At 60.9% G+C, this 57,671-nt stretch carries 52 protein-coding genes, 1 tRNA gene and 1 pseudogene (1 of these 54 running past the window's edge); 15 read left to right on the plus strand and 39 right to left on the minus strand.

Annotated features, from left to right (window positions below; genetic code table 11):
• Positions 1-117: 117 nt before the first annotated feature.
• From DWB85_RS09620 to DWB85_RS09715, 20 genes are all read right to left on the minus strand, one after another.
• Complete coding sequence (locus DWB85_RS09620; protein ID WP_117954040.1) at positions 118-321, minus strand: hypothetical protein; 204 nt, start codon at positions 319-321, stop codon at positions 118-120.
• Between the two features lie 162 nt (positions 322-483).
• A complete protein-coding gene (locus DWB85_RS09625) occupies positions 484-1,074 on the minus strand; it encodes a 3'-5' exonuclease (protein ID WP_101517541.1) in 591 nt (196 codons plus the stop codon).
• 5 nt (positions 1,075-1,079) lie between these two features.
• Positions 1,080-1,772 carry an RES family NAD+ phosphorylase gene (locus DWB85_RS09630; RefSeq protein WP_101517463.1) on the minus strand — a complete coding sequence of 231 codons (693 nt, stop codon included), beginning with the start codon at positions 1,770-1,772 and terminating at the stop codon, positions 1,080-1,082.
• Entirely contained in the window at positions 1,769-2,170 is a 402-nt protein-coding gene (locus DWB85_RS09635; protein ID WP_101517464.1) for an MbcA/ParS/Xre antitoxin family protein, read from the minus strand. The genes DWB85_RS09630 and DWB85_RS09635 overlap by 4 nt, the downstream gene beginning before the upstream one ends.
• Before the next feature lie 72 nt (positions 2,171-2,242).
• Positions 2,243-2,974, minus strand: coding sequence for a TIGR03747 family integrating conjugative element membrane protein (locus DWB85_RS09640; protein WP_101517465.1), 732 nt, complete (start codon positions 2,972-2,974; stop codon positions 2,243-2,245).
• A 2-nt stretch (positions 2,975-2,976) separates the two neighbouring features.
• Positions 2,977-5,106: a type IV conjugative transfer system coupling protein TraD gene (gene traD / locus DWB85_RS09645; RefSeq protein ID WP_205422706.1), complete on the minus strand. Its 2,130-nt coding sequence runs from the start codon at positions 5,104-5,106 to the stop codon at positions 2,977-2,979.
• The gene (locus tag DWB85_RS09650; protein ID WP_239017283.1) at positions 5,103-5,690 is read right to left on the minus strand and encodes a PFL_4695 family integrating conjugative element protein; all 588 of its coding nucleotides are present in this window, start codon (positions 5,688-5,690) and stop codon (positions 5,103-5,105) included. Before DWB85_RS09650 ends, traD begins: the two co-directional genes overlap by 4 nt.
• On the minus strand, positions 5,677-6,237 hold the full coding sequence (locus DWB85_RS09655; protein WP_101517466.1) for a transglycosylase SLT domain-containing protein: 561 nt from the start codon (positions 6,235-6,237) through the stop codon (positions 5,677-5,679). Before DWB85_RS09655 ends, DWB85_RS09650 begins: the two co-directional genes overlap by 14 nt.
• A gap of 12 nt (positions 6,238-6,249) precedes the next feature.
• Positions 6,250-7,062 carry a TIGR03759 family integrating conjugative element protein gene (locus DWB85_RS09660; protein WP_101517467.1) on the minus strand — a complete coding sequence of 271 codons (813 nt, stop codon included), beginning with the start codon at positions 7,060-7,062 and terminating at the stop codon, positions 6,250-6,252.
• Entirely contained in the window at positions 7,052-7,279 is a 228-nt protein-coding gene (locus DWB85_RS09665; RefSeq protein ID WP_101517468.1) for a hypothetical protein, read from the minus strand. The genes DWB85_RS09660 and DWB85_RS09665 overlap by 11 nt, the downstream gene beginning before the upstream one ends.
• Complete coding sequence (pilL2, locus tag DWB85_RS09670; RefSeq protein WP_117954041.1) at positions 7,279-7,773, minus strand: PFGI-1 class ICE element type IV pilus protein PilL2; 495 nt, start codon at positions 7,771-7,773, stop codon at positions 7,279-7,281. Before pilL2 ends, DWB85_RS09665 begins: the two co-directional genes overlap by 1 nt.
• A 115-nt stretch (positions 7,774-7,888) precedes the next feature.
• Positions 7,889-8,755: a phage integrase N-terminal domain-containing protein gene (locus DWB85_RS09675; protein ID WP_101517470.1), complete on the minus strand. Its 867-nt coding sequence runs from the start codon at positions 8,753-8,755 to the stop codon at positions 7,889-7,891.
• An 836-nt stretch (positions 8,756-9,591) separates the two neighbouring features.
• The gene (locus tag DWB85_RS09680; protein WP_117954042.1) at positions 9,592-10,017 is read right to left on the minus strand and encodes a DUF6573 family protein; all 426 of its coding nucleotides are present in this window, start codon (positions 10,015-10,017) and stop codon (positions 9,592-9,594) included.
• Positions 10,018-10,112: 95 nt separating this feature from the next.
• Positions 10,113-10,628, minus strand: coding sequence for a JAB domain-containing protein (locus DWB85_RS09685; protein WP_117954043.1), 516 nt, complete (start codon positions 10,626-10,628; stop codon positions 10,113-10,115).
• Between the two features lie 105 nt (positions 10,629-10,733).
• Positions 10,734-11,159 (minus strand): DUF3577 domain-containing protein, encoded by a 426-nt coding sequence (locus tag DWB85_RS09690; RefSeq protein WP_117954044.1) that lies wholly within the window; start codon positions 11,157-11,159, stop codon positions 10,734-10,736.
• Positions 11,160-11,348: 189 nt separating this feature from the next.
• Positions 11,349-12,425: a ParM/StbA family protein gene (gene parM, locus DWB85_RS09695; protein ID WP_117954243.1), complete on the minus strand. Its 1,077-nt coding sequence runs from the start codon at positions 12,423-12,425 to the stop codon at positions 11,349-11,351.
• A 433-nt stretch (positions 12,426-12,858) separates the two neighbouring features.
• Positions 12,859-13,599: a PFL_4669 family integrating conjugative element protein gene (locus DWB85_RS09700; protein ID WP_117954245.1), complete on the minus strand. Its 741-nt coding sequence runs from the start codon at positions 13,597-13,599 to the stop codon at positions 12,859-12,861.
• 185 nt (positions 13,600-13,784) lie between these two features.
• Positions 13,785-15,041 carry an STY4528 family pathogenicity island replication protein gene (locus DWB85_RS09705; protein ID WP_117954045.1) on the minus strand — a complete coding sequence of 419 codons (1,257 nt, stop codon included), beginning with the start codon at positions 15,039-15,041 and terminating at the stop codon, positions 13,785-13,787.
• Entirely contained in the window at positions 15,031-15,633 is a 603-nt protein-coding gene (locus DWB85_RS09710) for a DUF2857 domain-containing protein (RefSeq protein ID WP_117954046.1), read from the minus strand. The genes DWB85_RS09705 and DWB85_RS09710 overlap by 11 nt, the downstream gene beginning before the upstream one ends.
• Positions 15,620-17,140, minus strand: a complete 1,521-nt coding sequence (locus DWB85_RS09715; protein ID WP_117954047.1) for a ParB family protein — start codon at positions 17,138-17,140, stop codon at positions 15,620-15,622. The genes DWB85_RS09710 and DWB85_RS09715 overlap by 14 nt, the downstream gene beginning before the upstream one ends.
• Positions 17,141-17,509: 369 nt before the next feature.
• Here DWB85_RS09715 and DWB85_RS09725 point away from each other — a divergent pair, with 369 nt between their 5' ends.
• From DWB85_RS09725 to DWB85_RS19950, 3 genes and pseudogenes are all read left to right on the plus strand, one after another.
• The gene (locus tag DWB85_RS09725; protein WP_117954048.1) at positions 17,510-18,178 is read left to right on the plus strand and encodes a S24 family peptidase; all 669 of its coding nucleotides are present in this window, start codon (positions 17,510-17,512) and stop codon (positions 18,176-18,178) included.
• Positions 18,179-18,288: 110 nt separating this feature from the next.
• Positions 18,289-18,501, plus strand: coding sequence for an excisionase family protein (gene xisR, locus DWB85_RS09730; RefSeq protein WP_117954247.1), 213 nt, complete (start codon positions 18,289-18,291; stop codon positions 18,499-18,501).
• A pseudogene (locus tag DWB85_RS19950) lies at positions 18,473-19,609 on the plus strand (Arm DNA-binding domain-containing protein); the annotation flags it as partial. The gene xisR and the pseudogene DWB85_RS19950, both read left to right, overlap by 29 nt.
• A gap of 199 nt (positions 19,610-19,808) precedes the next feature.
• On the opposite strand, the gene DWB85_RS09745 reads toward DWB85_RS19950, so the two are convergent.
• From DWB85_RS09745 to DWB85_RS09775, 7 genes are all read right to left on the minus strand, one after another.
• Positions 19,809-19,899 (minus strand) — tRNA-Ser (locus DWB85_RS09745).
• Between the two features lie 97 nt (positions 19,900-19,996).
• A complete protein-coding gene (csrA, locus tag DWB85_RS09750) occupies positions 19,997-20,191 on the minus strand; it encodes a carbon storage regulator CsrA (RefSeq protein WP_117954049.1) in 195 nt (64 codons plus the stop codon).
• Between the two features lie 176 nt (positions 20,192-20,367).
• Positions 20,368-21,609 (minus strand): aspartate kinase, encoded by a 1,242-nt coding sequence (locus tag DWB85_RS09755; RefSeq protein WP_117954050.1) that lies wholly within the window; start codon positions 21,607-21,609, stop codon positions 20,368-20,370.
• A gap of 154 nt (positions 21,610-21,763) precedes the next feature.
• Positions 21,764-24,364 (minus strand): alanine--tRNA ligase, encoded by a 2,601-nt coding sequence (gene alaS / locus DWB85_RS09760; RefSeq protein WP_117954051.1) that lies wholly within the window; start codon positions 24,362-24,364, stop codon positions 21,764-21,766.
• Positions 24,365-24,396: 32 nt separating this feature from the next.
• Entirely contained in the window at positions 24,397-24,744 is a 348-nt protein-coding gene (locus DWB85_RS09765; protein WP_117954052.1) for a histidine triad nucleotide-binding protein, read from the minus strand.
• Between the two features lie 4 nt (positions 24,745-24,748).
• Entirely contained in the window at positions 24,749-24,934 is a 186-nt protein-coding gene (locus tag DWB85_RS09770; RefSeq protein ID WP_117954053.1) for a Trm112 family protein, read from the minus strand.
• 74 nt (positions 24,935-25,008) lie between these two features.
• On the minus strand, positions 25,009-25,842 hold the full coding sequence (locus DWB85_RS09775) for a M23 family metallopeptidase (protein ID WP_117954054.1): 834 nt from the start codon (positions 25,840-25,842) through the stop codon (positions 25,009-25,011).
• A gap of 166 nt (positions 25,843-26,008) precedes the next feature.
• On the opposite strand from DWB85_RS09775, the gene greB reads away from it, so the two are divergent.
• Positions 26,009-26,506 carry a transcription elongation factor GreB gene (greB, locus tag DWB85_RS09780; RefSeq protein ID WP_117954055.1) on the plus strand — a complete coding sequence of 166 codons (498 nt, stop codon included), beginning with the start codon at positions 26,009-26,011 and terminating at the stop codon, positions 26,504-26,506.
• A gap of 62 nt (positions 26,507-26,568) precedes the next feature.
• Positions 26,569-27,873, plus strand: coding sequence for a spinster family MFS transporter (locus DWB85_RS09785; RefSeq protein WP_117954056.1), 1,305 nt, complete (start codon positions 26,569-26,571; stop codon positions 27,871-27,873).
• Between the two features lie 28 nt (positions 27,874-27,901).
• Here DWB85_RS09785 and DWB85_RS09790 read toward each other — a convergent pair whose 3' ends face one another.
• Entirely contained in the window at positions 27,902-30,019 is a 2,118-nt protein-coding gene (locus DWB85_RS09790; RefSeq protein WP_117954057.1) for a TonB-dependent receptor family protein, read from the minus strand.
• A gap of 172 nt (positions 30,020-30,191) precedes the next feature.
• Positions 30,192-31,376 carry a hydroxymethylglutaryl-CoA reductase gene (locus tag DWB85_RS09795; RefSeq protein WP_117954249.1) on the minus strand — a complete coding sequence of 395 codons (1,185 nt, stop codon included), beginning with the start codon at positions 31,374-31,376 and terminating at the stop codon, positions 30,192-30,194.
• Between the two features lie 213 nt (positions 31,377-31,589).
• Between DWB85_RS09795 and DWB85_RS09800 the strand changes: the two genes are divergently transcribed.
• Together DWB85_RS09800 and DWB85_RS09805 are read left to right on the plus strand one after the other, a co-directional pair.
• Positions 31,590-32,219, plus strand: a complete 630-nt coding sequence (locus DWB85_RS09800; RefSeq protein WP_117954058.1) for a hypothetical protein — start codon at positions 31,590-31,592, stop codon at positions 32,217-32,219.
• A 70-nt stretch (positions 32,220-32,289) separates the two neighbouring features.
• Positions 32,290-33,105 (plus strand): sterol desaturase family protein, encoded by an 816-nt coding sequence (locus DWB85_RS09805; RefSeq protein WP_117954059.1) that lies wholly within the window; start codon positions 32,290-32,292, stop codon positions 33,103-33,105.
• 63 nt (positions 33,106-33,168) lie between these two features.
• Here DWB85_RS09805 and DWB85_RS09810 read toward each other — a convergent pair whose 3' ends face one another.
• From DWB85_RS09810 to DWB85_RS09825, 4 genes are all read right to left on the minus strand, one after another.
• Positions 33,169-33,927, minus strand: coding sequence for an enoyl-CoA hydratase (locus DWB85_RS09810; protein WP_117954060.1), 759 nt, complete (start codon positions 33,925-33,927; stop codon positions 33,169-33,171).
• Between the two features lie 79 nt (positions 33,928-34,006).
• Positions 34,007-35,113, minus strand: a complete 1,107-nt coding sequence (locus DWB85_RS09815; RefSeq protein WP_117954061.1) for a zinc-binding dehydrogenase — start codon at positions 35,111-35,113, stop codon at positions 34,007-34,009.
• Positions 35,114-35,160: 47 nt separating this feature from the next.
• Entirely contained in the window at positions 35,161-36,135 is a 975-nt protein-coding gene (locus DWB85_RS09820) for an NAD(P)H-dependent flavin oxidoreductase (RefSeq protein ID WP_117954062.1), read from the minus strand.
• Between the two features lie 136 nt (positions 36,136-36,271).
• Complete coding sequence (locus DWB85_RS09825) at positions 36,272-36,859, minus strand: uracil-DNA glycosylase family protein (protein ID WP_117954063.1); 588 nt, start codon at positions 36,857-36,859, stop codon at positions 36,272-36,274.
• 110 nt (positions 36,860-36,969) lie between these two features.
• Between DWB85_RS09825 and gcvP the strand changes: the two genes are divergently transcribed.
• Positions 36,970-39,867, plus strand: a complete 2,898-nt coding sequence (gene gcvP, locus DWB85_RS09830; RefSeq protein ID WP_117954064.1) for an aminomethyl-transferring glycine dehydrogenase — start codon at positions 36,970-36,972, stop codon at positions 39,865-39,867.
• A gap of 116 nt (positions 39,868-39,983) precedes the next feature.
• Here the strand turns inward: gcvP and DWB85_RS09835 are convergent, their stop codons facing one another.
• From DWB85_RS09835 to DWB85_RS09855, 5 genes are all read right to left on the minus strand, one after another.
• The gene (locus DWB85_RS09835) at positions 39,984-40,259 is read right to left on the minus strand and encodes a helix-turn-helix domain-containing protein (protein WP_117954251.1); all 276 of its coding nucleotides are present in this window, start codon (positions 40,257-40,259) and stop codon (positions 39,984-39,986) included.
• 13 nt (positions 40,260-40,272) lie between these two features.
• Positions 40,273-41,652, minus strand: coding sequence for a type II toxin-antitoxin system HipA family toxin (locus DWB85_RS09840; RefSeq protein WP_205422708.1), 1,380 nt, complete (start codon positions 41,650-41,652; stop codon positions 40,273-40,275).
• A gap of 199 nt (positions 41,653-41,851) precedes the next feature.
• Positions 41,852-44,068, minus strand: a complete 2,217-nt coding sequence (locus DWB85_RS09845; protein ID WP_133300599.1) for a tetratricopeptide repeat protein — start codon at positions 44,066-44,068, stop codon at positions 41,852-41,854.
• A 129-nt stretch (positions 44,069-44,197) separates the two neighbouring features.
• Positions 44,198-45,034: a universal stress protein gene (locus tag DWB85_RS09850; RefSeq protein WP_117954067.1), complete on the minus strand. Its 837-nt coding sequence runs from the start codon at positions 45,032-45,034 to the stop codon at positions 44,198-44,200.
• 141 nt (positions 45,035-45,175) lie between these two features.
• A complete protein-coding gene (locus DWB85_RS09855) occupies positions 45,176-45,811 on the minus strand; it encodes a peroxiredoxin family protein (protein WP_117954068.1) in 636 nt (211 codons plus the stop codon).
• Between the two features lie 204 nt (positions 45,812-46,015).
• Between DWB85_RS09855 and DWB85_RS09860 the strand changes: the two genes are divergently transcribed.
• The 7 genes from DWB85_RS09860 (at position 46,016) to DWB85_RS09890 (ending at position 56,390) form a co-directional block, all read left to right on the plus strand.
• Positions 46,016-46,759: a DUF3348 family protein gene (locus DWB85_RS09860; protein ID WP_117954069.1), complete on the plus strand. Its 744-nt coding sequence runs from the start codon at positions 46,016-46,018 to the stop codon at positions 46,757-46,759.
• Positions 46,749-48,881: a coiled-coil domain-containing protein gene (locus tag DWB85_RS09865; RefSeq protein ID WP_117954070.1), complete on the plus strand. Its 2,133-nt coding sequence runs from the start codon at positions 46,749-46,751 to the stop codon at positions 48,879-48,881. Before DWB85_RS09860 ends, DWB85_RS09865 begins: the two co-directional genes overlap by 11 nt.
• Complete coding sequence (locus tag DWB85_RS09870; protein WP_117954071.1) at positions 48,881-49,522, plus strand: OmpA family protein; 642 nt, start codon at positions 48,881-48,883, stop codon at positions 49,520-49,522. The genes DWB85_RS09865 and DWB85_RS09870 overlap by 1 nt, the downstream gene beginning before the upstream one ends.
• Positions 49,515-50,138 carry a DUF2894 domain-containing protein gene (locus DWB85_RS09875; RefSeq protein ID WP_162846073.1) on the plus strand — a complete coding sequence of 208 codons (624 nt, stop codon included), beginning with the start codon at positions 49,515-49,517 and terminating at the stop codon, positions 50,136-50,138. Before DWB85_RS09870 ends, DWB85_RS09875 begins: the two co-directional genes overlap by 8 nt.
• Before the next feature lie 40 nt (positions 50,139-50,178).
• Positions 50,179-51,930 carry a DUF885 domain-containing protein gene (locus DWB85_RS09880; protein WP_117954073.1) on the plus strand — a complete coding sequence of 584 codons (1,752 nt, stop codon included), beginning with the start codon at positions 50,179-50,181 and terminating at the stop codon, positions 51,928-51,930.
• 171 nt (positions 51,931-52,101) lie between these two features.
• Positions 52,102-53,271, plus strand: a complete 1,170-nt coding sequence (locus DWB85_RS09885) for an efflux RND transporter periplasmic adaptor subunit (protein WP_117954074.1) — start codon at positions 52,102-52,104, stop codon at positions 53,269-53,271.
• Complete coding sequence (locus tag DWB85_RS09890; RefSeq protein ID WP_117954075.1) at positions 53,268-56,390, plus strand: efflux RND transporter permease subunit; 3,123 nt, start codon at positions 53,268-53,270, stop codon at positions 56,388-56,390. The genes DWB85_RS09885 and DWB85_RS09890 overlap by 4 nt, the downstream gene beginning before the upstream one ends.
• Before the next feature lie 17 nt (positions 56,391-56,407).
• Here DWB85_RS09890 and DWB85_RS09895 read toward each other — a convergent pair whose 3' ends face one another.
• On the minus strand, positions 56,408-57,671 hold the 3' portion of the coding sequence (locus tag DWB85_RS09895) for an arylsulfatase (protein WP_117954076.1). It continues 266 nt past the right edge of the window; the window shows 1,264 of its 1,530 coding nt (coding positions 267-1,530); the start codon falls outside the window, past its right edge — the gene reads right to left on this strand; its stop codon occupies positions 56,408-56,410.

A 57,671-nucleotide genomic window follows, 5' to 3' on the forward strand; every position in this document is an offset into this window, starting at 1 on the left:
GAACTCAGGCGCATACTGCTTCCGCGTCGTCTTTTTCGATCCTGTCTTGCTGGTCATGGTTCACCTCTGTAGCGTAGTTTACTCGCTTAGCAGGGTGTCCATCATCAGTGGGCAGGATCACTTTGAGGTATCTTCAAAATCGACGATCACATCATCCAGTGGTTCACCGAAATCGCGTTGCTGAACCGATACCTGAACAACAGTTCGATCATCGATGCCGGGTGCATAAGCCTCGGCTAGCAGTGCGGTCAGATAGAATGCAGCCGCGTCGCCCTCAAAGGTGAAGCCTTCGCCGCCAGCGAGTTCAGGTGATTGAGCCATTTCTATACTGAAAATTCTGTAGGTTGTCGGCTTCCGAGGTTTACCATGCTTGTATTCACTCCTGCATTTTCTAAAACGCGTTCATCAACAGCTAAAATCGAAAGACCGCATCTATTACTGGAAGCAATTGAACATTCCTAACTTTCAATTCAAGGTTAAGAACTAAATCGTGCTTTCATTGCGTCTTATAGCTTCTACAACTTGGCTCAACTGCCGGCTGTCAATCCTCGCTTCGTGTAACCCGCCCAAATTGTTTCTGAGATCTTCAACACCAAATGCTTTCGTCAGCGCATCTAACGACGGACCTCGGTGGCTGCATGGCAAATTCATTGCCTGCGCCCATGGGATGGCTGTTTTCTGACTGCAGAACACCCCTTGAATCTGCGGCATTACCATTCCGTATCGCTCAACGTGATCCTGGAGAATCGGCCAGTCGAAACTGGCGTTGTGGATGATGATGAGCTGATCCTTCAGGTAGCCGGCAATCCGTTGCCACTGCGAATCAAAGGACTCGAATGCGGCAGCCTGTTCGTTGGTGATCCCGTGTATAGATTGCGCTTCTTCTGAAATTCGTTTTTGCGGTTGTGTCTTGAATTCGATGGTTTCCGCGATTTCTCTATTCCTAACCACGGTGATGCCGAGCGTTACGATATCCGGCAAGCCGTTTTCATCAGGCAATCCCGTGGTCTCTGTATCGAGGACGATGTAATCGTCAGGGAGTTGGGTGAATATCCACAGCAGTTCTTTGTACATCGCCATCACCGTCTACCGTTGCCATCGAGGGATTCAACCTGGACGATCGATCCCTGGTCATAGTGGTACCGCAGGTAGCGCCAGTGGATGGCATCCGAAAGCACCCTGGGGCGCATGACGCCGTAGCAGTCACCCTCCGCCCTCACGCTCCGGAAGTGAACACCGTAACTGTTTGCATCACGCAAGTTGTAGCCGAGCTGCTGTGCCTCGCGATAATCATCGGGATCGTAAATCGCCTCACCGACCAGGTGTCGTATGTCGTGCAAGGTAGCCGGCCCCAGTTGTGCACGGATAACGCGCATTTCCTGGGTGGTCCTGTCGATTCGAGACTCTTTCAGGAATCGTGCGCGATGAAACGAGGACTCGGCCACAGCGATCGACTCGTCAGCGGCGCAGTAATAGATACCAAAGTCCCTGTTGAAGCGACCGCCACGACCATCAACAGGCGGGTGCGTAAACGCCGCCATGATCCAGGAGGCGCCATCACCATAGACACGATCTTCCGGAGGCACCAGACGAATATCACCCACTTCGTCGCGTAACCTGGGATTGGTCAGTGACTCTACGGCGTACAACACATCCCAATCCTGGGGATTGGAGACGCGCTCGAACAGGTGGATCTGTGGGTAGCGCGACAGGATGACCCGGTAAACCGGTTCATTGATCTCGCTGCTGGGTAGCGTAGCGATATCGATCACCAGCCACCCCGCTCCGCATCAAGGAAGTTCCTGACCACAGCCAGGTCCACGACCTGACCGGCAAGTATGCGATCCAGCGGTGCCGTGCCATTGAACAGCGGATTGTCATTAGGGGTAGCCAGCCACTGATCGGCCAGTGCCTGGTCGGGCAATAGAATCTGCAGAGATTTGTAGATCCCCAGGATATAGCTCGCCCGCTCCAGCAAGTCCCGGGTCAGCTTGGCCTTTTCGGGCTGGTTCTTCCAGTTGTAGAGGGTCTTCTCATTGCTGAGCCCCAACAGGGTCATCTGCTGAGCGCCAGTCAAGCGCCACTGGCTGAAAATAGCGAAAATCGCCGGCAGCAGTGAACAGGTGACACTGGAACCACGCTGCAGTAATTGTTCGGCTTGTGCGATCATGCTTAACTCCGTACTGTATTTTTACAGTGCTTTGATGCAGCCTAGCAAACTGTAATAGTACAGTCAAGTGTATCAGAGATACTTCTTGAAGGTGCTGGCCGTGATGGTGACGGCAAAGGCAAAGGCCAGAGCAAACGGCAGGATGATCCAGGACGGATGAAGACTGAATGGCAGTGCCAGGTAGAGTACCCAGGCCATGATGATCAGCGGAATGGCGGCTTTCTTGGCGTAGTGATAGACGAAAGAGCTCTCCCGGCCCCCGCCCCAGCGCCGCAAATCCCGCCGCACCAGACCATCCACCAGTGCCACCAGAGTGAAAAGCCCAAATACCGGGGTGGCCAGGGCCAGAATGGCCAGTCTCACAGCAAATACTTGGGTGATCTGCATCCCCGCCAACACATAGTCAGCCACAGGCCGATAAAGTTGGTGCAGCAGGGGGCGCACACCGGACTCTTCGGAGGAGGGAACCGGCGTGACCCACTGAATGAGATCAATAAGGCCGGTCCACTCGAAGGCGATGGTGTAGAAGCGTTCCGATAAATCACTGGCGAACTGCATGGGCTGCGCGGTCAACCAACTGCGATGAAAGTCTGCCCCAAGAAATTGCAGCTCATTCACCAGCATCTGTCGGCTATGCGCCACGCCCTGCTCCTCCCACCAAAATGCCATACCGATCCATTCGATCAGGATGGAAAAGACCAGGGAGAGGATCAGCCATTTGAGGCATTGGGCGAAACCCGTCAATACCAGGGAGATCGCTCCGGGACGGGCAACGGTTCGACGAGGATCGGTCGGTTCCGCCATGCTCAGTCTGAGACACTCGATTCTGCAGGCTCAACCGTCGCCTCAGAGACGCCGTGCCACCAGTGCTCAGTCACCCGATACCAGTGATCGTTGGTGATGTAGCTGCGCCGCATGGCCTCGGCCATTTCCTCAAAATTTCCTGGCATGGCGGCATCGGCGCGGTCATCCGGCAACGGAATACGAATTTTCCAGAGCTGCCCTCCTTCCAATAGCGCGAAAGCCTGCCCTTTGGGGAGCGTGACCATATCCGCCGCGGTCAGCATCGGCACTTCCGAGACGCTGATCCGGTCCTCATTGCGGGATTTGAAATCGACGCCGGAACCGGGATCCGAGGAATCATCGACACCGGAGACACTCATCAGGGTGAAAACCTCCACACGTGGCAACTGCTCAGTCAGCATCTCGGCGGTATCCAGCTCTTTCACCCGCAGCATCAGCATCGTATTAAAGTTACCCGCCACCTGCCCGGCTTTGGCGCGACTGCCGATCCGCGCCTCCACGTCCGACCAGGTCTGGGTATAGGCCGTGACCTGAAAACCGGCGCCACCGGCCTTGTTCAACAGTGGCACGAACTCGTCCCCGATCAGTTCGTTAAACTCGTCCGCGTGCAATGAGATGGTGGGCAGCGACTGTCGCGCGTTTTCCGGGAGTGAAGTATCGGACCCGGGCGCCATGACACCGTGCTTATAGATCGTGCCCGCGACGGATACCAGGTCCGCGAACATGGAGTTGCCCACTGCACTGGCGACCGTGGTGTCTGTGAGGGCGTCGAGCCCGACATACACAATTCCTTTGCGCCGGACCACCTCCATCCATTCGAAGATCGGCCTCGCATCCTGCTCGTCCTGGTAATCCGGCGAGATCAGCGCGGCGATGGTGCCGGTCGTCAGCTTTTCCATCAGCGGGCCGACGGAACTGACGATCTTGTCGAAATAGGTCTTGTCGTATTTGAACGCCGAAATCAGGCCATCCAGAACCGGGTCGTAAATGGCCCTCTCCTGCAATAACCGCATACAGGCGATGGCTTCCATCGACCGGCCACGCAATGCGTTGGGCAGGTTGCGCTCCTTGATGTCCGCGGCGCGCTCTTCCACCAGCGATGCCCAGGCGTCGATACCGGCCACCTCGGCGCAATGGCCGGCATACTCCACAAACAGGGGTTCGATGTCGTTGATGTAGCGGCGAATCTGTTGATAGTCCGGTCTACGCGTCAAGGCCACCAGGGCACGTGCAATGATATTGACGAATCGCCAGGCAAACTCCTTGAAGGCCGCCGAGTTCCCCTCGTTTGGTAACTGGTTGGCGATACGGGTGGCGACCTCGGTGATGCGCGAGAAGTTGCCAATGGCGTTATAGCGCGCCGACAGTTCGGGGAAGCCGAGATGGAACAGATAGAAGTCGTCCAGCCGGCCGGCGCGCTTGGCTTCGGCGTAGATCCGGCGCAACAGGTCGGCATCGCCCTTAGGGTCGAAGACGATGACGACATCACCCCGGCGAATGTCCTGGGTGATGAGCAGCTCGGCCAAGCGTGTCTTGCCGACGCGGGTGGTGCCGAGCACCAGCGTGTGCCCGACGCGTTCCCCGAGATCCATCCACACGGATTGCTCAAGGGGTTCAACGGCGTGCAGCGCCGGCTTGCCGCCGACCGCGGGTAGCGGCGCCAACGGATTCCAGCGGGAACGGCTGCACAAGCCTTTGGCCAGCACCGAGAGTATGGGGATCGACTCCCAGGCCACCTCCTTTTGTCTTGCCCACTGATAGAGCCTGCCCGGTTGCACGTAACGCCGCACCTCGGGCTTCAGCGTATCGCGCAGCCGCTGCGTATGTTGTTGTGTCCAGCGAAATCCTTTGCCCAAAAACAGCTTATGCCGACTGACGGGAATCTGCGCTGCCCGCAGGCGATACTCCGGCAGCCGCTTCATGTGATGTTGGTAGCGCAGTACGCGCCAGGCCTGACGGCCCCGCCACACGCCAAACCCGAAAAAGGTCAACCCGGTGGCCGCCGCGATACCCGGTGGCATCATCAGAGCCCAGGGTGCCAACCAGGCCAGAGTGCCCGCCGCAAATGCGGTGGCGGTGGACCACAACTCGACGGGAGGCCGCAACAATGCCTCCATCGGATGCGTGCTCATTGCCGGATACCGTCAGGGGTGATCAACACCGGGTAACGATCGATGGCCAGAGCTGCGGCCAGGTCACTCCCGGATCCCAGGGTGATGGATAAGCCTTGCGCCACCTCCGCTACCCGTCGCACATCTGTCTCGGTCTCGGCTTGTATCAGCATACCCACGGCGCCAAGATCTTCCAGGACGTCTCGGTGCGAGACCAGCCACCGCAACGACGTGGCATCCGATCCGATCAAAAAAAACGGCCGTGGATTGCCTTGTGCCAGCCGCGCCAGCACCTCGGGACGCAAGGCACTGCCAGCGATATCGCCGACAGTCAGACCGGGTGAGCGCACTGGCAACAGATTGCGAAGGTCTGCCGGACCATCACTGGACAAGGGATTGGACGAGGGATCGAGGGTGGAGCTTACGGTTGGCCCGGACGATGGCGAGTCATCCGCCAGGAGTGGCTCAAGCAATGGTGCCAGCGGCCGCGTTTGACCGTTGTCGTAAATGAGCGTCAACTCGGCGAATGCGTTGGCACTCACGCCGAGCAAGAGTGACAGTACCAGCCCAAAGATAAGCAACAGCGATCGATTACTGAGCATCATCGGGAACCTCCTCGGTCGCATCGAGCACTTGCGCCCAGCGCTCCTGTACACGGCGGCCATAGCGGTTTGCGCGGGCTGGATCATTGGGTGCGTGGTAACAACCGGCGCTCTCGATCCAGGTACGGTGTTCAATTAAGCAACCGCGCAACAGCGCGGCCGCCACCCGCATATTGTGGTAGGGATCGAGCGCCTGCCAGGATGAACCCAGGGATGACTGGTGATAGCGCCAGCTGACCTGCATCAGCCCGATATCCACGGACGCATCGGTTTCCGCCAATGCCGTCTGCAAGGCCTGCCACGCGCTCTGGCGAGATGGAAAATAGTGCCCCTTGCCGTCGATATTCAGCGCCCACGGCCAGGGGCGAAACTCTCCACGACTCAGTGAACTTTGACCGCTCTCAGTGAGGGCTACCGCATAGAGCAGCGCCGGCGGCAGACCGTATTCACGCGCGACCTGCTGATACCCGGCGGGGATCGGTTGCGACTGCGCCATCATCGGCCCACACAATAGGCCGACCGCACAGACGATGATCGAGCGGCTTGCCATGACCGGCGCTCGTCAAAACCGCGATACCGGCAAGGGTGCCAACTGACCCTCCCGGCGCAGTATCAGTACCGGCAAATCCTGACCCTGCTGGCCCGTGTGGCCAGTGACCTGGTCGAACGCGCCGGCATCGATGTTCAGCGTCATTCGGTGGTCGCTGACCCACTGCGGATCGATCTGCCTCGCTGCAGCCCAGTCGCGTATGCGGGACTCCTCACCGACCGACACATCGATCAGATACAAATCAATGCCGGCAAATTGTTTGATCTGACTGACCAGTCGCTCCAATACGGCGTCACAGCGCGGGCACTGCGTCTCGGTAAAGAACAGCACCCGGTCATCGGGCTGCCATGTCAGTTTTTCGGTTGCCGTTTGATTCGTTGCGGCTGAGGCCAGGGCACTGGCATCGATCAATAGTCCATTGGGGAACAGGCGCTGCTGGGCGTCGTCGTAAGCACGTTGGAACGCCAGGATCCGCTCGGCGTCGTCACGCATCATCACGGCCCACTGTTCGGCGTAGCGACGGCGCTCGTCGGCCGTGCGTGCATGAATACCCAAGACTTCCAAGGGTGACAGCGTGGCAGGACTTACGCTGCCGCGAACTCCCTGCATCAGGGATTCATAACGCAGCCACTCAGTTGGGTCCAACCCCCACTGTTCTGCGCGGGAAGTCCGGGATTCGATCTGTTGGGTCGTCGACTGCTCGACAGCCTGGAGCTCCGAAGTGTCCGAACCCGGCCCGGTGTCCGCGTTGACGGGCAATGTGATACACAGCCAAAATCCGAGAATCCCGATGCGCGAGGATCGCACTCTGCACTCAGCGGTCATGGTCGTTGACCTGCTGATCGACCGGTACGGTTAAATCGCGTTGAACGATGGTCTGATGCGTCGGGTCGCAAAGATGTACTGGGGATTGACCGGTGACACCCTGCTCAATCGTCAGCGTAGCCGTATGGACAGAACGCTGCTCTTGATCAGGTCGCTCGGACTCGACGCCGACCAGCAATGCAGTGACCAACACAATAATCAGAAAGAACCCTTCCATTAGTGTGCGCCTCCGGTCGATGCAGGGTGCGAGGCATCGGTACAACGCTCGAAGGCAATGAGGCGATGTACAGGATCCTGAACCGGGTGAAACGCCGGGCCTACCATCAGCCCGATCACCGTCTTGAGCGACATCGGCTCAAAAGCGCGATGCGCATTTGGCAACGGCAGATCGAGCATGTCGATGGCTTCCTCCGACAGAACGGCATGATCTGCCAGGCGATAACCGGAATCGCGCAACAACCAGTGCAAGGCATCACCGACAGTCTTGATGTCGTTCGGAATGGTGATCGACTTGGTGACCGACAGAAGGTCTTGCTGTCCGGCCGTTGGCGCGACAGCAATGACGGAATATCGGCCAATCTGGGCCTGAGCGCCTTTCACTGAATTCAGTTGCTGCGCGGCCCATGCGGAGTGACCCGTGATGGCCACTCCAGTGCAGCACAACCATATCGTTAAGCGTTGCGGGATTGCGGAATGCTTGGACGAAGACATGTTTGGCTCTCGATCATGATGATGGTCGTCATGATCACCAACCGATCCTCACCCGTGAACGATCAATCCGTTCCGTGGGTGTCGGGTTTTCTGTCAAACGGCTCTCTGCTAATGACTATCGACCTAAATACACAGCGCTGATCTGCTCGCGGGTATGGCCGAGTTCGCGACTGATGATGAGTCGTGCCTGGTGATCCAGCTTGCGTTGATCGGCGCTGAGACTGGCAGCGGTCGGCCCACCCGCGGCAGGACAGGCCCAGCCAGTCAATTGCTCAAAGCGTGACTGGGCGTAGGCATGGCGCAGTCCATGCAGCTTCGACAGCCCCGCTTGTGTGGTATGTCGCTCGTAGGCTCTCAACTGCTGGATATAGCTTTTCTGGGAAGGAATCAGGGATCCATTCCCGGCCAATCGGTGCGCACGATCCAGGACGGTTCGCTGGTCCTGACGGAGGATCGGCACGACGCGCGACTTGCCGCCCTTGGTCCAGGACGCCTTGAGCCGGATATGATCGCCCTGATCGGCGAAACCGGGCATGAATTTGATTGCCTCCTCTCTTCGCAAACCGAAGGAACGCTGCAGCTCCAGGCTCATACGCACGTAGTCATCCTGGATACTGGTCAGTGCCTGGCTATCGACCGCGACCGCCTTAGACTCGTTACTGACGAATTGCCGGTCGGGGATGCCGTAGAACTCGTTCGAGCGGGCAATGACATTGCGCCGATCCACTTTCGCTGCCCACCAGCGTAGGCAGTTCATGCGGTTCTTGATGGTACCGGCCGCCATGCCCTCACCGAGCCAGCGCTTTACCAGGGCATCCACATGCTTTGGCTTCAGGGATCGGGTGGTCATCCGCCGATACCCCATCTCCTGCAACTGATTCGCGATCTGGTTGAGCATACGCGCACGGTTGGCTTGCGTGCTGTAGCTGCCATCGCGGTTGCGTTTGCACAATTGTTTCAATTGGTAGTTCAGGTCTCTCATCGTGTACTTCCATATCTGGTAAGTGTTTATGACCAACCGCAGGCACGTAGCCTGACAGGGTCCGCCGAGGCGGAAGGGTCAAGGGACACTACTCCCCGTTCGACCTGATAAGCCTGGTCGCAGGCAACCTGGCTGCTCTTCTGTTGAAGATGGTGCCGGGTAAACCAAGGGCTCGAAGAGCCGTCGTTGATGGTGAGCGTTTCACCTCCTGTTTAATGGGCGGAACCATCGGTCCGCATGTTGAAAGAAACCGTCGATGTAACGGCGTGCTGAAAGTCGGCTGATTGCCAGCCGGATTTTTGGCGATAGCCAGGTTGAAGCGAGGACGACGTCCTGCAATTGAAGAAGCGTTGAAGATGAGCTGCAGCCGAGGCTGTGCGCCGTTGAAGCTCTGGCGACGCTGTTGTTGTTTCTGCCATTTTGGATGGCGAGGGCAACTTCCCCCATCCACGTTACCGCCGTGGCCGCGTATGAAGCTCTCTGCGATGCATGGCCGCCAGTATAGCCAGACTGAATTCGCGCTGAACGCATCAATTCGAGCGCAAGCCGTAGTTGTTCCGGGCTCCGCCGCCCTCGTCACTACCCCGCTTCGCTCAGCAGTGACGAGGGCTTCTTACGCATCAACGCCCACGCCAGGTCTTCAACCTGTCATGGCCGTCGAGCAGACAGAGTGGTTCGAGCCGTGGTTACAGTGGAACCATAGCCAAAACGAAGAGTAAGAAAGGCGCTGGCACTTAAAACGGGAAGCGCATTCAAGGAAACAGGCGAGAAGGTGCGGAGGAGGTGCCACTTTATCCCAAGTGGCCAGGGCAAGGAGCCGATTCTCGTCGGCGATATCAATCTTCATTGGGTAGCATGATCGTGACGACCGGTTCGCCGGCGTCGCCGGGGCCGACCATCAGTTTCAAGCTCACCTCCTGGGCTTCCGTGGATCGCCCGTCTTTCGGCACGCGATACAACGAGAATCGCAGCCGATCACCCGGCGTCGTCGCTGTTCGAATGGCGTAGAACGCCATGAACAGCACATCCCACAACCGGCCGGGCTCATCCTGGTAAACCTGAGAGTGGTTATCCCGCTCGGTCCAGGCGACACAGTCACACCACGCAGTGTGCGTGAGTGCGACTGGCCACTTGAATCCGGCTTCTTGTGCCATAGTGGTGACATCGATCAGCACACCGTCATCGATCGCCTGTGCACGGCTGTAGCTGGCGATCACAGGACCAAAGACGTCTTCCAACGATTGAGTTTCTGAATTGTTCATAAGGGTTCTCCCTGGAGAAATGAATAACAAAGCTCGGGGAGCACCTCCTACCCACTGGGGAAGAGGGACTCCCCAATGGGTTGAACAAACGGCTTTTAAAGCAATCCGCTCTCGGCAAACGATAGCGATTCACCGGAAGTCACGATGAAATGATCCAGCACACGTATGTCCACCAGTGCCAGAGCATCTTTCAACCGCTGGGTTATCGCCTTGTCAGCATGACTGGGTTCAGCGATGCCGCTCGGATGATTATGAAAAAACAGCACCGCAGCGGCGTTGAGCGTCAGCGCCTGCTGTACCACCACACGGGGGTACACCGATGCGCCGTCAATCGTGCCTTGAAACAGCTCGGCTGCCTCGATGACGTGATGCCGGTTATCCAGATACACGCAACCAAACACTTCCGCCTTCCGATCCGCCAACAACATCCGCAAATATTCACGGGTACGATTGGGGCTGGGCAGCTCGGTTCCTGGTCGATGCATCTCCCCCAATACTGCGAGGGCTAATTGCAACAGGGATTGCTTTTCAAAGTCCGTCAGCGATGCGATTTTCAGCGCCGCCAAACGGTTTTTACTACTTGCCTTTGCAGGCGATGATTTAGAAGCCATGACTGGTCTCCTTTGAAGGCGCGGGGAGACCAATCCCGCGAGGAATAGGTTCCCTCGCTGGGTTGGAAGATTGGCAGCATCGGTGGATGCTGCCAGGGTTTGCGGTTAGGCGACGGCGTTGCTGGTCGCTGACGTTCCCAGGAATGGCTTCCCGTCTACCTTGATCCATTGGAACCGCAGTAGACGGGACTTCAAGCCAACACCTGTCGTACCGGCACGCTCACCCTGTTTAAAAGTAAACGTTTGAGTCTGCAGATCACTAAGGTGAAATCCCACCAACACTTTCATGTCGGCTTCGACCGCAGGTATCAGCTGGCGCACCAGGTCCTTTGCTTCCTCGCCCGATACCACACAATCAAAGTGGGTATGCTGGACGTTGTCGGCTGGCCCTCGCAGTGCTGCGATTGTGACACTGAGAAAGGGAAATCCGTTCTCTGGCGTCACTTCGCGTACACGGTTGAGATAACCGATGCCGTGTATATCAAGATCGAAATACTTCGGTTTTTCAGACGTAGTTTGTCTACTGGTCATGACACATTCTCCTTGAACATTTTTGAATGCCGGAGAACGCGATTCCCTAGCGGGAAGTCGTTTCCCGGCAGGGTGAGTAAAGTCAGGGCAAGCCCAGACGTTGGATTGACGGCAAAACCGCGATGTCGCTTACACAATCCGATGACATCTTCTTTGCCACTGAGACCGCAGTGGCCACGTACAAAGTCGTTACGCCTCCCTCGGGGGGACATTGCAGACAAACTGCAGGTACTTGAGCATGCCACGTGCATTGGCAAAGGCGGCATGGTCGGCAATTGTCTGGTTAGGAAACCAGTTGGCAATATCGTCAGACAATGCCGCACTGCCACCCCCGACGAACAGCACCCGGTCCAGCTCCACCCCAAGCCCGAGCTTGCGGCGCGTTTCCGTGTAGAGCCTTTCCACCAACTCCCGTTTCGCCGCCTTCACCAGGTCAGAAACGTCGTGATCCTTCCCGTGAAGTCGTAATCTGTGCGTTTCAACGGCCCTGGCAATGCTTTGCTCACCCAGCTCATCGACATCAAATAGTTCCTGAACACCGTTCGCTACACGTACCTTGACGTTGAGCATACCGCGATTCAGAGAGCCCGACGATTCGTGGACAATGCCCTGATCCCGGACCACCACATAGTCAGTCGTCCGGCCACCGATATCGATAATGGCAATGGGCGCGTTCACGCGATCGGCATCAAGCGTTACGCCATCGTCGGACGTCACGATCACGAAGTCATACCAGGCAGCCAAAGCCTCCGGAATCACCTCGTGAAACGCGATACTGGTTTTGAGTGTTCGCTGCGCTGACGCGTGCGAAACGACAGGCTCTACCGTCAATTTCAAGCCGTCTCTCTTTGCCTCGATCGCCTTTCGCCGTTGCTGACCATCATTGCGGTAGAAAGCCGAGACCGGCAATCCGGTGACCACGTGCACAGAACGGCCCGAGAGGCCCGATTGTTGTAATGCATGTTGAACGATCACCCGGTTCAGTGCCGAACCCGGGTATTCATTGAATTGGGTTGGCTCCCCATCCACCGCGCCGACGGAATACACGCTGCCATCGGTTTCGTACTCAAAGATCTTTTGTTCTTTCTCCCGAATCCAGGTGACGCCCGCTGACCCCATCCGCGCCCGGGAAGGCACCGCGACAAGACGTCCGCTAGGTAGTGCTACTTTGGTGTACGCATAACCGTCATCCAAGCCTACCGGAACGACTTCCATGGGGTCGATCAGTTCATCGTCAGTATATTTTTCATCGGTTAGTTCGGTCATGGAGTACATCCTTGCTTCTGTCTTGAGAGTCTTTATTCGCCGATCACCCGTCTCAGATGGGCAAAGGGCTTACCGACAGGCTCTTTGGGCAGTGGATCGGGGTTTAGAACAGTGTTATCAAAGGCGTGGCCTTGTTTGGTTTCTTCGCTGGGCATATCCGCCGAATGGTGATGGTTCGTTTCGATTAGGTGACAACCCTCCATCACGGTGCGCGTACTCCACGCTCGCGAAGTTAAATTGGGGGCAGGCAAAATTTGCTCAGATTTGATGACCTGGCATTCACTACGAAATCCTATCGAAAGAAGTTGCCTCAACCACTCGTTTTGTCTGTCCCTGGGTAGACGCTGTAAACGATGTAACAGAATCGCTTCGAGGGGTATCCGCCGATCGAGGGATAGGCTGATCTGCTGGAGCGAGCTGGCGCCCATGGCGACTAAGCCCCATCTCCGGCCTGGCGGGCGCTGCCTTCGATTTGCCGATACACCAACGGGCGCAGGGCAGGTAGCCGCTCACCGCGCAGGATGTCGTCCGGCAGGTCACCCATCCGCTCTCTTGCCTTGATGGCCACGGGTGTTTGTTGTCGAACGTCCTGTCGGCAAATATCCAGGCAGTGATACCCCAGTGGCAAAGCAAAAATCCGGCGCACCCAGCGGCCACTACCCGCGACCTGCTCGACCAGATCCGTCGGCATCTCGATACCCAGATGACGCAAGGTCCTATCTGCACACATCAACTGGTCATACTCGCCCAGCAACTGCGCCGCACGAAAGGCGTACGGGTTGGCAAACTGCAACGATACCCGCTGGGGCCGGCTCGATTGCGCCACAACGAACTCCAGCGAGCTGCTGGGTGTGGCCATAAGCGCAGCCATCCTTTGCTGCAGGCCCCCAAGCTGAGCACGGATATCGGCAATACCCTCCTCCACTTTGAGTAGCCACCAGTCTGCGTAGGGGTCGTCGAAGCGAATGGCGTGCCATAGGAATTTCAGGCGATCGGCGAACCCGATCAGGCCGATGATAGCGGGCTTGCCATCGGCAGCCCGTCGACCGCGAATGAGGCCATGAGCCTGGTACGTCTGGATCGTCAACCAGACGTCACCCTGCAGTGCCCCCAGCTCTGACTCAGGTAGCCCGGAATCTGTGTTTTGGCGGTGCAGCTCGGCGCCTGAACTCATTGACATCGCTCCCATGCAAGCTCGTTTCTGTCGTGCTATGAATCCACGATTCGCAACACGAGACCATTGGATATCCATCCGACCACTGCGTGGCTTTCATGGGTGACGGATCAAGTGGTTCCAGTGGAAACACCAGAGCGGGCGTCGAACGCCATTATTACTGCCAGGGTGACGCGGCGAATGATTCAGGTGTCTTCGTTCAACGAAGCTCGCAACTTGGCCAGTTGCTCCCGGCCATAGGCCTGGGAGCGTTCTCGTTCCTCAGCAGTTCTGGCTTTTTGGGCTTCGTCCTCAGGTGGCGGCGCGTGATGTACACGCTCCTGCCTGGCTTCAACCACTTTGATGCCAAGATTAGGCACGAATTCGCCTTGTTGTGCGGCCTTACACAGGGAGTGTAAAAATCGTAGCTCGTCGTAGACCGGTTTCATCCCTTTTTGCTCGGACGCCAGTCGGCCCTGGAGTTCATCGAGCACCAGCTGACGATCATCAGGGTCGATCATCGCAAGATATCGATCCGCCAGGTGTTTCTGGTTCTCTGACAGTCGCGGTGGATAAATCAAAGTTTGGTCCGACGGCAGGGGGATGGGTTGATCGGAGTCTGAAAATCCTTTTCTCTCATTGTTGGTATTTGGTGTAGTGGTTGTTGTAGTTGTTTTTTTATAATCACTACTACAACGACTCCCGTAGTGTTCTCGTTCCTCCGCCTTTGAATTTTGGTGCTGGTCAGATTGCCCAGATATTCTGGTTTCTGACGGCTTATTCAGCTGATCGAGGCTGGCGGCATGAAATGTGAAATAGCGACCTTGCTGGTCGTGGTTTCCGCGGCTATCTGAGAGTTGCTGAGTGGCCTGCAATCGGCGTTCAATGGCTGACTCCTGCCGGCCGAGGTATTCTTCCTGTTGAATATCCCTATCCAGGCTCTCTAGCACCGCCTCGGCCACCCGTCGAACACGCGCATGGTGGTGCTCCTGGGATTGTGTGACGAAGGCCATGTAGGCCTCATCCAGGTACAGGGCATCCGCCAGCGGCAAAGGCTCATCATGGAGGCTGTAGACATTACCGGTGAAGCGACCACTCTTCTGACGCACTTTAGCGCACAAGGTCAACCAACGCGTAAGGCGCAGGATCGCTATGGCGCGGGAGACCGTCGATGTGGAAGAAACGTTGGTTTTTCTGGCAATGGTATCGTAATCGGGAAAGGCCGTTCGCCCACCGGTCTTCCGGGCATGTAGCATGATGACCATCCATACCAGCTTGTCGACCGGCTCCAGTACCGGATCCTGGATGACCAGGGCGGGCACCGCCTGATGCCAGTTACCCACAAACAACATGGCATCCGGCGACGATGAATCACTTTGTGTCCGAACTTTGGCAATGGTCGCCTGGATTAGTGCATCGAGCGCAACGGTTTCTGGACGCAATCCGTCCTCATCATGGGCCATTCTCGGCAACCCGCTCGGCAGGTATGTAGCCGACGCTTTCACCGTACGTTTCCCAACGCTGCACCAGCGCCCACAGCGATCGCAGCCCGATACCCGTTTGTCGCTGCAGGTCGAGATAGTCCGCAGCGGCCAAGGCGTTTTTGTCTTCCCCTGTCAGGCGTTCTTGCCAGGCATACCAGAGCCTGTGGGTATCCGCTTCGTCCAGCTCGGGCGGCCTACCCACCGCCGGCGCCAGCGTCAACAATCGGCGCCAGCGGGTGTATTCCCGCGAACTCAAACCGAACAGCTGTTGCATCATCTCCAATGGCGCGTCGGCAACCAGCAGTTCACGCTGCAGATCTTCGGATTCTCGCTGATGCTGAAGGTGTTCCAGCATCGGCCAGAAGACATCCCGATTAAGGCCGATCTGCAGGCAATGCACCCGCAGCGTGTCGACTCGATAGAGATCAGCCAGGCTCATTGCTTTCAGGGCATCCAGCTCTTTGGGGCCAAAATTCATCGTCCGTAGCGCCTGCTGGTCCCCCTCCGCCAGACATCGCATGGCATATAACAGAACGGCGGTAGTGAGATCCCCCTCTTTATTGGATGACATCGCCATCACCCTGGTCGGATACCCACAACTCGATGCCACGGTCGTAGGCAAGTCGTTTGATAGCACGGTAAGCATCCATTAGTTGCAGCAGATGCTGCCACTCCGGCGGGTTTAGCTGTTGCCAGAGCTGACTGCTCAGATGGCCGGGATCGGGTGTCCAGACGCTATTGAATAGCAATCCGGCATCATGGGATGCCAGTGCCTGGTGCAGCATGGAGGCCTCATCGAGATACCCCAGGACACTATCGACCGGTGCCATGGTCAATTCCGAACTCGCCGCCAACTGCCACCACAACGCAGATACCAGCGCCAGCATGTCCGCATCGAGCGTCTCCGTCAGATCCTGAGGTGGGACACCGATCAGCAAGAAGCCCAGACCCTGATCCGGGAGTTGAATCACGATCTCACGTAATCCATGGGCTGCCGCCAGCGCCGAGGCACAGTCCCACAACTGGTGGCGCAACGCGTCCACATCCTTGCGATGGCCAGATAGATTGGCCTTCGCAATTGAGTTCGCCACAGTCGTGGTATCCGCCTCTGCATCTCTATCATGGTTATTAGCCACCGGTGATGAACTGTCAGAAGGCATATCATCGGAAATCAGCTTATCTGTGCACTGCGCCTTGTCCGCTGAGTGTTCAGGCTCCAACCCACTATCCGGCCGTCCTTCCCCAACGCGGGCAGGGTTGTCGGTAAAGTCGAATGGCCGGCCTGCCAGGTGGGCCTCCATTTCCAGATGAATCACCTGACGATGCTGTTCGGACTCCACGGCAATCTCATTTTCCAATGCATCGCGCAACGGCTGAATATCCCACTCGGGGCCGTCATGACGGCGGCATAACTCAGCAAACACACTGTCGAAAACCGTATCGTCACCCAGTTGGTGCCGAGCCCAGATCGCCTGGGCTGCACGTTCCAGGGCGCGGATCTTTTCAACCTGAGGCCGCCCCAATCCAGCAGCTAGGGCTTTCGGCATCAATGGCCAGAGTATCTCAACGGCGTACCCCATCTTGGAAATCATGCTGTGACTAAGGCCAAATCCCCGCTCCCGGAATATTGCTTCCAGTTGACGCTGGGACAGGTTCTCGACCGCCAGTTCTTGTTCCAGGAGGGACTTCGCTTCAAATACCGCCAAGGCTTTGTCGATGAAGGGCAGACCCCCGCGAAGTTCGTTTTCACGCAGATGAGCAAACAATATGTTCGATTCTTGCGACCAGGGCTTGATGACGCAATCGATCCAGCGGAACCGGTCATCCCCTGTCTCTTCGAAGAGCTCCTGCAGTATCGTCAGCCGCGTATTGCCGCCACTGTGTAGCACGTAGTCCGAAAACCCCGGCTCCTGTGAAAGCACCAGTGGCTGGTCCAGACCTTCAGCCTGGATCGACGCCTTGATGCGGTCGTATTCCGGGTTCTGCTGGCGGCGGGGATTGCGAGAATAGTGATGGATGCGGGTGACATCCACGCGAGAGAGCTCATGGGTCGATGGCGACTTGTCATTCATCGTCATTGCCCACCTCAGCCTCTTCTACTTCGGAGTCACCGTCAACGCCGTAGAAAATCTCAGGGTGTTTGACCATGCTCGCCCGAGGCACGGGCTTCAGCCGTCCGTCAGAGTGGTCCGCCACGATTCGGGTATATCGCTCAATTTGCGTCGCCATCAGTGGGCTGGCATATCGGTGTTGGCCGGCAATCTGATACAAGTAGGAAACCGAGTCGTTGCACGCTACCGCAACTTCTGCCCGCTCCCTTTTGGTTGCCATCCTTAGAAAATACTTTAGCTCCATGCAAACTAACATTAGCACTGTGCATATTGGCCCACAAGATTTTATGCTAATTAAACGTTTATCATTGTGCTAAATTTTGCTAAACTACATATATGACAAGAAAGCATATTCCGATACGGCTCAAGAATCTTGAGATCCTCATTCGTGAAGCTGGTTCGGCGGCGAGCTTGGCCCGTGCTGCGGGCACCAATAGCTCCTACCTCAGCCAGGTTCGAAATCAGCTGCCTACCAAGAAAGGAACACCGCGAGGCATCGGGGATGATCTGGCCGCCAAGCTAGAGACAGCCATGAACAAGCCCCATGGTTGGATGGACGAAGATCACGAAAATGAAGAGAGCATCGCCCTGGAGCGCGATGACCCCAGTCGCGGCAATCACCATCCGTTAATCGCGTGGGACCAGGTCGGAAAAAGGCACGAAATATCTGAGGATAAACCGCCACCTTACAATACCCAGCTCCTCATCTGCCCGGTCAAATGTAGTGAGGAGACATTCGTACTGCGCGTGCGCGGCGCCAGCATGGAGCCGAAGTTCCGAGAGGGAGAATTGATTTTTGTCGACCCTCAGGCAGGAGCCGATCACGGGAACTATGTCGTCGTTCGTTTTGAAGCATCCAATGAGGTGTCGTTCAAGCAATTGATCGTGGAGGAAGGCAAGCAGTATCTCAAAACGCTCAACCCTGATTGGCCTAATCGCATTGTTGAGGTGACCGCAGATACCGTCTTGTGCGGTGTCATCATCTTCAAGGGAGAGGCGCTTTAAATTCGTTTAGCACAGCGGTAAGAACTTTGCGGGTAGGATCGCTTGTTTCAATGATTAGCTCAATGCTAATCTTTTCGCGAATTCCAATCTTACGAGCCTGTGTGAACGCAATGACCGACCCTCTTCAATACAATGTGCCGCTACCCAAATGGATACGCGGCAAAAAGCTAACAGAGCTCACCGGTTTTCGCCTGGATGCACAGAAGCACAAACGCGTACAAGGCGTTTGGTTAGAAGGCGTTCACTGGGTGAAAGCGCCGGATGGCAACATCATGTACAACTGGCGAGCAATTGATGAATGGACGGAAAGTGGTTACCACTGACAAATCGACCAGCACATCGTCAGCAAAGTCAACTGAGGCGGAATTACCTGAAGGCGTACAAGTACACGGAGCCACGATCCGTATCGATTTTCGGTATCGAGGGGTGCGATGCCGGGAGACCCTGAAAAACTTGCGGGTCACCAACGCCAACATCAAATTCGCTGAAAAAAAACGTGCAGCGATTCTATTTGAAATTGGTCGCGGTACCTTTGACTATGCCAGCCACTTCCCCGACTCCAACCGCTGCAGCCAGTTCGGCAGCAATCCCCACCGTGACCGCACCGTTGACCAGGCCCTGGACCTCTGGCTGTCGGTCAAGAAAATCCGGACCGCACAATCAACCTATGTCAACTACAAATCCAAAGTTGAAAATCATATTCGTCCTCGCTGGGGATCGCACAAACTCGCTTCAATCACGAAGACAGAAATAGAGAAGTGGATTGCACTGGACCTCATCGCGCTCTCCAATAAAACCATCAACGAAATCATGATTATTCTGCGCGGCATATTCAAAGATGCAAAAGCTGATAACGTTCGCTACGACTCTCCCCTTGATGCGATCGACAACCTGCCGCTGGGTGATCGGGAAGATCCCGACCCCTTCACCCTGGCAGAAATCGAAACTATCTTGTCCACTCCAACAAAACGCGTGCAGGAAATCCACATGATGGGGTTTGCGTTCTGGTCGGGATTGAGAATCTCGGAGCTGATCGCGTTGGCCTGGGAAGATATCGACCTCAAGCGTGGGACGGTCAAAGTCTGTCGTGCCAGGGTGAACGGTACCTACAAGCAGACCAAAACCAAACGCTCCACGCGGGAGGTGGAACTGATCACGCCTGCAATCGAATGGCTGAAAGTACAACGCCCGCTCACGGAGGGATTGGCGCCGCGTCAACTGAAGGTCAAGTCACGCGACAACAAGAAAAGTTTTTCCGAGAAGGTTCGACCCGTCTTTTTAAACAGTAATACAAAGCGGCCACACGAATCCGACGGGACGGTACGAAATAACTTTTGGCGTGCCCACCTAAAAAAAGCCAAGGTGCGCTATCGTGGGCCGAACAATGCGCGTCACACCTTCATCAGCCAATTGCTGACCGCCGGCATTCCAAAGGAGTGGATTATTCGCCAGGTTGGGCACACAAGCACCCGCATGATCGATGAACACTACGGCAAGTGGATATCGGAAGATGCCGCCGGCATGGCGGCATTCGTATCGGAAAAACTAGGGGTTTCTGAAGGTTTGGTCCCAAAATGGTCCCATACCGAGCAGGGAAGAGATCTTATTCCAATGAAATCAACCCGTTATATGGCGGAGAGCGAGGGATTCGAACCCTCGATAGGGTATAAGCCTATACACCCTTAGCAGGGGTGCGCCTTCAGCCACTCGGCCAGCTCTCCGGAAGGTTTTAAGCCGTGTCAAAACAGCGTCCGACACAGGCGCGGCATGATACCACAATCAGACGTAAATCAAAGCCAAGGGACGACTTCGGGGCGATTAATCTTCCCCGGTGGGGGGCGGTTGCTTATCGTCGTCCTGGATGCGCTCGTATATTTCTTCCCGGTGTACCGCCACATCCCGGGGGGCGTTTACTCCGATGCGTACCTGGTTGCCTTTGACGCCGAGCACGGTCACGGTAATGTCGTCCCCTATCATCAGTGACTCGCCTACTCTGCGGGTAAGTATCAGCATATTATTTTCTCCTGTCTCCTGACTGCCGCGGGCTTGTGCCTCTGGTGGCAGTTCGCAATCCCGGCGCGGTCCGGGTCCCTGCGACTTGGTCGAGCTTTTTAAGTGTAGTTTCTGCCAGCGTGTTTACCAGAATACAAAACGCGCCTTTATAAGCCGTTACCTCCTGATCGCAACAGTTAGGCAGCATTCTCGTCCTGGGGTTCCGCCTCCAGACCAAAGGAGGAGTGCAGCGATCGCACCGCCAGTTCCAGGAACTTCTCTTCAATGATGACCGAGATCTTGATCTCCGAAGTGGTGATCATCTGGATATTGATACCGACTTCGGCCAGGGCGGCAAACATCTGGCTCGCCACGCCGGCGTGGGAACGCATGCCCACGCCCACGACCGACACCTTGGCAATCCTGCTGTCGGCGCGCACCTCGGCGGCACCGATTTCGCCGGCCACTTTTTTCAGCACCTCCTCCGCCCGGGGCAGATCATTGCGGCCCACGGTGAAGGTAAAATCGGTGGAGTTGTCGTCGGCGACGTTCTGCACAATCACGTCGACCTCTATGTTGGCGTCACCGATGGGGCCCAGTATGTGATGCGCCACCCCCGGCATATCCGGAACACCCAGGATGGTGAGTTTGGCCTCGTCGCGGTTGAAGGCGATGCCGGCGATGGTTGGGGTTTCCATGGCTGTGTCTTCCTCAATTGTAATCAGGGTTCCAGGGCCTTCCTGAAAGCTGTGCAGCACCCGCAGCGGCACGTTGTACTTGCCGGCGAACTCCACCGCGCGGATCTGCAGCACCTTGGAGCCCATGCTGGCCATTTCCAGCATTTCCTCGAAGGTGATCTTGTCCAGCCGGCGGGCGCCGTCCACCACCCGCGGGTCGGTGGTGTATACGCCGTCCACGTCGGTATAGATCTGGCACTCATCGGCCTTCAGTGCCGCCGCCAGGGCCACAGCGGTGGTATCGGAACCACCGCGGCCCAGGGTGGTGATGTTGCCGTGCTCGTCCACGCCCTGGAAGCCGGCCACCACAATCACATAACCCTGGTCCAGGTCGGCGTGCAGGCGGGCGTCGTCGATTTCCCTGATCCGGGCCTTGGTGTGGGCGTCGTCGGTAAGAATTCTTACCTGGCTGCCGTTGTAGCTCTTGGCTTTTACCCCGCGCTTGTCCAGGGCCATGGACAGCAGGGCCGTGGTCACCTGCTCACCGGTGGATACCAGCACGTCCATTTCGCGCGGCACCGGACGTTCCTGGATCTCATGGGCCAGGCCGATCAGGCGGTTGGTCTCGCCGCTCATGGCCGACACCACCACCACCACGGAATGCCCGTCGGCGCGGAACGAGGCTACCTTGTCGGCCACCTGCTCGATACGCTCGATGCTGCCGACGGAGGTACCGCCGAATTTCTGTACGATTAAGCTCATCGGGGTTCGCAATAACTCACTGTCCAGAGAGCCGGGACGGGCGGATTACCCTGTGCTCCCGGGGAAAAAAGGGGCGCTATTAAACACCAGTTTGGGCGAAATTTAAACTGCGGAACCGCTGCAGGATTCCGCATCGGGCCGGGGCCGGGAGACTTCAGGAGAGCTGGGACTGGACCCATCCGGGCACATCCTTCAGTACCTCTGGCAGGGCCTGCACATCGCTGCCGCCGCCCTGGGCCATATCGGGGCGGCCGCCGCCCTTGCCGCCCAGCCGGGTGGCAAACTCGCGCATCAGGTCGCCGGCCTTGACCCGGTCAGTGAGGTCTTTGGTCACACCGGCAGCGAGCGCCACCTTGTCGTCGTTGACCGCGGCCAGCAGGATGACCGCCGAGCCCAGTTTATTCTTGACCTGGTCGAGCACCTCGCGCAGGGATTTGGCGTCGGCCCCCTCCACGTTGGCGGCCAGCACCTTGAAGCCGCCTACATCGACGGCGTCCGCGGTGAGGTCGCTGCCGGCACCGGTAGCCAGCTTCTGCTTCAGCCGGGCGATTTCTTTCTCCAGCTCGCGGTTTTCCGCCCGCAGCCCCGCCACCTTGTCGGCGACGTTGTCGACAGTGCCCTTGACCACCTCGCAGACTGCGGCCAGCTGCTGTTCACTGGCGTCGATCAGCGCCAGGGCGCCGGCCCCGGTGACGCCCTCGATCCGGCGGATGCCGGCGGCCACGCCTGACTCGGCGGTGATGCGCAGCAGGCCAATGTCACCGGTGCGAGCCGCGTGGGTGCCGCCGCACAGCTCTACCGAGAAGTTGTCCTCGCCCATGGCCAGCACGCGCACCTCATCGCCGTACTTCTCACCGAACAGGGCCATGGCGCCGGCGTCCATCGCTTCCTCCATGGACATCAGGCGGGTACTGACCTCGGTGTTGGCCCGCACCTGCTCGTTGACCAGGTGCTCGATCTGGCGCAGTTCCTCCGCGCTGACCGCCTCGAAGTGGGAGAAGTCGAAACGCAGGCGCTGGGAATCCACCAGCGAGCCCTTCTGCTGTACGTGATCGCCCAGCACCCTGCGCAGCGCCGCGTGCAGCAGGTGGGTGGCGGAGTGATTGAGCCGGGTGCGCTGGCGCAGGGAAGCGTCCACCTGCGTGGCCAGCACGTCGCCCTTGCTGACGCTGCCCTGCAGCACTTTCACGTGGTGCAGGTGCTGGTCAGAGGCCTTGGTGGTGTCGGTGACTTCCAGCTTCACACCGCTCGCGGTCAGGTAACCGGTGTCGCCCACCTGGCCGCCGGACTCGCCGTAAAACGGGGTATTGGACAGGACCACTATGCCGGTCTCGTCGGTGGCCAGGCTGTCTACCTGCTGGCCGTCCCTGAGCAGCGCCGTGACCGTACCCTCGCCGTGGGTGCTGTCGTAGCCAGTAAACTCGGTATGCCCTTCCAGCTTGAGGATGTCGTTGTAGTCCACCTTGAAGCTGCCGCCCTCCTGGGAGCGGGAGCGCTGTTCAGCCATGGCGGCGTCGTAACCGTCCATGTCCAGGCGCAGGCCGCGCTCGCGGGCGATGTCGTTGGTCAGGTCCACCGGGAACCCATAGGTGTCGTACAGCTTGAACACCACATCGCCGGGGATCTCCTCCCCCGCCAGGCCGTCCAGCGCCTCCTCGAGAATCACCATGCCCTTGTCCAGGGTCTTGGCGAACTGCTCCTCCTCGGTGAGCAGGGCCTTCTCGATCTGCGGCTGCAGCTTGACCAGTTCCGGGTAGGCGGCGCCCATTTCCTGCGCCAGGGTGGCCACAAGTTTATGGAAGAAGGGGGCGCTGGCGCCCAGCTTGTTGCCGTGGCGGATGGCGCGGCGAATAATACGCCGCAGCACATAGCCGCGGCCCTCGTTGCCTGGCAACACCCCGTCGGCCACCAGGAAGGCGCAGGAACGGATATGGTCGGCAATCACCCGCAGCGATTTGTGCTCCAGGTCGTCGACCTGCAGCAGGCCGGCGGCCGCGGTGATCAGGGCCTGGAACAGATCGATTTCATAGTTGCTGTGAACCTTCTGCATCACCGCGGCGATGCGCTCCAGGCCCATGCCGGTATCCACCGACGGCGCCGGCAGCGGATTCATGTTGCCCTCGGCATCGCGGTTGTACTGCATGAACACCAGGTTCCAGATCTCGATGTAGCGATCCAGGTCGTCGTCGGGGTTGCCGGGGGGACCGCCGGGCACATCCGGGCCGTGGTCATAGAAGATTTCCGAGCAGGGACCACAGGGACCGGTATCGCCCATCTGCCAGAAATTGTCCTCGTCCAGGCGGGAGATGCGCTCCCGGGGAAAACCGATTTCGTTGACCCAGATTTCCTCCGCCTCGTCATCGGAGATGTGGCAGGTCACCCACAGGCGCTCTGGCGGCAGGCCCAGGGTGCCGGTAAGGAAGTCCCAGGCAAACTGGATGGCGTCTTGCTTGAAGTAGTCGCCAAAACTGAAGTTGCCCAGCATTTCGAAGAAGGTGTGGTGGCGCGCGGTGTAACCGACGTTTTCCAGGTCGTTGTGCTTGCCGCCGGCGCGCACGCAGCGCTGGCTGCTGGTGGCGCGCACGTAAGGACGCGGGTCGTTGCCCAGGAAGGTGTCCTTGAACTGGTTCATGCCGGCATTGGTAAACAGCAGGGTAGGATCGTTAGCCGGCACCAGCGAGCTGGATTCCACCCGGGTGTGCTGCTGTTGCTCAAAAAAATCCAGGAACGCTTCGCGTATCTCTACGGTCTTCATAGTCGGTCTCGTTGAATTGGGACTGGCGGGACTCAGCCCGCCATGTGCCCTTCGGCAAACTTCCTGCCGGCAATAATATGCAGGTGCAGGTGGAACACGGTCTGGCCGGCGCCCTCACCGTTGTTGACAATCAGCCGAAAGGCGTCCTGCACCCCCAGCTGCCCGGCGATTTTACCTGCCGCCAGCAGCAGATGGCCCAGCAATTCCTGGTCTTCGGCGCCGGCGTCAACCAGCCGCGGAATGGCTTTTTTGGGGATAACCAGCACGTGCACCGGCGCCTGGGGCGCGATGTCGTTGATGGCGACGCAGTGCTCGTCCTCGTAGATAAACTCGGCGGGAATCTCACCGGCGATGATTTTGCCAAATATGGTGTCAGCCATCGCCCTAACCCAGCTTCTCGTCGGCGGTGAGCTGCCGGGCTTCCGATTCCAGCATGACCGGAATACCGTCGCGCACCGGGTAGGCCAGGCCAGAGGCCTTGCACACCAGCTCGTCTTTTTCCTGGTCGTATTCCAGCGGCGCCTTGCTCACCGGGCACACCAGGATGCTGAGTAACTTCTTGTCGATCATCGCCATCTCACGGGATAAAAACGGAGCAACATTATACGGGCTTTCACCCTCCTTGGCATAGTGGTGAGGGGGCCTCAGCCCTCGCTGCCGGCGGGATCGGCCATCGGCGGTACCAGCAGTTGCGGGTCGACCCGCTCCCGGCGCCAGCTCATGCGCCAGTCGAGGTGGGGGCCGGTGGCGCGGCCGGTAGCGCCCACCTCGCCGATCAGGTCACCGGTACGGATCTCCTGCCCGACCTCCACGTGGACCTTGCTCATGTGCAGGAAGGAGGAGGACAGGCCGTAGCCGTGATCGAGGATTACCGTGCCGCCGGAAAAGAACAGGTCAGGCTCGGCCAGGGTCACCACCCCCGCGCTGGGCGCATGCACCGGGGTGCCGGTGGGCACGGCCACATCGACGCCGTAATGGGGGTTTTTGGGGGTACCGTTGTAAATCCGCTGGCTGCCGTAGACGCCGGAAATACGCCCCCGGGCGGGCCACTCAAAGCCAGCCAGGGCGTTCAGCAGCAGGTCCGGGCGCTGCAGGCGCTGGCCCTTGGCCGCGCCCACCAGGGCCTGCTCCCGGCGGATCCGCGCCAGGTGCTCCTCGGAAGGGGTGACGGTTTTTTGCGGCACCCCCTCCACCCGCGAGATGCGGTACTCGCGGGACTTTATTTCCAGCGCCTGGGTGCAGGGCTGTGGGCCGGTCACTACCAGTTCCGCCCGGGGTCCGGCATCGCGGCCAAACGCGGCCACGAAGGTACCGTTTTCCAGCACATCCAGGGCCTGGCCGTCGAGGGTGGCGCTGCTGCCCGGCGGCACATCCCCCCACACCAGGCCGCCCTGCATCAGATTGCCCTCCAGCTGGGGGCAGTTGGCCATGGCCTGGCCGGCGACAAGGGTAAGACAGGCGAGCATTATTCGCGCCATGAAAAGCTCCAGATTTGCGAGGTTGGGGGCAAATTATCCCCCGCCCGGCGCGCGCGGGCAACGATCTGCCGGGCAGCGATCTGCCGGGCAACGATCTGCCGGGCAACGATCTGCCGGGCAACGATTTGCCGATGACACCGCCGCCCGGCCCTTTTAGAATGCTGCCATGGGAAGATACAGACCACCGCGGCAGCGCGGCTCACGCTACATCACGCCGGAGGGCGAGGCCGCCCTGCGCGCGGAACTGCACCAGCTGTGGAAGATAGAGCGCCCCCAGGTGACATGCACGGTCCACGAGGCGGCCAAGAACGGCGACCGCTCCGAGAACGGCGACTATATTTACGGCAAGCGCCGGCTGCGGGAGATCGATTCCCGGGTTCGCTTCCTCAACAAACGACTGGACGAACTGGAGGTGGTGGACCGGGCGCCAGACGATCCCAGCAGGGTACGTTTCGGCGCCTGGGTAACGCTGGAAGATGAAAACGGCGAGGAGCAACGCTGGCGCATTGTCGGGCCGGATGAGTTCGACCTGAAAGCGGGCAAGCTGAGCATGGATTCGCCCATGGCCCGTTCGCTGTTGGGCAAGGGCCTGGATGACGAGGTGGTAGTACGCAGTCCGTCGGGGGAACAGGTGTTTTATGTGGTGGGGGTGGAGTACGCGTGATGGATCCCGGCTTGCGCCGGGATGACAAACTGCGGTAACTGAAAGGTTTTCCCGGAGACAAGTTGAATAACAATAGTAACGCACCCGGCGCCGGGTACGCGCTGTTCGTCCTGCTACTGGCCTATATACTTTCGTTCATTGATCGCAACGTCATGGCGGTGCTGATCGGCCCCATCCGCCAGCAGTTCGATATCTCTGACTTCCAGTACAGCCTGCTCCACGGCTTCGCTTTTTCCATGTTCTACATCGTCCTCGGGCTGCCCATCGCCAGGCTGGCGGACCGGCACAATCGCAAATGGATCATCACCGTCGGGGTACTGCTGTGGAGCGTGATGACCTGCCTGTGCGGGCTGGCGAAGAGTTTTACCACCCTGTTTCTCGCCCGCATTGGCGTCGGTGTCGGCGAGGCCGCCCTGTCACCTCCGGCCTATTCCCTGCTGGCGGATTTTTTCAGTCCGGACAAGCTGCCCCGGGCAATGGCGGTCTATACCCTGGGAATCACCCTGGGGGGCGGTCTGGCCTACATTGTCGGTGGCGCGGTGTACCAGCACTTCGAGGCCGCCGGCGGCGTCACCCTGCCCCTGCTCGGCCACATCCAGTCCTGGCAGATGACGTTTATCGCGGTAGGCTTGCCGGGGGTGATTGTCGTGGCCCTGCTCGGTGCCATGCGCGAACCGGCCCGTGGCGCGACCGCCGGGATGACCGTGCAAACGCAGCATGCGGACCTTGCCGCCATCGGCAGCCAGCTGCGGCGCCACTGGCGCGCCTATCTCGGACTGATCGGTTCCATGTCGCTGCTGGCCATCCTGGGCTACGGCACCATGGCCTGGTTTCCGGAATTCATGATGCGCAGTTTCGGCGCGGACCGGGCCACCGTGGGCAGCCAATTCGGCACCCTGTTCATCATCGCCGGCAGTCTTGGCACCCTGGCCGGGGGCTGGAGTGTGCAGCCGCTCAGTGAGCGCGGCTACCGGGACGCGCCCCTGCGGGTGGTGATGATCTGCGCGCTGCTGTGGCTGCTGCCGGCCACAGCCGGCCCCCTGTCGCCCTCGCCGGGGCTGGCGATGCTCGCCGCGGCGCCAATCATTTTCTTTCTCAACGCCTACTTCGGTGTTGGCATCGCCGGGGTCCAGCTGATCACCCCGCCGCAGATGCGCGCCCAGATCTCGGCGCTGATGCTGTTTTCCACCAACCTGTTTGGCCTGGCCTTCGGTCCCAGCGCGGTCGCGCTGATCACCGATTTCGTGTTTGCCGACGACCTGGCCCTTCGCTACTCGCTGGCGATACTGCCGCCGGTGTTGTGCACCCTGGCGGCAGGCCTCGCCTGGCAGGGCCTGAAGGACTACCGGGTGGCGGCCGGCCACTGACCGGGCCGCCGGGCCCAGCGGGCCGGGGTCAGAAGTTCCACTGCACACCCACCGAGGCGGTGAGGGGCTTGTTGGGACGGGCGCCGTCCGGCTGACGGGAGACGATGGCGCGCTCGTCAAACAGGTTTTCCACCTTCAGGTACACGGTGCCGTCATCGCTCAGCGCGTAGCGGCTGATCAGGTCCACCACCAGCAAGTCCTCGCTTTCATCGAAGGCACTGCCGCCCTCGCAGCCGATGCTCATGCACATTTCATCGAGGTACTTGACCACCGCGTAGTTGTCCCAGCCGTGGGAGCCAACCAGGCCCAGGCGCAGGCTGAAGATATTCTCCGGGATGGACGCCAGGCGATCGCCGTCTTCAAAGCCCTCTTCCGGGTTGTCCTTGCTGATCTCGGCATCGGTGTAGGTGTACATCAGGTCCAGCGGCATCGTGTAGCTGCCCAGTTCCAGGCTGGTGCCCGCCTGCAGTTCCACCCCCGAGATCACCGCCTCGCCGGTGGTAAAGGAACCGGAGGTGGCGCCATTGCTGCAGGGATTGGCGTTGGAACAGTTCTCTGACTTGTTGTCGAAATCGCTGTAGAAGCCCACCGCCTCGACAAACCACTGGCCACGGTAGCGGACACCGGCTTCGTAGTTAGTGCTGGTTTCCGGGTCCTCATACGCCCGGGCGCCGCCCCCCAGGGGCGAAAAGCCCTTGTGCACGCCGGCCAGTACCTGCCAGTTGTCATTCAGGTCGTAGGTGAAGGAGGCGCCGGGCAGCCACTCATCGCTGTCGTTGCTGCGGGTGCTGTCCAGTTCGCTGCGCTGCGGGTCGGCGTACTGGCGGCGGGAGGATTCGACATCTTCGTAGCGCAGGGCCAGGTTCAGGTTCAGGGCATCGCTTACGTCCCAGCTGTCCACCAGCCACAGGGCCGTGGCATCCGCCTGTTCCAGGCGGTTGTCGCTGCCGGTGGGTTCCTTTATGCCGTCGAAGACCAGTTCGCCATCCACCTGGTTGTAGTATTCAACCGGCTGGAAGCGATCCATCTCGTCCTCGTGGACGCGGCCACCCAGGGCCAGCTGGTGTCTGCCAAGGGTCCAGTCGACGTTCAGCTCAATGCCTTTCGATTCGTACTCCCGGTTATTGTGCTTGTACTGCAGGCCGTCCACATCGACAGTGCCGTCGAGTATGCCCTGGGCAATCGCGTCGCCCTTATTGGCGGCGGACACATAGTTGCCGCCACCGCTGAGCTTGAACCAGTCGCGGGCGAACTTGTTGTAGTAGCCGGTGGCGCTCAGGCTCAGCTTGTCGCTGAGGTCCAGGCGATACACCAGGCTGTAACCCTCGTGGTCATTGTCCATCTCGTCCAGTTCCGACAAGCCGTAACGCCGGTCGGCATCGCGATCGAAATCGGCATCAGTCAGCCCCAGGTAGGTCTCGTCCGATACTTCCTCGGAGTACTGGGCCTTGAACAGCAGGCTCTGGCGCTCGGTTTCCCAGGCCAGCTTCACCAGGTAGTCGCTGATATCGTAGCCGGTGTCGCCGCCGGAACGGTCGATGTCCTTGAAGCCATCGCTGCGGCGCTGGGCGGTTTCCACCAGGAAGCCGACGTTGCCACTGCGCGCCCCGTAGTTGGCCAGCAGGTCCGCTTCACCGTGCTGGCCGTAGGCAAATTGCAGGCTGCCGGCGGATTCACGGGGAATGGGGGTAGAGATCATATTGACCACCCCGCCGGTGGTCTGCGGGCCATAGCGCAACAGCGGCGCCCCCTTGAGCACTTCCACGCTGTGCATGCGGCTCATGGTGGGAAAATAGTAGGCGGCGGGGTTGGAATAAGGTGCCGGCGCTATCATCACCCCGTCTTCCATCAAAGTGATCTTCGATGAACGCTCGGCGGTGGCACCGCGAATACCGATATTCGGCCGCAGGCCATAGCCATCCTCTTCCTGAATATAGGTGCCGGGAACCGTTTTCAGCAGCTGGTTGATATCCCGGGCCGCCTCGATGTCGATTTGCTCGATGCCGATCACCGACCCGGTGCCGGCCAGCTCCCTGGCCGCATCCCTGGAGCCGATGATGGTTACTTCTTCCAGTTCACCATCGAGTCCGTGGGCGGTGTTGGCCACGGCAGCCGCAATCGCGACGGCAAGCACTTGCTTCTTCATTTGGAATGTTTCCCCTATTCGCCTGGTGTCAGAGACCTGGAATGATAATAGGAAACATTCCTAGTTACAATACAAATGCTAATTATTCTCATTACTGTTACTGGCGAAAGCCTGTAGCGGCAGCACCCTGCCCCCGACCGGGGCTGCCGCTCACGTCGAGACGGAAGCGGGCCTAGCGATTGCGTCCCAGGGTCTCGTGGGCATCCACCCACTCATTCTTGCCGGTCTCCTTGTCGCGGCGGGTGGCCGCGCCCAGGGAGAGCTCGCCGGCGACCACGGTAGCCGCGGCGATTTCCAGCAGCTTGTGGGCCTTGCCTTTGCCGTAGCAGCCCATCAGTTCCAGGCATTCACGCTGGGTAGCCAGGCCCGTGCCGCCGCCATAGGTGGCCATCACCAGGGCCGGCAGGGTGATCGAGAAGTACAGGTCACCCCGGCGGTCCACGTAGGTGTACACCGTGCTCTGGGCGGCCTCGCCGACACAGGCCGCATCCTGCCCGGTGGCGATATACAGTGCCGCCAGCCCGTTCACCGGGTGCGCCGCATTGCTGGAAGAGCCGGCGATGTAGGAACTCATCAGGCTGATGGCCTGGCCGTAGGCCATCTGCTCCGGAGTGATTCGCAGGACGCTCTGCAGCACGCCCCTGGGGATGGTCAGCTCGGCAGTTACCCGGCGCCCCCGGGTACCGAGTGAATTGACCGCGGAGGGCTTTTTCTCGGTGTCGAAGTTGCTGGACAGCATATAGTGCCGCAACTGGGGATAGTGCTTGCTGATCCACTCGCAGGCGACATAGGTGGCGCGCCCGGTCATATTCTGCCCCGCCGCATCCCCGGTACTGTAATTGAAGCGGGTGTTGACCCAGTTGTGGTACACGTAGCTTTCGATCTCCAGCAGTTTGCCCACCGAGGTGGTGGCTTCCGCCTGCGCCTTGACCTCGGCAAAGTGCTCCCGCAGCCAGAGGGAGAAGTCCCGCGCCTCCCGGCCATTGCGAAACACAAAGGCCGGCGCCCGCTGCATGGCCTCGCCGCACACGGTGGTGGTGACGCCGCCACTCTCGCGTATGACCCGCATGCCGCGGTTATAACTGGCGATGAGGGTGCCCTCGATAGTCGCCAGGGGCACATAGAACTCCCCCTGGGCGTGCTCGCCGTTGACCAGCAGGGGCCCCGCCACCCCGATAGGCACCTGGGCTACCCCGAACAGGTGCTCACAGTTGCCGTCCATGCTCTGGGGATCAAAGCTGAAGCGGCGGGTATGATCCAGGGAGGCGCCGGTTTTCTGCGCCAGGAACTGCTGGCGCTCGGCGATGATGTCGGCCGTGAAATCATTGTCATTACTGCGGGGAATCTTGCTACTCATGTCATTATTGTCCTGTTCAGCCTCAAGCATTCGGCCTGACACTTTAACATCCGGCTATCCGAGAGCGGCAAGCCCGGCGTAATGGGGCGCCGGGCGCGCTTCGTTACGGGCAGGGCACTGTTTTCTGGTCATTTTTCCTGCCGCCTTGACGAGTGAGGGTCTTAGCGGCTACGGTTGCCCCGTAACATTCTGACAATAAAAGGCAGGGACGCAATGAAAAAACTCTTAGCAGTGGCCACCACTGGCCTCGGATTTACCTCCAACGCTTTCGCCGGAGTGGTCGGCTTTTCAACCATCCAGATCAACTGGAGCGCTGGGGCCGCCGCGAGTGCCCAGCCCGTTCCGACCCTGGGCACTTATGGCGCCATCATGCTGGCGATACTGCTGGCGCTAGCCGCATACCGGCTGTCACGCAAGGGCGGTGCCCTGGTTCGTGCCGCCGCACCGCTGGCAACCCTGGGCCTCGCCGCCGGCTTGCTGTTCAGCACCGACAACCCGATAGCGGGAATAGCGATGGTACCGGCCATTGAGGGCAACAGCAGCGAGGGCTCGCAGAGCTACACGGCAAACGAGTTCGACCCGCCCCCCTGCTTTATCAACAATAGCGGCCAGCCGGTGACCGTTACCTATACCTTTGTGGATGGTGCAGGACCGGGCGGCGAACCTATCACGGCCGAGACCTGCACCTTCGACTATTACTGCCAGGATGGTGAAGGCGAGGGCGAGCCCAACGTAGCGCTGGACGGCGCCAGCGTGCCGAGTGATGGCCAGCCCTACGCCACCGCCTATTGCAGCGAAATATTCGGCGAGGGCCCCGGAGGAGAAGGGAACCAGCCCGGCTGATTGAACCCTATTTGCCCCGCCCCGCCGCTACCCTGCGGGGCGCATCCCTTTTACCCACACTCACGGCACCATGATTGAAGCCGCCCCCACCCCCCTCATTGATACCACCCTGGTGACCCTGGCCGCGCTCACGCTTGGCATGGTGCTGGAGATGTTCCGTCCGCTGCGCACCAGCGTGGTCGATCTGCGCCGCTGGCTGAATAACGGAGGCCTTGCCCTGTTGACCTACCTGAGCAACCATCTGCTGGGCACCTTGATCGCCGGCGCCCTGGTCTACCGGGTCGGCCCCATTTCCAGCCTGGGCCTCTCGGCCCAGCCCCTGTGGTTGCAGCTGGCGGTAACCTTTATCCTGTTTGAACTCGCTCGCTACGCGATCCACGTTGCCATGCACAAGGTGCCCCTGCTGTGGCGGATTCACGCGGTGCATCACGCCGACAATGAGATGGATATTTCCACCGCCTTCAGGCACCACCCCATCGAGGGGGCATTGAGCGCACTACCGCTGGCCGGCCTGGTGTTGCTGCTCTCCGCCGCGCCCGCTGCCCTGCTCGCCTATCGCGCCTGTGACCTGGTGATGGCGGTATTGACCCACACCAACGTCGCCGTACCCAGGCGCCTGGAGGGGCTGCTGCGTTTTCTGCTGGTGACACCGGCCTTCCACCGCACCCACCACATGGCCGAGCAGCGCTTCACCGACTCCAACTACGGTTTATCCGTGCCCTGGTTCGACTATCTGTTTGGCACCTACCAGCAGACCACCGAGGCGCAGCAGCAACAGGCCGCCATCGGCCTGGATACCCACACCGCGAATGAGCAGCGCCTGGACGGTATGCTCATCGCCCCTTTCGTCACGCGCCGGGCGACTGAATCCACAAGCGATTCCTGACGCCGGGCGGCAAGCGCATGGCAGCTCGCCCCCGACGCTACTATCGCCGGGATAATGTGCCTGTCAGCGGTTGCTTTTTTTCACCTGGCCCAGGCGCTCCGCCATCACCGATACATCCTGCGCTGCATTGAAGGGACGGGAGCGTTCATCCTCGATCGCCAGCCCCTGCGCCAGCGTTGTCTGCCAGCCATCGTTGACCAGCTTCCTGATGCCGGACACCGCGGCCGTTTGGTTGCCGGCAATCTGCCGGGCTGTAGCCAGGGTTTCCTGGAGCAGGGTTTCGGCGCTGCACACCTTGTTCACCAGTCCCCAGTCCAGCGCTGTCTGCGCGTCGATCAGGGCGCCGGCCAGGCTCATCTCCCGCGCCCGGTTGATGCCGACAATCCGCGACAGTTTCTGCGACATGCCCCAGGTGGGCATTAGCCCGACCCTGGCGTGGGTATCGCCAAAGCGGGCATTGTCGGCGGCATACAAAAAGTCACAGTGGAGCGCGAGTTCCAGCCCGCCGGTGACCGCCACCCCGTTGATGGCTCCGACCAGTGGTTTACTGCAGGCGCTGAACACCGCCTGCAATTCATCATCGTCCGCCAGCACATCGTCGCCCGCGCTCAGTTCCTTGAGATCCACCCCGGCGCAAAATGCCTTTCCGGCCCCGGTCATGACAATGGCTCTGACCGTGTCGTCAGCCTCCGCCTGCCTCATTGCGGCCACCAGGCCGTCCACCAGTGCCCTGGAAATGGCATTGTAGCTCTGGGGGCGGTTGAGGGTGATCAGCATGACCCCCTCGGAGAGTTCAGTTAAAACGGCTTGTTGCGCGGACATGCGGACTCTTCCCTCTGGTGGATCGGCGGAGCAGAGGCCCGCCGGCGGCAGGACCCTCTTTGCGGCTGACAGTCAGCCACTAGGCGTGGGGCGTCACGAGATACTTCTCACCGGTCTTCATTGCCCGGTATTCAAGCACGGCTTCCCGCGTGAGCATCTCCTCCAGCGTCACCCGGCGCTTGTAGGCACTGGCGAAGGTGCTGGTCAGCCCCGCCAGCACGCGCTGGCGCATGCGCACCACGGTTTCCATGCCCGCCGCCTGCAGGAAGGGGGTCAGCAGCCAGCCGGAGAGGGTCCAGCCGAAGCCATAGGCCGGGGTCAGGATGGTCGGGCTGACATCGAGACGGCCGTAAATGTACATCTTTTTCGGCTGGTCAGAGCCATAGCGGGAATACTCGCTCATCTTGCTCACCGCCACCTGCTCCATGGCCCGGAAACAGGTGTCGGCCATCTGCCCGCCGCCAATGGGATCAAAGCCCAGGTAGGCGCCGGTGTCGGCAATGGCGCTGCGCAACTGGTCGAGGAAATCATCCTCGGCAGAGTTGACCACGTACTGGGCGCCCAGGCCGCGCAGCAGTTCCACATGCTCGGCCTTGCGCACGATATTCACCAGCGGGATATCGTCTTCCTGGCAAATCCTGATCAGCATCTGCCCGAGATTGGACGCGGCGGCGGTGTGGATGATTGCTCCCTGCCCTTCCATTTTCGCGGTTTCAACGAAGCCCAGGGCCGTCATCGGGTTGACGAAAGCCGAGGCACCCTGCTCTGCACTGAGCTCACCCAGCGGCAAACACATAGTGGCATCGGCCAGACAGTACTGCGCATAGGCCGTGCCCGGCACACAGGCAACCCGCTGGCCGACCAGCGCCTGTGCCGCTTCGCCCTCGCCCGCCGCGACCACGGTGCCAGCACCCTCGTTGCCCACGGGCAAGCGCAGGCCGTGACGACCTTGCTGCGCCCTGTTGAAAGGTTCCGGCATGTCAGCGACAAATTTACCGGCTGAGTACTCGGCGTTTTCCAGGTCGGCCCCGTTGGTCAGCAGGGCGAGATCAGAAGGATTGATCGGGGCCGCTTCCATTCTCACCAGCACCTGGTTGCCAGTAGGGTCTGCAAAGCTGGTTTCCACCAGTTCCACGGTCAGTTTGCCGTCGGCGAGTGTGCTGAATAACTGTTTTCCACTGGTCATAATTGGTCTCCTCTCGATAGTTATCGGCTAGTTGGTCTGCAGCGTCACTACAGCATACTAGTCAGGCGCTCACGAATCACTGACTCACATTCAGCCACCATCCGCTGGATGAGTTCCTCACAGCTGGGGATGTCATCGATCAGGCCCATCACCTGCCCCACCGTCCAGACACCGTCGTCGATATCCCCGGCCTCGATACAGCGCTCCCGGCCACGGGCCCCGGATACCAGCGGCTGAAGCTCGGAAAAGTCGGTATCGCCGGGCTGGGCCTCAATGCGAACGACCTCTTCTGAAATACTGTTCCTGAATACCCGGGCGGTATTGCGCAGTGAGCGGAACATCAGCGTTGTCTGCCGCTCGTCCCCCTCCACCATGGCCTTCTTCATGTTTTCATGCACCGGCGCTTCCCGGGTGGCCACGAAACGCGAGCCCATATTGACCGCCTCGGCGCCCAGGGCGAATGCGGCGGCCATCTGGCTGCCGGTGCCGATACCGCCCGAGGCCACCATCGGAATACTCAGCCGGGAAGCTGCCAGCGGCAGGAGAACCAGGTTGGTAATATCATCCTCTCCCGGGTGGCCGGCGCACTCAAAGCCATCGACGCTTACCGCCGCGCAACCAATGCTCTGGGCTTTCAGCGAGTGGCGCACCGAGGTGCATTTGTGAATAACCTTGATGCCGGCCTCGTTGAACATCGGCATAAAATTCTCGGGGCTGCGGCCGGCGGTTTCAATCACCTTGATACCACAATCCACCGCGACCCGGGCATACTCCTCGTAGGGCGGCGGCTTGATTGCCGGGAGAATTGTGAGGTTGACCCCGAACGGTTTATCGGTCATCTCCCGGCAGCGGGCAATTTCCTTTGCCAGGTCTTCCGGGCTCGGCTGGGTCAGGGCGGTGATGATACCCAGCCCGCCGGCATTGGACACAGCGGCGGCAAGCTCTGCCTTGCCTACCCACATCATGCCACCCTGGATAATGGGGTGCTCGATACCGAGCATCTCGGTGATACGCGTTTTCATTCCGGGACTCCTGGGTCCAAAACCATCGGGGAGCGCAGTATCAACCAGTAAATCGCAGCCGGGCAATGATGTCAGCGCACTTGAAAATAGACCGGAACTGACCCTCAGGACTGGCGTGGACCCATTCAGCGGGCAACTACAGGAGGCCGGCAACACGGCGGCGCAGCTCCGGCACCACCTCCTGCTCGAACCAGGGATTGCGACGTAACCACAGGGTATTGCGCGGCGAGGGGTGCGGCGTGGGGATGAACCGGGGGCCGAAGTCGCGCCAGCGGCGCACCCGCGCGGTGAGGGTTTCACGGCTTTTGCCCAGGTAGTGGCCCTGGGCATAGCTGCCCACCAGTAACACCAGCTCCACCTCCGGCATCAGCGACAGCAGCCGTTCATGCCACAAGCGGGCACACTCCGGCCGCGGCGGCAGGTCGCCGGACTTGCCTCTACCGGGGTAGCAGAAGCCCATGGGCACGATGGCGATGCGCGACTCATCGTAAAACGCCGCTTGGTCCAGCCCCAGCCAGTCGCGCAGCCGGTCGCCACTGGGGTCGTTCCAGGGAATGCCCGTGGCGTGAACGCGGGTGCCGGGGGCCTGGCCGATGATCAACAGACGGGCGGAAGCGCTGGCGCGCAATACCGGATTGGCGCCCAGGGGAAGTTCCGGCTCGCAGTGGTGGCAGCTGCGGATATCCGCCAGCAGGTCGTGAAGTTGTACAGTTTCAGGGGGCATGGGAGCTTCTATGTGACCTCTGCAATTGTTGGCTCGGGGCGTCGGGGCTGGTAAAATCTCGCCCGTCACCAAGCCCCACATTACACCCTTTTCTCCCCGCCGGAGCACCTATGAGCCGCCCGTCCCTGTTTGATCTGGAAAACCACACTGATTTTATCCGGCGCCACATCGGCCCCACCGCGGCACAACAGCAGGAAATGGCCCGGGCGCTGGGCTACGACAGCCTCGATGCGCTGATCGATGACACCGTACCGGCGGCCATTCGCCGCCAGACTCCCATGGACCTGCCCGGGGCCAAAACCGAGCAGGCGGTGATTGAGCACCTGCGCGCCCTGGCCCGGCAGAACGTGGTCAACAAGTCCTACATCGGCACCGGCTACCACGACACCTACACGCCCGCCGTCATCCAGCGCAACGTACTGGAAAACCCGGGCTGGTACACCGCCTACACCCCCTACCAGCCGGAGATATCCCAGGGCCGACTGGAGGCACTGCTGAGCTACCAGCAGATGATCATGGACCTCACCGGCATGGACCTGGCCAACGCCTCCATGCTGGACGAGGGCACCGCCGCGGCGGAGGCCATGACCCTGCTGCAGCGGGTCAACAAGAAGAACCGCTCGCGGGTGTTTATCGTCGCCGAGGACTGCCACCCGCAGACCATTGCCGTGGTCAGGACCCGGGCCGACGTACTGGATATCGAGGTGCTGGTCGGCGACCCGGAGCAGCTGCTGGCGGACAACGAGGCCTTTGGCCTGCTGCTGCAGTACCCCGGCACCCACGGGCAGCTGCGGGATGTGACGCCACTGATTGCAACAGCCCACGAGGCCCAGACCCTGGTGACCGTGGCGGCGGACATCATGGCCCTGCTGCTGGTGAAATCCCCGGGCGAACTGGGGGCCGACGTGGTAGTGGGCAACAGCCAGCGCTTCGGCGTGCCGATGGGCTTTGGCGGGCCCCACGCGGCCTTCTTCGCCACCCGCGAGGCCTACAAGCGCTCCACCCCGGGGCGCATTATCGGCGTTTCCATAGACCGCCGCGGCAACCAGGCCCTGCGCATGGCCATGCAGACCCGGGAGCAGCACATCCGCCGGGAGAAGGCCACCAGCAACATCTGCACCGCCCAGGCGCTGCTCGCCATCATGGCGACCTTCTACGCCATGTATCACGGGCCACAGGGCCTGCGCCGGATCGCCAGGCGTATCCACCGACTGACCGCCATTTTCGCCGAGGGTATGAAGAATCTTGGTTTCACCGTCGAAAACTCACACTTCTTCGATACCCTGACCTTCGATGTCGGTGCCGGGCAACAGGCCATCGTCGACCGCGCCCTGGCCGCCGGCGTCAACCTGCGCATTATCGACGGTGGCCGCCTCGGCGTCTCTCTCGACGAAACCACCGGCCCCGCTGACGTGGAGGCACTGTGGCGTATTTTCAGCGGCCAGGACGAGGTACCCGCGGCCGCGGAACTGGATGCCGCCATTACCAACCATCCGGGCATTCCGGGGCATCTGTACCGGGAGATGGACTACCTGCAGCACCCGCTGTTCAACGACTACCATTCGGAAACCGAGATGCTGCGCTACATGCGCTACCTGGAGGACAAGGACATCGCCCTCAACCGGGCCATGATTCCCCTGGGCAGCTGTACCATGAAACTCAACGCCACCACCGAGATGCTGCCGGTGACCTGGCCCGAGTTTGCCGGCCTGCACCCCTTCGCGCCCGCCGACCAGACCCGGGGCTACCAGGCCATGCTGGCCGAGCTTGACCACATGCTGCTGGAAGCCACCGGCTACGACGCCATTTCCATGCAGCCCAACGCCGGCTCCCAGGGTGAGTACGCCGGCCTGCTGGCGATCATGCGCTACCACCAGAGCCGCGGCGACCACCAGCGCAAGGTGTGCCTGATCCCCTCCTCCGCCCACGGCACCAACCCTGCCTCCGCCGCCCTGGCGGGTATGAAAGTTGTGATCGTCGAGTGCGACGCGCACGGCAACGTGGACATGGACGACCTGAAGCTGAAGGCCGCGCGCCACACCGGGGACCTGGCCGCTATCATGGTCACCTATCCCTCCACCCACGGGGTGTTCGAGGAATCCATCATCGAATTGTGCGAGGTGGTGCACCAGCACGGCGGCCAGGTTTACGTGGACGGGGCCAACCTCAACGCCCTGGTGGGCATTGCTGCGCCCGGCAAGTTCGGCGCCGACGTCTCCCACCTCAACCTGCACAAGACTTTCTGCATTCCCCACGGCGGCGGCGGCCCCGGCATGGGCCCCATAGGCGTGGGCGCCCACCTGCAGCCCTTCCTGCCCACCAACCCGGTTGCCCCGGTGCCCGGCCTGGACGCCGGCAACGACGTGGTCTCGGCAACGCCTTATGGCAGCGCCTCCATCCTGCCGATTTCCTGGGCCTACATCGCGCTGATGGGTGGCGAGGGCCTGGTGGAAGCGACCAGGGTGGCGATTCTCAACGCCAACTACATCGCCCACCGGCTGAAGGATCACTACCCCATCCTCTACACCGGCACCACCGGCAACGTCGCCCACGAGTGCATCGTCGACATTCGCCCGCTGAAAGAGGCCTCCGGGGTCACCGAGGAAGATATCGCCAAGCGGCTGATCGACTACGGTTTCCACGCCCCCACCATGAGCTTCCCGGTGGCGGGCACGCTGATGGTGGAGCCCACCGAGTCCGAGTCCCTGTTCGAACTGGACCGCTTCTGTGATGCGCTGATTGCCATCAGGCGGGAGATCGACGCGGTGCAGGAAGGCAGGCTGGACGCCAAAGACAACCCTCTGGCCAACGCGCCCCACACCCTGGCTGATGTGGCCGCCAGCGACTGGGATCATCCCTACTCCCGGGAGCAGGCCGCCTACCCGGTGGAGTCCCTGCGCCGCTACAAGTACTGGGCGCCGGTGAACCGGGTGGACAATGTCTACGGCGACCGCAACCTCTACTGCGCCTGCCCGGCGATTGATTCCTACCGGGAGGAGGTCGAGTAGTTGTAGGCCACCCAACTGCCCGGTAGTTGCTACCAGGCAGTTGGTAATCTGGGCTCGGGGTTTTGGCCATCAAACCCGTCGTACCCTGGACCGTTTTGAGCAGTGACCAGAATTTCCTAGCCTTCTCCACGCTTTTTCGGGACAAAACCTGCTTCATAGCCAAAAGGTCGGCCGATCTTGTTCAACGTTTCAATAGTTGGATTCCCTTGACCACGTTCGATATTCATTAAGATGCGTGGTGACACTCCAGCTACTTTCTTTGCGTAGTCTTTCTGGTTCATACCTACGATTTTTCGCATACGTCGAGTGGCCTCGGCGATCGTGACGCGACCTTCCTCTATATCGCGCTTCAACTCAATTTTCAGTTCAGTTGTATTCTCCGGACGCTTCATCAGCATATCCCATTTAACCCAGTGCTTTAAGCAGCGCGCTGTGGCGCTCAATTGCCGGCTTTCTATTCTCGATAATTTCGACATCCACTCCAGCATCAATCATGATCCGGGGCAATTGCTCGACGACTTCACCAAATTGAGTAAGTGACTTGTTCAGATCATCTTTCGGCACGCATTCAGGCATTGCATCAATGATCCGGCTCCAGTCTGGTTCCCCGACTTTCTCCTGGTCACCTTCCCAGCGACAAGCTCTGGGAATTCCCTCTGGATCAAGATACATTGGGGCAAAATCGAATAATGGCGTCAACGTGACGGTTCCATTCTCATAGCGAAAGACGGCTGTATTCCGTGAATGATTATCCTTGTTGCCCAATACAACGTTAACAACATCCCGCTTGATGTACTCCACTATGCACTCTTGCGGATTAGTCGCATACCTGGCCAGTGCCTCACACAGGGTGTTATGCGATGGAGAGCCACCATACTCAACGCCATATTTGGCAATTCCAGCTAAAGAAGAAAGGCTTTCCATTCCGATTCGATCAACGGTGCCATCTTCATTGACGATCCGATCAAAGCGTGGAATCAGCAAGGTATCCTGAGACCAGGTAAGTTCTGCATGTACTTCCAACCCCAGAGCGTTGGCCACAGTCATGTAAGCCGCTTCGTTACGGAGTATCTGCTTGTCTGCCGCACTCCTGCCTCGAGGAAACTTGATAAGCCAGTGTGAGGCCACCTGCTTGTCGGTCAACGCACCTTCGGCGTGCCACATTCCCCTGGCGTCCTGAACCATCAAGAACTTGGGAGCAACCCCCTGGACATCCGATGCGCCAGCTGTCTGGGCACCATTCTGGAACGCATACTCGATGAAGTACTCTTGCCGGGCATAAATCTCTTCCAGGGCAAACCCGGGATGTTCTGGTAGCTGGACAATGTCGCCGTCAGCTTTGGGCACATCAATATCATCTCGTTGAGCAGCAACGGCCTCACGGATTCGAAGATTTCCAGGCGGAGAAGCGGCGCCATGCAGGAGCAGGGGCCAATCGGCTGCATGGCCATCCTTGATATCGAGGCGTTCCAGCCAATGTATACGGCCAGCACCACTGGGTAATATATCCAACAAGAAAGCTGGCCAGGTTGATTCATCATGCAGGTCAAAATCCACCGGGTAACGACAGCTTACGCCCGCAGCAGCGGCTACCGCTCGATCTATGTGGGCAGCGGCATAATCAATGATGTACTCAAATCGGCAGACCCCGTTGTGCCCCGTGTCGGTGTCGGTGTCGGTGTCGGTGTCGGTGTCGGTGTCGGTGTCGGTGTCGGACGGTACAATGGTCGCCGCAGACTGCCACTGATTAGCTCGATAGACTTCTATTGTCGCTTGCCTGATCATGAACACCCCACTAATGGGCCACTATACTAGCCACTTTAACAGCCTGGCGCAATTTTTTGGATCACTATAGTGCATTTTATTAGCTTCGGCTGCTTCTATTGGCTGGCTTTGGGGCTGTAGTGTCACTGGCAATATAAGAGCCGCCTGAAGCGATGTGCCGCGCCCTTGCTACCGGCAGACGGCGGAGTAGAAACCCGCTTCAGGGGTCAGTGGCTGTCGGGTACCGGCCAATACGGTTCAGGTAGTCCCGGTGGAATTCCGCCAGCGTCATATCGGCATTACGCAGGCGCTCCAGTTCGGCCAGCTGGTACTGGTAGTTTTTCTCCATGCCAGCGACCAGTTCGGCAAATCGCGGCTTATCGTGCAGAGGCCATAAGGCGGCGCCCGCGGACCCCATGTGACGGCCGCCCCAGTAGCCCTCGTCTACCATGCCCTGCAACAGGTCCAGTGCTTTTTCTTCCTCGCCGCTGAAGGTGGCGAGATTCACCAGATCTATTTTCAGGTTGCCGCTGTGCAGCGGGCTCGCCTGGGCGAGCTCCGCGGCCAGGGCCTGACGTACTTCCTCGGCCTCAGGCCGCTCCTGGCGGAGTAATACCGAGAGCAACAGCTCCGCCATCCAGCTGCGGAATGATGAGCTGATTTTTCGATCGTTGTCGACCCAGCCCTGCCACAACAGGGTCTCAGCCGCGTCGTACCGCCCCGCAACCATATGGGTCATCACTGAATTCAGTTGATCGAAAAAATTATCGCTGTCTGCCAGTTGCTGCTGCAACAGCAGCGTCTCCGCCGCTTCGCCATCCCCCTGCAGGGCCAGTGCAAGCGGTTCGAAGCTGCTGCCGGCGATAAGGGGATGTGAGTACAGGCCTGCGCGCAGCATACTCAGCGCCTCCCAGTTCGCTGACACCGGCCCCGCCGATACGGCTTCCTCGTTCCGTGACACTTCGATCAGGTAAATTTCCCGTGCCAGGTCATTGCGGTCCGCGTAAAGATGGATCTCGGCATTATATGCCTGGCTGGCATTGATCGAGTACATGCGTTCCAGCGCCGAAAAGGCCGCATGGTCCTCGCCGCTCAGGCCGTAAAGGTGGATAAGATCCCACAGCACCATTGGATGCAGGGGATCAATCAGGCGCGCTCTTTCCAGCAGCTGGAGCGCCTCCTCGGGGCGGCCATTACCGGAGAGCAGATTACCCAGGCCAAGGGTTGCCCCCACATTCTGCGGATCCAGTTCCAGTGCCTTGCGGTACCACTGTTCTGCGGCATCGTAGTTACCCATCCGCCACTGCAGACGACCCATGGCGTGATGCGCCATCGGGTCCTGGGGGTCAAGTTCGAGCGCCCTGTCAATATTCGCGACAGCGGCTTCCCGCGCTGTCTCAACCGCCACATCGCCGCCAAATGCGCTGGAGGACGTCAGCCAGCTCATCGCCAGCCAGGACCAGCCCGGGGCATAGTCGGGCGCGGCGCGGGTGACCTCGGCAAACTGTTCGCGCAGCTGGGGCATGCTCTCCAGCGCCTCGTCATAATACTGCTTCTTGGCCAGGGCCAGCTGCTCAAACACCTCGGGAGAGATCAGGCTTTCTAGCTGCGACGCCGACGCCTGCTCCACCGCCAGGTGCGGCATCATCGCCCGCATGATGTGATTGGCAATATCGTCCTGCACCTCGAAATAGTCGTCCAGGGGCCGGTCATACTTGCTTGACCACAGATGGGCGCTGTCGCTGGCGCGGATTAGCTGGGCCACCACCCGGATGGTATTGCCGGCGCGCTGGATGGACCCCTCCAGCACCGCGTCCACATTGAGCGCTTCAGCCACTTCGCTGATGGTCGGGTCCTTGTCGCGAAAGTAAAACGAGGAGGTGCGCGCCGCTACCCGCAGCTCCTCGATGGCCGCCAGCTGGTTGAGAATTTCCTCCGCCAGGCCATCACCGAAAAACTGGTTTTCGCGGTCGGAACTCATATTGACGAAGGGCAGCACGGCGATAGATTCCAGTTGCTCTTCAAGCGCTGCCGGCTCCGCCGGCGCGGCAGTGACTGGCACCTCGGGTGTCGCCGCCTGGTCGCCGCTGAACAAGCCCTGTCTGTCTACCAGCAGAATGACGATAGCGGCGGCCATCAGGCCAAAGGTCACCCGGGTCAACCAGCGGCCCGTCGCCGTGGTTACCGACTCTTCCGGGCTGACATCTTCAGTGCGCTTGATGCCATCCGGCGTCATTTCAAAGGCCCAGGCGAACAGCAACGCAAAGGGCAGGCCGATCACGCCAAACCAGGTCACCACGGTGAGCGTCCAGTCGGGCAGGCGCAGGGCGGGAGCGACAGTATCGGTTATCTGGATGACGAGCCAGCCCAGCACGCAGTAGGCAACGCCCACGCGAAACACGTTCCTGCGTTTGAGCTCAGTAAAAAAAGTCGCCACTCTCACCCCAGGCCGACATCACGGCTGACCCGGGTAGTAAAGCAGATAGCCCGGATGGACTCAATGTGTACGTCAGTTGCTACACCCCGAGCGCCGCCCGCGCATAGTCCAGCGCTGGGAGCGGCGAGCTCAGTTAATCACCAGCACGTCCGCAGCTGTCTGGTCGAGCACCTTCTCGGCGGTATTGCCGATAAGCCGCGCCTTGATACCGTCACGGCCCACCGTACCGATAATGATCAGGTCCACCTCGATGCGTTCGGCCAGCTTGCTAATAGCCGGCGCGGCGGATCCCGTGAGCGCATGCACGTGCTCCGGTGGTGCGCCACAGGTAGTGGCGAACTCTTCGATATCCGGCGGGTGGTTGACCTCGCCATAGACTGTATCGATGTCCGGCGGCTGGTTGACGTCCTTACAGACTGTGACGAAATGACAGTCGGAGCCGTAGGCCTCGGTAACGTTCTGGGCAAAGCTGATGATGAGGTGATTCAGCTTGATATGGGCCGTGTTGGTCGACTCGCTGTTTACCGCCGCCAGCACGCGCCGGTGACTCCAGTCGCGATTATTTTTTACCAGCAGTACCGGACAGGGTGAGAGCCGCAACAGGGTATAGTCCGAGGTCGGTCTGAGCCCCCGCTGCACTTCACTGTGCTCAAAGGAATTCTTGAAAATCATCGAGGCAGAACAGCGGGCCGCAGCCCGCAGGGCCGCCTGGCTCCAGTCATCGCCCTGCTCCACTTCCTGCACCGCTTCGATACCGGCGTCCTGGCAGCGCATCAGCAACACCTCCATCCGTTCGCCCATTACCGTGAGACCGGCATCGACAGATGCACCGGCCTCGGTACCGGTGATGCAAGCATAGAGGTGCAAGCGGGTACCGGTCATCTGGGCGGACTGGAACGCGCGTTCGAATGCCGGCTGGTTGGTTAGCGTCGGATCGATTATGACAAATATTTTATTCAGCACCATAAAACTGTGCACACCTGCAGGAACGTGGAGGCGCCAGTGTGCTACCTGGGCGGGAAAAGAGACTTGACCCGGATCAATGTTGTGAAAGAGCGAACAACCAGCCCCCGCGGGGAATGGCGCAGGTACGCGATTTCGAACCGGCTAGTCGGCCTCCGCCAGCGCCGTCAGCGCATAGTCCAGCGCGGAGAGCGCATCCACCCGCAGGCTGTAAGCCTCGAGGAACAGCTTGCCCACCACCACGCCATCGGGATTGATGACAATGGTGCCGGGATAGGGAATGCCGTAGGCATCATCTCCCGGCTGGTAGGACTTGTTGAGAATGCCCAGGGTCCTGAAGCTCAGGGTGTCGACATCGTGCAGAATCGGGTACTCGATTCCCCACTGGTCGATAAAGGCCTGTTGCAGCGCGGGATCGTCGTAGGTCATGGCCACAATGCCGATACCCGCCTGGTCGTAGGCGGCCTTGTGTTGCTGCAGCTGGATCAGCTGTTTCATGCAATAGGGGCACCAGTCAGTGGAGCGGGTGGCGACGAACACCGTTCCCCGGCTACCGGCGAACTCACCCAGCAGACGCACCTCCCGGCCCTGCCAGGTTGCGGTCACACCGGGGAAGTTCGAGCCAATGACCGGCCCGGGATCGAAGGCGTCGTTATCCACGCGCACGAACATGTCGCTGGTGACCGTGTCGTAGGCCAGCTGTTTCAGCGGGGCGCGAAACACCAGGACGGCCATGGCGAACAGCGCGATAACACACAGGAAAACCAGAAATTTCTTCATAATGTTCAATAACCTATCAAGCCATTACGCTGAACTGCTGGAGCAATATTACCAGTATCAAGCTCGCAATCGGCTCCCGTTTGTACTGCGCAAAAAATCATCAGCCCCGGGCCCCGGTTGTTCTTGAAACCTGCCCCGCAACCGGGATAATAGCCGGTCGGGCCGCAGCCCGCGGCCAGTCTCCGCAACACCAACAAGTAGTCAATGACCCAAGCCCTCCCCCAGGTCTCGCTGGGCAGCTCACGACTCGTACGGTTTTTGACCGATTTGTCCGTCAGCGATACCCAGGTGTCCCACCGGCAGTTCACTGAACGCCTGGGGCAGCTGATCGATTTTTCCGATTCCATTACCCTGTCGGAGGCCCACGCTCGCACCCCGGATGTGGAAAACACCGACACCGGCGAGTTTCGCGAGGGCATTACCAGCGAATTCCTGCGCGCCCGCAGCACCATTGTCCAGGCCGCCATGCGCAGCTTCTTCCCGGGCTCCGGCCCCAGCCGGCTGAAATGGCCGCGGGACGAAACCGTGCCTGCGGATGCCAGTGAAGCCAGCGCCCCCTACCTCAAGTTCTACCTGCAGCAGCAGGCCGATATCGACAGCAAAATTCGCGGCCTGCACCTGCGCACGCGCAGCGCTATCGCAGCGCTGTCAGTGAACCTGGCGCGCATCAGCGCCATTGACGAGGCCCTGTCAGACGCCCTGGCGAGCCATTCCCGGCGCTACCTGGCGGCCATTCCCCGGTTGCTGGGCCAGCGCCTCGGCTACCTCTACAGCCAGTACCGGCAGGGCCTGGACGACACCAGCGAGGCGCAGGCGCGCTGGCTCGAGACCCGCGAGCAGTATCGCCGTGAGACCCAGGGACTGCTGCTGGCGGAAATCGAGGCGCGCCTGCTGCCGGCCCTGGGATTGATTGAAGCACTCAACGAAGAGATTAACGATGAAGACTAAGCTGTTATTTATCACCGCCGCCCTGCTGGGCGCACTGGCGATTGTATGGATGGGCCTGGGCTTTGTCGGCGGCAACCCGCTGGCGCTGCTGGTCACGGTGATAATCGGCTTTGTCTACGCCCTGGGGCTGGTGGAGCTGACCGGCTTCCGCCGCGCCACCGGCGAGCTCGCGCGCGCCCTGGGCCAGGTGAGAGCGGGAGACGACTTTGACCTGCCGCCCTGGCTGGGAACCCTGCCCGCCAGCCTGCGCAATGCGGTCAACCAGCGCATCGAGGGCGAGAAAACCGGGCTGCCGGCGCCGGTGTTCACCCCCTACCTGGTCGGCCTGCTGGTCATGCTCGGCCTGCTGGGCACCTTTATCGGCATGGTCGACACCCTCCAGGGCGCGGTGAGCGCGCTGCAGGGAAGCAGTGAACTGGCGGCAATCCGGGCAGGACTGGCGGCGCCCATCGAGGGCCTGAGCCTGGCCTTCGGCACCTCGGTAGCCGGTATCGCCGCCTCCGCCATGCTCGGTCTCAACGCCACCCTCAGCCGCCGTGAGCGGATGCTGGTGACCCGTGAACTGGACCGGCACATCGCCGGCCCCCTGCGCCGCTACTCGCTGCACTACAACCGCCAGCAGACCTACCTGGCCATGCAGGGCCAGGCCCAGGCACTGCCGGAGGTGGCCCGAACCCTGGGCAACATGGCCGGTGAACTGGAGCGCATGGGCCAGCAGCTGAGCAGCCAGTTACTGGACAACCAGCAGCAATTTCACCAGCAGACCGGGCAGCAATACCAGCAGCTGGCCAGCTCGGTGGAACAGTCACTGCAGCAGACCCTGGGTGAGAGCGGCAGGCTGGCCGGGGAAAGCATTGCCCCGGCGGTGGAAGGCGCCATGGCGGCGCTGTCGGCACAGGCCGGGGAGACCCAGCAGAAACTGCTGGAGGTCACCGAGAACCTGCTGCACAGCCGCGCCGCCAGCGAGGCGGACTGGCTGGCGGAGCAGGGCAAGCGGCTGCAGGCCATCACCACCGCCCTGCGGGAAGACATGGCCGGCCTGACCGCCGCCCTGCGCGATGAGCTGGGGCAGTTGCGCCAGGAAGAAGCCGAGCGGGAAGAAAAGATCGCCCGGCGCCTGGCAGATATCCAGGACGGCTCGGCCAGACAACTGCAGAGCCTGCAAGACGACTCCAGGGAACAACTGGGCCAGGCCCAGGCGGCTACCGCGCAGGCACTGGCCCGGCTGCAGGACAGCACTGCGGAGCAACTGCAGCAGCTGCAGCAGGCGACCGCCGGCCAGCTGGCCGGCACCCAGACCGACACCGCCGAGCGCCTGGCCGCGATACACAGTGACACCAGCAGCAAAATCAGCGAACTGCACAGCGCCGCCAGCACGGGTCTGGAGCAACTGCAGGCTGCGGCGGCGCAATCCCTGCAGCAACTCAAGGGCACCGTCAGCGACGGCGTCGCCAGCCTGCAGACCCGCACCGCCGATAGCCTCGGCGCGCTGGAAAAGACCGCCGCCGAACAACTGGCAGGGCTGGGCCGGGAGCTGCAGCAGCCCATGCGCGAACTGATTGCCACTGCCTCGGAGACCCCACGCGCCGCCGCCGAGGTGATCGGCAAACTGCGCGAGGAAGTCAGCAACAGCATGGAGCGGGACAACCAGCTGCTGGCCGAGCGTCAGCGTATTCTCGAGGATCTCGGGGCACTGGCGACCGACCTGCGCCAGTCGTCCGCGGCACAGCAGGCGGCGATCGAGCAGCTGGTCAACTCCTCGGGGGAACTGATGGCCGGTGTTTCCAGCCGCTTCCAGGCACAACTGGAGTCGGAGTCGGACAAGCTCGCCGAGATTACCGCCAATGCCGCCGGCAGCGCGGCGGATATCGCCAGCCTCGGCGAGTCCTTCAGCCTGGCGGTGCAGCTGTTCAGCGAGTCCAACCAGCAGCTGATGGAAAACCTCGGGCGCATCGAGGAATCCATGGACAAGACCACCGAGCGCTCCGATGAACAAATGGGCTACTACGTGGCCCAGGCCCGGGAAATCATCGATCAGAGCATGCTGTCACAGCGGGAAATCATCGAGGAGCTGCGGCGCCTGGGCCAGACCGGTGACCTGTTCGCCGCCGAGGCCGGCTGATGGAGGACCTGCAATCAGAGCTGGCCGACGACACCCCGGTCTGGGCCATCTTCGGTGACCTGATGTCCGCGCTGGTCGGCGTATTTGTGCTGATCCTGGTGTGGGTGCTGGGCTACCAGGTCGAACTCGCCAACTCCCTGCAGCAGGAGGTCATTCGCCGGGAGGCGGAGCAGGACCGGCGCATGGTGCTGGAGCAGGCCCTGGCCGCGCCCCTGGCCAGTGGCCGCATTACCCTGCGGGACGGTCGTATCGGGATCAGCGGCAGTGTGCTGTTTGCCCTCAACTCGTCGGCGCTGCAGGACGAGGGCCGGGAACTGCTGCGCAGCCTGGTGCCGCCGCTCACCCTGTATCTGTCGGAGCAGGAAGAACTGCTGATGGTGAGCGGGTTTACCGATGACCTGCCCATCCAGCAGGGCAACCTGCAGTTCGAGGATAACTGGGAGCTGTCGGCACAGCGGGCGCTCACCGTTACCCGGGCCCTGATCGCCGAGGGCATGGATCCCGGCCTGGTATTCGCCGCCGCCTTTGGTGCCCAGCAGCCAGTGGTCGCCAATACCGACAGCAGCAGTCGCTCCCGCAACCGGCGAGTGGAAATGGCCCCGGTGCCGCGCACCTCCGCCAAGGCCAGCGCCAGTGACTGAGCTGCGGGCCGAGCTGAAGGCGCTGAAAACCGCCGGCGACAGCGCCGACCCGGTACAGCTGCGGTACATCGAGAGCCTGTTGCTGCGCGCCGAGCAGCGCACCGGCCGGCTCGGCCGGGTACTGGAGGATCGGGCGCGCAAGGCCCTGGCCGCCTATCGCCGGCAATTGCCCGGGAGGCGCGCGCGCTCTGCTCCCCGGACTGACAGCAACCGGCCCCTGCGCGAGCTCAACCGGCTGCTGGCGGAGCAGCAGCGCAACGAGGACGACCCCCGCGCCGCGCCACTGGAGGCGGCCCTGCGCCAGCAGGAGCTGGAACTGGCGCACGACTTCGCCCGCCAGGCAAACCCCGGGCGGCCGCAGTCCCCGGCACAGCGGGAAGAACTGAAAGCGGCACGCCGCTTCCACTCGGCCATGGTCCGGTTCAACGCCGACAAGGTGGTCAGGCAGGCGCTGGCAGAAGTGCCCGAGGACGCGGGGCCACTGAACCCGCAGCGGCTGGCAACCCGGTCGCTGGAAACCATGCGCGACCTCTCTCCCCATTACCTCAGCCGTTTTGTCAGCTACATTGATACCCTGTTCTGGCTGGAACGGGCCGACCGCGGCGACAAACGCTGAGCGACACACACCGCAAACCACCTTGACGAGGAAACCGGGCATGCGACTGCTGACTGTTATTTTCATCTCCACCTGGTCAATCCTGGCTCATGCCAGCCCCGAGCAGGACCTGCAGGCCATATTCGACGCCCACTGGAACTGGTACCTGGAGAATCACCCGCGGATCGCCACCCGGCGCGGCGAGCGCAGCGGCAATGACCGCTGGCCGGACATGAGCCCGGCGGCCCTGGAGCAGCGCTACCAGCAGCGCGGGCAATTCCTCCGCCAGCTGGCGGCGATTGACCCCGAACAGCTGTCCGCCCCGTCCCGGCTGAACCAGCGCCTGCTGGCGCACACCCTCGCCAGCAAGCGCCAGCATTACGAGCTGGGCGTGGACTTCATGGACCTGAAAATGCGCAACGGGCCGCACAACGAATTCCGCATCCTCGGCTCCACGGCGTTTGCAAACAGCGGCGACTACCAGCTGTGGCTGGCGCGAATGGAAGCCCTGCCCGCCTACCTCGAGCAGTATCGCGCCCTGCTCGACGAGGGCATCAGGCGCCAGCGGGTGCAGGCCAGAACCGTGGTCACCCGGATAAGCAAGCAGATCGACAGCGTGCTGGCCACCGCCCCGGAGCAGCACCCCTTCTACCAACCTTTTGTAGACCTTGCCGAGGGCGTGCCGGCGGGCGAGGCCGAGCAACTGCGGGCCCGCGCCCGGGCGCTTGTCGACGATGCCATCAATCCGGCCTACCGGCGCTTCCAGCGCTACCTCACCGAGACCTACCTGCCCGCCAGCCGCGACCAGGCCGGGGTGGGCGCCCTGCCCGGCGGCAAGGCCATTTACGAGTTCCTGGCCAGGGATTTCACCACCACCGACAACACGCCGGAGCAGATTCACGCCATCGGCAAGCGCGAGGTGGCCCGCATACTCGCCGAGATGGAACAGGTCAAGGCGGAGACCGGCTTCGAGGGCGACCTGCAGGCCTTCAACGAATTCCTGCGCAGCGACCCGCAGTTTTACTACGACAGCCCGGAGGCCCTGTACGAGGCCTACCTGGCCATGTCCAAGCGGCTCGACCCGGAACTGGTGAAGCTGTTCGGCAAGCTGCCGCGCATGCCCTATGGGGTGCGCCCGATTCCCGCCGCCATGGCCCCGGACACCACCACCGCCTACTACCAGCGTCCCGCCGCCAACGGCTCCCGGGCCGGTTTCTATTACGTCAATCTCTACCGTCCCGAGGTGCGGCCAAAATATGAGATGGAGGCCCTGAGCGTGCACGAGGCCGTGCCCGGCCACCACTTGCAGCTGGCGCTGGAAATGGAGATCGAGAACATGCCGGCATTCCGCAGCACCAGTTCGGTCACCGCCTTCGTCGAGGGCTGGGGCCTCTACTCCGAGAGCCTGGGCTACCAGATGGGCCTGTACCAGGACCCCTACTCGCGCTACGGCCAGCTGACCTACGACATGTGGCGTGCCGTGCGGCTGGTGGTGGATACCGGCATCCACTACCTGGGCTGGAGCCGGCAGCAGGCGATCGACTACTTCACCGCCAACGCCGGCAAGAGCGAGGCCGACATCATCAACGAGATCGACCGCTACATCGAATGGCCCGGCCAGGCCCTGGCCTACAAGATCGGCCAGCTGAAGATTCTCGAGCTGCGCGCCGGGGCCGAGCAGGCACTGGGGGAAGCCTTCGATATCCGCGACTTCCACGACACCCTGCTGGGGGCCGGCTCCATCCCGCTGGACGCGCTGGAAGAGCGCATGGATGACTGGCTGGCGACGCAGCTGGCGGGTGCCGGCAGCTAGTGCCGGCGCTGGCTGCGCGGTCAATTTATCCTGAAAAAGTGGTGTTCTGTCGCAGAATCGTCGGTTGCGGCAGGAATATTGTTACTATTTGGCAATAACCTTGATGCCCGGAGGGAGATAATCGTTTCACCGGGATAAGAGGAAAACAAACCACCGGTCCAGAGTATCTCCATGACGAGAAAATTGGTAAAGATACTGGCTCCAGTTATTGTCATCGCCGCCTCTGCGGGAGCCTACGCCCTGCTCCAGGTAACGCGCCCGGAGCCGGAAAAAAACACCGAGGGCCCCCGCCCTACCTCGGTCTACACCGCCGCCGTCAGCCAGCAGGCCACGGCGCTGGAAGTCATCACCCAGGGCGAGGTTCGCTCGCGCACCGAAATTGACCTCGTCTCCCAGGTGGGCGGCCGGGTAATCAGCGTCTCCCCGGAATTCGTCGAGGGTGGACGCATAGAGCCCGGTGTACCGCTGCTGCAGATCGAGGACACCGATTACCGGCTCGCCCTGAGTCAGGCCCGGTCCCGGCTGGCAGACGCGGAACTGGCGGTCCAGCAAGCCCTGGCCGACCAGGACGTGGCGCGCAAGCAGCTGCGCAACGATCCCACGGCCTCGGACCTGGCGCTGAAAAAACCCCAGGTCGCCCAGGCCCGGGCCATGCGCGAGGCTGCCACCGCCAACCTGGAACAGGCTGAACTGGACCTGCAGCGCACCCGGGTCACCCTGCCTTTCGCCGGGCGGGTGGCGAGCACCCGGGTACACATCGGCCAGTTCATCACCCCGGGCACCGTCCTCGGCAGGGCATTCGGCACCGAACTGGTGGAAGTCCGCCTGCCCCTGAACAACCAGCAGCTGGCCTCGCTGGGCCTGCCCATTGGTTATACCGCCCCCGAGGGAGGCGGCCCCCCGGTCACGTTCAGCGCCCAGGTCGCCGGAGCCAGCCACCAGTGGCAGGGCCGGCTGGTGCGCCTGGATGCATCGGTGGATGCCGACACCCGCATGCTGTACGCCATCGCCGAGGTAGCCGATCCCTACGGTGCGGCGGCCTCCGCCAGTGGCATGCCGCTGGCGGTAGGCCTGTTTGTCGACGCCCGTATCGAGGGCCGGCACCTGGCTGATGCCATGAGTATCCCGGCGCAGGCCCTGCGGGCCGGCGATGTGGTTTACCTGATCAATGCCGAGGGCAGGCTGGAGATTCGTGAGGTCAGCGTCGCCCACGCCAGCCCGCAGCGGGCCATCATCGCCAGCGGCATAGCCCCGGGCGAGCGAGTCATTACCTCGGCCATCCGCAACCCGGTAGCGGGTATGGCGCTGGTGGCGCTGAATGCCGAAGCGTCAGCGCCATGAAGCGGATCATCGCCTGGTGGGTAAACAACCCGGTAGCGGCAAACCTGCTGATGGTGGGCATTCTGCTGGCCGGGGTGCTGGGTATGATGTCCATGGAGAAGGAGGCCTTCCCCAACATCAAGATCAATCAGGCGGCGATTACCGTGGCCTGGCCGGGGGCCAACCCCCAGGAAGTGGAAGAACAGGTAATTGCCCGCATCGAGCAATCGCTGGAGAACGTCGACCAGGTTTACCACTATTACTCGACGGCCACCGAGGGCGCCGCCGAGATCAACGTTTCCACCTACCCCAACGTCGACATCAACGACTTTATCAACGAGGTCAAGAGCGCGGTGGACGCGGTCACCTCCCTGCCCCGCGACATCGAGCCGCCGCGGGTCCAGCGGCGCCAGTTCCGCGATGAAATGATCCGCGTCGCGGTACACGGCGACCTCAGCGAGCGCCAGCTGACCCGCCTGGCTGAGGAACTCAAGGACGAAATGGCTGCCCTGCCTTACGTGGCCACCATCAATCTTTTCGGTACCCGCAAGGAAGAGGTCACGGTAGAACTTTCGGAGTCGGCCATGCGCCGCTTCGGCCTGACCTTCGAGGAGGTGGCCAACGCCATCCGCAGCAACTCTATCAACCTGTCCTCCGGCCGGGTGCGCACCGAAACCGGCGACGTGCAGCTGCGGGCCCGCAACCTGGCCGATACCCAGAGCGACTTCGAACGTATTGTTATCCGCCAGACCCCGCAGGGAGCGGTGGTGCGCGTGGGTGACGTGGCCACGGTTATCGACGGTTTCGAGGAACAGGAAATTCTCGCCACCATGAACGGCCAGCCCGCGGTATTGCTGCAGGCGCTCACCACCGACAACATGCAGGTGGTAAAGACCAGCGAGTCGGTGCACCAGTGGCTGGAAGAGGCGAGGCCGAGGCTGCCCAAGGGCGTCGAGCTGACCATGTGGTTCGACACCGCCGACATCTATACCTCGCGCATGGACCTGATCGCCGAATCCGCATACCTGGGCCTGTTCCTGGTGTTCCTGGTGTTAATCCTGTCGCTGCGGCCCAAGGTCGCCCTGTGGGTGACCGCGGGTATCGCGGTGGCCTTCGTCGGCACCTTCGCGCTGCTACCGGTAAACGACGTATCCATGAACATCATGTCGTCCTTCGCCTTCCTCATGGTGCTGGGGATCGTGGTCGATGACGCCATCGTTGTCGGCGAGAGCATTCACCATCAGGCCCACATCAGCGGCGGTGGCGCGCGCTCGGCCACCGAGGGGGCCTTCGCCGTGTCGCGCCCGGTCATCTTCGCGGTGCTGACCACCATGATCGCCTTCGCCCCGTGGCTGTTTGTCAGCGGCGAGGCGGCGCAAATGACCCGACAGCTGTCCATCGTCATCACCGTGGCCCTGACCATTTCACTCATCGAGGCTTTTTTCATCCTGCCCGCCCATCTGGGCCACCTGGAACCGCGCAAGTCCCTGCACGGCCTGGCCAGGACCCAGCAGAGAATCGAGCACAGCATCATCGATTTCGCCAACCGCAGCTACCGCCCACTGCTGGACTGGGCGGTCCGCCACCGTTACCTGACCGCCAGCCTGTTCGCCGGCGCCTTTGTCATCAGCCTGGGCATTTTTACCAGCGGCTGGGTGAAGTTCTATTTCATGCCGCAGGTGGAAAACGAGCAGATCTACATCAATGTCACCCTGCCCAACGGCACACCTTATTCGCGCGCGCTGGAAATCCTCGACCAGTTACAGGTCGCCGAGCGCCAGCTGATCGCCGAGGTCGACCAGCGGGCGGCCGACGGTGAGGGCAGCGGCAAGCTGATCGAGGGCTGGTACACCCGCTCCCGCCGCGACAGCGTTATTGCCATCGTCAAACTCGCACCTCCCGAGGTGCGGGATATGTCGGCCAAGGAAACCGCCGAACGTTTCCGTGACCTGGTGGGGGATATACCGGACGCCGACCAGATCGAGGTGGTGTACACCATTAACGACAACGATGCCGACGTGACCTATCTGCTCAAGCACCGGGACACGGATCAACTGGCCCTGGCCTCCCGCGACCTGCAGGCCCACCTGACTACCTACGACGGCACCTTTTTTGTTCGCGACAGCCAGCGCGGGGAAACCGACGAAATCATCCTCAACCTGCGCCCCGGCGCCGAGAAGCTGGGCATTACCCTGGCGGATGTCTCCCGCCAGGTGCGCCAGGCCTACTACGGCGAGGAGGTACAGCGCCTGCCCCGGGCCAACGGCGATGTGAAGGTCATGGTCAAGTACCCGCTGGAACAGCGCCGCAATCTGTCCAGTCTCAACAACTTCCGGGTGCGCACCGGCGATGGCCGGGAAGTGCCGCTGCTGTCGGTGGTGGAGGTCGAACTGTCCAATGGCGCCCAGCGTATCGAGCGGCGGGACGGCGAACGCTTTATCCGCGTCCAGGCCGACATGGACCACGACCTGATGGGCGATATCACCCGGGACGTCACCGACAATTTCATTCCCGAGCTGGAAGCCCGCTACCCGGGACTGGAGGTGCTCAAGGGCGGCCAGCAGGAGGAAGAGGAAGAGTTCTTCAACGAGATTCTCGCGCTTTACGCCGTCGCCCTGTTCATGATGTACGCCCTGATCGCCATTGCCTTTCACTCCTACTGGCTGCCGCTGCTGGTGATGACCGCGATCCCCTTCGGCTTCATGGGCGCCATTTTCGGCCACCTGCTGTTTGGCGTGCCCATGGCGATGTTCTCCTGGTTCGGTATCGGCGCCGCCGCCGGGGTGGTGGTGAACGACAACCTGGTGCTGGTGGACTACATCGGGCGCCTGCGGGAACAGGGTAAGGCGCTGCGCGAGGCCATTATCGAGGCCGGTGTTACCCGCTTCCGCCCCATCCTGCTGACCACGGTAACCACCTTTGTCGGCCTGATTCCCATCATGGCGGAGAAGGCCACCAACGCCCAGTTTCTCAAGCCGGCGGTGCTGTCGCTGGCCTTCGGGGTGCTGTTCGCGCTGTTTGTGACCCTGCTGATGGTGCCGGCCCTGTACGCCATCGGCGGTGATTTCGCCCACGGCAAGGCCTGGTTGAAACAGCGTCTGTTCGGCGCCGGGGGAAGCGAGGTACGCCAGGGGCGCTGACGTACCCGCGGGGCGACCTACTGCTGCGGCAGGAACTGCTCGGTCAGCTTGTCGATAGACCAGGAGTCGGGGCGCTGGCTCGGCGGATACTCGGCAAAGGTCTGCAGGTAGCGCGTGGTTGCCGCGCTGGCCAGGTAAATCCGCGGCGCCTTGTCAATCATCCAGTCCCAGTAGGTATTGGAATTGTGGTCGGCGCGCTCGTAGGGATCACGCCGCAGGTGGAAAATTTTCGGCAGGCGAAGGGTCACCTCGGGCTCGGCCCACAGGGCCATGGTTTGCGCCCGGTTCTCTGCGTACACCACCTTCCAGTCACCCAGGCGCACGCATACGGGCAGGCCGCCGTCGTTGTGGTAAACGAATTCCTGCCGCGGCCCCCTGCCCACCTCGCCAGTCAGGTAGGGCAGGAAGTTATAGCCATCCAGGTGCAGCTTTGATTGCTTGCTGCCGACCCGCCTGCCCTTGAGCAGGTCCTGCTTGAGCGCCGGGTCTCCGGCAGCCGCCACCAGGGTCGGCATCCAGTCCAGGTGGGACATGATCTCGTTGGATACCTGCCCCGGGGCGATCTTGCCCGGCCAGCGCACTACCGCCGGCACCCGGTAGGCCCCCTCCCAGTTGGAATTTTTCTCGCTGCGGAACGGCGTAATACCGGCATCGGGCCAGGTATTGAAGTGCACGCCGTTATCGGTGGAATAGAACACGATGGTGTTGTCGGCAATGCCCAGGTCATCCAGCTGGTCGAGCATTTCCCCCACCAATTCGTCGTGGGCCACCATCACGTCGTTGTAGAAATCCTGGCCGGACTTGCCCAGGTGCTTTGCCGCCGGGTGGGTGCGGAAATGCATCCCGGTGGTGTTAACCCAGACAAAAAACGGTTTGTCGGCCTTCACCGACTTGTCGACGAACTTCTTCGCCGCGGCGACAAATTCCTCGTCGGCGGTTTCCATGCGCTTGCGGGTCAGGGCGCCGGTGTCCTCAATACGGCCATCGGCGTAGGAGCGAATCACACCCCGGGGGCCAAACATCTTGCGGAAGGCCGGATCCCTGGGGTAGTCCACGTCCTCCGGTTCCTCCTCGGCATTGAGGTGATAGAGATTGCCGAAGAACTCGTCAAAGCCGTGGTTGGTGGGCAGGTGCTCGTCCTTGTCGCCCAGGTGGTTCTTGCCGAACTGGCCGGTAGCATAACCGTGGGTTTTCAGCACCTCGGCAATGGTGATGTCACGGTCGGTGATGCCCAGTTCGGCGCCCGGCAGGCCCACCTTGGACAGCCCGGTGCGCAGCGGT

The organism is Seongchinamella sediminis (assembly GCF_003457605.1).
Taxonomy (GTDB): domain Bacteria; phylum Pseudomonadota; class Gammaproteobacteria; order Pseudomonadales; family Halieaceae; genus Halioglobus; species Halioglobus sediminis.

Excerpts from the sequence above, each read along its gene's own strand:
- DWB85_RS09620 (WP_117954040.1), bottom strand. The coding sequence starts at position 321 with ATGGCTCAATCACCTGAACTCGCTGGCGGCGAAGGCTTCACCTTTGAG.
- DWB85_RS09625 (WP_101517541.1), bottom strand. The coding sequence starts at position 1,074 with ATGTACAAAGAACTGCTGTGGATATTCACCCAACTCCCTGACGATTAC.
- DWB85_RS09635 (WP_101517464.1), bottom strand. The coding sequence starts at position 2,170 with ATGATCGCACAAGCCGAACAATTACTGCAGCGTGGTTCCAGTGTCACC.
- DWB85_RS09640 (WP_101517465.1), bottom strand. The coding sequence starts at position 2,974 with ATGGCGGAACCGACCGATCCTCGTCGAACCGTTGCCCGTCCCGGAGCG.
- traD (WP_205422706.1), bottom strand. The coding sequence starts at position 5,106 with ATGAGCACGCATCCGATGGAGGCATTGTTGCGGCCTCCCGTCGAGTTG.
- DWB85_RS09650 (WP_239017283.1), bottom strand. The coding sequence starts at position 5,690 with ATGATGCTCAGTAATCGATCGCTGTTGCTTATCTTTGGGCTGGTACTG.
- DWB85_RS09655 (WP_101517466.1), bottom strand. The coding sequence starts at position 6,237 with ATGGCAAGCCGCTCGATCATCGTCTGTGCGGTCGGCCTATTGTGTGGG.
- DWB85_RS09660 (WP_101517467.1), bottom strand. The coding sequence starts at position 7,062 with ATGACCGCTGAGTGCAGAGTGCGATCCTCGCGCATCGGGATTCTCGGA.
- DWB85_RS09665 (WP_101517468.1), bottom strand. The coding sequence starts at position 7,279 with ATGGAAGGGTTCTTTCTGATTATTGTGTTGGTCACTGCATTGCTGGTC.
- pilL2 (WP_117954041.1), bottom strand. The coding sequence starts at position 7,773 with ATGTCTTCGTCCAAGCATTCCGCAATCCCGCAACGCTTAACGATATGG.
- DWB85_RS09675 (WP_101517470.1), bottom strand. The coding sequence starts at position 8,755 with ATGAGAGACCTGAACTACCAATTGAAACAATTGTGCAAACGCAACCGC.
- DWB85_RS09680 (WP_117954042.1), bottom strand. The coding sequence starts at position 10,017 with ATGAACAATTCAGAAACTCAATCGTTGGAAGACGTCTTTGGTCCTGTG.
- DWB85_RS09685 (WP_117954043.1), bottom strand. The coding sequence starts at position 10,628 with ATGGCTTCTAAATCATCGCCTGCAAAGGCAAGTAGTAAAAACCGTTTG.
- DWB85_RS09690 (WP_117954044.1), bottom strand. The coding sequence starts at position 11,159 with ATGACCAGTAGACAAACTACGTCTGAAAAACCGAAGTATTTCGATCTT.
- parM (WP_117954243.1), bottom strand. The coding sequence starts at position 12,425 with ATGACCGAACTAACCGATGAAAAATATACTGACGATGAACTGATCGAC.
- DWB85_RS09700 (WP_117954245.1), bottom strand. The coding sequence starts at position 13,599 with ATGAGTTCAGGCGCCGAGCTGCACCGCCAAAACACAGATTCCGGGCTA.
- DWB85_RS09705 (WP_117954045.1), bottom strand. The coding sequence starts at position 15,041 with ATGGCCCATGATGAGGACGGATTGCGTCCAGAAACCGTTGCGCTCGAT.
- DWB85_RS09710 (WP_117954046.1), bottom strand. The coding sequence starts at position 15,633 with ATGTCATCCAATAAAGAGGGGGATCTCACTACCGCCGTTCTGTTATAT.
- DWB85_RS09715 (WP_117954047.1), bottom strand. The coding sequence starts at position 17,140 with ATGACGATGAATGACAAGTCGCCATCGACCCATGAGCTCTCTCGCGTG.
- DWB85_RS09725 (WP_117954048.1), top strand. The coding sequence starts at position 17,510 with ATGACAAGAAAGCATATTCCGATACGGCTCAAGAATCTTGAGATCCTC.
- xisR (WP_117954247.1), top strand. The coding sequence starts at position 18,289 with ATGACCGACCCTCTTCAATACAATGTGCCGCTACCCAAATGGATACGC.
- csrA (WP_117954049.1), bottom strand. The coding sequence starts at position 20,191 with ATGCTGATACTTACCCGCAGAGTAGGCGAGTCACTGATGATAGGGGAC.
- DWB85_RS09755 (WP_117954050.1), bottom strand. The coding sequence starts at position 21,609 with ATGAGCTTAATCGTACAGAAATTCGGCGGTACCTCCGTCGGCAGCATC.
- alaS (WP_117954051.1), bottom strand. The coding sequence starts at position 24,364 with ATGAAGACCGTAGAGATACGCGAAGCGTTCCTGGATTTTTTTGAGCAA.
- DWB85_RS09765 (WP_117954052.1), bottom strand. The coding sequence starts at position 24,744 with ATGGCTGACACCATATTTGGCAAAATCATCGCCGGTGAGATTCCCGCC.
- DWB85_RS09770 (WP_117954053.1), bottom strand. The coding sequence starts at position 24,934 with ATGATCGACAAGAAGTTACTCAGCATCCTGGTGTGCCCGGTGAGCAAG.
- DWB85_RS09775 (WP_117954054.1), bottom strand. The coding sequence starts at position 25,842 with ATGGCGCGAATAATGCTCGCCTGTCTTACCCTTGTCGCCGGCCAGGCC.
- greB (WP_117954055.1), top strand. The coding sequence starts at position 26,009 with ATGGGAAGATACAGACCACCGCGGCAGCGCGGCTCACGCTACATCACG.
- DWB85_RS09790 (WP_117954057.1), bottom strand. The coding sequence starts at position 30,019 with ATGAAGAAGCAAGTGCTTGCCGTCGCGATTGCGGCTGCCGTGGCCAAC.
- DWB85_RS09795 (WP_117954249.1), bottom strand. The coding sequence starts at position 31,376 with ATGAGTAGCAAGATTCCCCGCAGTAATGACAATGATTTCACGGCCGAC.
- DWB85_RS09800 (WP_117954058.1), top strand. The coding sequence starts at position 31,590 with ATGAAAAAACTCTTAGCAGTGGCCACCACTGGCCTCGGATTTACCTCC.
- DWB85_RS09805 (WP_117954059.1), top strand. The coding sequence starts at position 32,290 with ATGATTGAAGCCGCCCCCACCCCCCTCATTGATACCACCCTGGTGACC.
- DWB85_RS09810 (WP_117954060.1), bottom strand. The coding sequence starts at position 33,927 with ATGTCCGCGCAACAAGCCGTTTTAACTGAACTCTCCGAGGGGGTCATG.
- DWB85_RS09815 (WP_117954061.1), bottom strand. The coding sequence starts at position 35,113 with ATGACCAGTGGAAAACAGTTATTCAGCACACTCGCCGACGGCAAACTG.
- DWB85_RS09820 (WP_117954062.1), bottom strand. The coding sequence starts at position 36,135 with ATGAAAACGCGTATCACCGAGATGCTCGGTATCGAGCACCCCATTATC.
- DWB85_RS09825 (WP_117954063.1), bottom strand. The coding sequence starts at position 36,859 with ATGCCCCCTGAAACTGTACAACTTCACGACCTGCTGGCGGATATCCGC.
- gcvP (WP_117954064.1), top strand. The coding sequence starts at position 36,970 with ATGAGCCGCCCGTCCCTGTTTGATCTGGAAAACCACACTGATTTTATC.
- DWB85_RS09835 (WP_117954251.1), bottom strand. The coding sequence starts at position 40,259 with ATGAAGCGTCCGGAGAATACAACTGAACTGAAAATTGAGTTGAAGCGC.
- DWB85_RS09840 (WP_205422708.1), bottom strand. The coding sequence starts at position 41,652 with ATGATCAGGCAAGCGACAATAGAAGTCTATCGAGCTAATCAGTGGCAG.
- DWB85_RS09850 (WP_117954067.1), bottom strand. The coding sequence starts at position 45,034 with ATGGTGCTGAATAAAATATTTGTCATAATCGATCCGACGCTAACCAAC.
- DWB85_RS09855 (WP_117954068.1), bottom strand. The coding sequence starts at position 45,811 with ATGAAGAAATTTCTGGTTTTCCTGTGTGTTATCGCGCTGTTCGCCATG.
- DWB85_RS09860 (WP_117954069.1), top strand. The coding sequence starts at position 46,016 with ATGACCCAAGCCCTCCCCCAGGTCTCGCTGGGCAGCTCACGACTCGTA.
- DWB85_RS09865 (WP_117954070.1), top strand. The coding sequence starts at position 46,749 with ATGAAGACTAAGCTGTTATTTATCACCGCCGCCCTGCTGGGCGCACTG.
- DWB85_RS09870 (WP_117954071.1), top strand. The coding sequence starts at position 48,881 with ATGGAGGACCTGCAATCAGAGCTGGCCGACGACACCCCGGTCTGGGCC.
- DWB85_RS09880 (WP_117954073.1), top strand. The coding sequence starts at position 50,179 with ATGCGACTGCTGACTGTTATTTTCATCTCCACCTGGTCAATCCTGGCT.
- DWB85_RS09885 (WP_117954074.1), top strand. The coding sequence starts at position 52,102 with ATGACGAGAAAATTGGTAAAGATACTGGCTCCAGTTATTGTCATCGCC.
- DWB85_RS09890 (WP_117954075.1), top strand. The coding sequence starts at position 53,268 with ATGAAGCGGATCATCGCCTGGTGGGTAAACAACCCGGTAGCGGCAAAC.